This is a genomic window from Bacteroides sp. AF32-8BH (assembly GCF_003435205.1).
Taxonomy (GTDB): domain Bacteria; phylum Bacteroidota; class Bacteroidia; order Bacteroidales; family Bacteroidaceae; genus Bacteroides; species Bacteroides ovatus.
Window position 1 is genome coordinate 65,449 of record NZ_QVLZ01000006.1, and the last position, 57,671, is coordinate 123,119.

General features: G+C 40.4%; 41 protein-coding genes and 1 tRNA gene (1 of these 42 running past the window's edge). 11 read left to right on the forward strand and 31 right to left on the reverse strand.

The annotated features are described in order from the left end of the window. The first annotated feature begins 575 nt into the window (after nt 1–575). Both DWZ47_RS05700 and DWZ47_RS05705 read left to right on the forward strand, forming a co-directional pair. Entirely contained in the window at nt 576–1,025 is a 450-nt protein-coding gene (locus DWZ47_RS05700) for a hypothetical protein (protein WP_004305184.1), read from the forward strand. Nucleotides 1,026–1,300: 275 nt separating this feature from the next. Then, nucleotides 1,301–3,862 carry an outer membrane beta-barrel family protein gene (locus DWZ47_RS05705; RefSeq protein WP_117512518.1) on the forward strand — a complete coding sequence of 854 codons (2,562 nt, stop codon included), beginning with the start codon at nt 1,301–1,303 and terminating at the stop codon, nt 3,860–3,862. A gap of 27 nt (nt 3,863–3,889) precedes the next feature. Here DWZ47_RS05705 and DWZ47_RS05710 read toward each other — a convergent pair whose 3' ends face one another. The 26 genes from DWZ47_RS05710 to DWZ47_RS05835 form a co-directional block, all read right to left on the reverse strand. Then, a complete protein-coding gene (locus DWZ47_RS05710) occupies nt 3,890–5,263 on the reverse strand; it encodes a glucoamylase family protein (RefSeq protein ID WP_374938663.1) in 1,374 nt (457 codons plus the stop codon). 48 nt (nt 5,264–5,311) lie between these two features. After that, a complete protein-coding gene (gene bglX, locus DWZ47_RS05715) occupies nt 5,312–7,621 on the reverse strand; it encodes a beta-glucosidase BglX (protein ID WP_117512519.1) in 2,310 nt (769 codons plus the stop codon). A 142-nt stretch (nt 7,622–7,763) separates the two neighbouring features. Next, entirely contained in the window at nt 7,764–9,296 is a 1,533-nt protein-coding gene (locus tag DWZ47_RS05720) for a RagB/SusD family nutrient uptake outer membrane protein (RefSeq protein ID WP_032847251.1), read from the reverse strand. 64 nt (nt 9,297–9,360) lie between these two features. Next, nucleotides 9,361–12,426, reverse strand: coding sequence for a SusC/RagA family TonB-linked outer membrane protein (locus DWZ47_RS05725; RefSeq protein WP_008775985.1), 3,066 nt, complete (start codon nt 12,424–12,426; stop codon nt 9,361–9,363). Nucleotides 12,427–12,673: 247 nt separating this feature from the next. Further along, nucleotides 12,674–13,564 (reverse strand): carbohydrate kinase family protein, encoded by an 891-nt coding sequence (locus DWZ47_RS05730; RefSeq protein ID WP_008775984.1) that lies wholly within the window; start codon nt 13,562–13,564, stop codon nt 12,674–12,676. Nucleotides 13,565–13,623: 59 nt separating this feature from the next. After that, nucleotides 13,624–13,705 (reverse strand) — tRNA-Leu (locus DWZ47_RS05735). A 73-nt stretch (nt 13,706–13,778) separates the two neighbouring features. Then, on the reverse strand, nt 13,779–14,840 hold the full coding sequence (locus DWZ47_RS05740; protein ID WP_099146346.1) for a S41 family peptidase: 1,062 nt from the start codon (nt 14,838–14,840) through the stop codon (nt 13,779–13,781). 47 nt (nt 14,841–14,887) lie between these two features. Next, nucleotides 14,888–15,748: a DUF3316 domain-containing protein gene (locus tag DWZ47_RS05745; RefSeq protein WP_117512520.1), complete on the reverse strand. Its 861-nt coding sequence runs from the start codon at nt 15,746–15,748 to the stop codon at nt 14,888–14,890. After that, nucleotides 15,748–18,393: a DNA gyrase/topoisomerase IV subunit A gene (locus tag DWZ47_RS05750; protein ID WP_004299586.1), complete on the reverse strand. Its 2,646-nt coding sequence runs from the start codon at nt 18,391–18,393 to the stop codon at nt 15,748–15,750. Before DWZ47_RS05750 ends, DWZ47_RS05745 begins: the two co-directional genes overlap by 1 nt. A 206-nt stretch (nt 18,394–18,599) precedes the next feature. Next, nucleotides 18,600–19,943 (reverse strand): Gfo/Idh/MocA family oxidoreductase, encoded by a 1,344-nt coding sequence (locus tag DWZ47_RS05755; RefSeq protein WP_117512521.1) that lies wholly within the window; start codon nt 19,941–19,943, stop codon nt 18,600–18,602. Nucleotides 19,944–20,030: 87 nt separating this feature from the next. After that, a complete protein-coding gene (locus DWZ47_RS30905) occupies nt 20,031–20,270 on the reverse strand; it encodes a hypothetical protein (RefSeq protein ID WP_004322279.1) in 240 nt (79 codons plus the stop codon). Between the two features lie 3 nt (nt 20,271–20,273). Beyond that, on the reverse strand, nt 20,274–21,599 hold the full coding sequence (locus DWZ47_RS05765; RefSeq protein WP_004324494.1) for a Gfo/Idh/MocA family protein: 1,326 nt from the start codon (nt 21,597–21,599) through the stop codon (nt 20,274–20,276). 1 nt (nt 21,600) lies between these two features. Further along, nucleotides 21,601–22,371 (reverse strand): FAD:protein FMN transferase, encoded by a 771-nt coding sequence (locus DWZ47_RS05770; RefSeq protein ID WP_117512522.1) that lies wholly within the window; start codon nt 22,369–22,371, stop codon nt 21,601–21,603. Between the two features lie 51 nt (nt 22,372–22,422). Then, nucleotides 22,423–23,829 carry a putative oxidoreductase C-terminal domain-containing protein gene (locus tag DWZ47_RS05775; protein ID WP_117512523.1) on the reverse strand — a complete coding sequence of 469 codons (1,407 nt, stop codon included), beginning with the start codon at nt 23,827–23,829 and terminating at the stop codon, nt 22,423–22,425. A gap of 4 nt (nt 23,830–23,833) precedes the next feature. Then, nucleotides 23,834–24,844, reverse strand: a complete 1,011-nt coding sequence (locus DWZ47_RS05780) for a Gfo/Idh/MocA family protein (RefSeq protein WP_117512524.1) — start codon at nt 24,842–24,844, stop codon at nt 23,834–23,836. Between the two features lie 6 nt (nt 24,845–24,850). Next, a complete protein-coding gene (locus DWZ47_RS05785; protein WP_032848442.1) occupies nt 24,851–25,642 on the reverse strand; it encodes a glucosamine-6-phosphate deaminase in 792 nt (263 codons plus the stop codon). Further along, entirely contained in the window at nt 25,623–26,810 is a 1,188-nt protein-coding gene (nagA, locus tag DWZ47_RS05790; protein ID WP_004324499.1) for an N-acetylglucosamine-6-phosphate deacetylase, read from the reverse strand. The genes DWZ47_RS05785 and nagA overlap by 20 nt, the downstream gene beginning before the upstream one ends. 32 nt (nt 26,811–26,842) lie before the next feature. Next, a complete protein-coding gene (locus tag DWZ47_RS05795) occupies nt 26,843–28,159 on the reverse strand; it encodes a sugar MFS transporter (RefSeq protein WP_117512525.1) in 1,317 nt (438 codons plus the stop codon). A gap of 111 nt (nt 28,160–28,270) precedes the next feature. After that, nucleotides 28,271–29,920, reverse strand: coding sequence for a glycoside hydrolase family 32 protein (locus DWZ47_RS05800; protein ID WP_117512526.1), 1,650 nt, complete (start codon nt 29,918–29,920; stop codon nt 28,271–28,273). A gap of 17 nt (nt 29,921–29,937) precedes the next feature. Next, complete coding sequence (locus tag DWZ47_RS05805; protein WP_117512527.1) at nt 29,938–31,542, reverse strand: beta-N-acetylhexosaminidase; 1,605 nt, start codon at nt 31,540–31,542, stop codon at nt 29,938–29,940. Nucleotides 31,543–31,632: 90 nt separating this feature from the next. After that, the gene (locus DWZ47_RS05810; protein ID WP_117512528.1) at nt 31,633–34,146 is read right to left on the reverse strand and encodes a hypothetical protein; all 2,514 of its coding nucleotides are present in this window, start codon (nt 34,144–34,146) and stop codon (nt 31,633–31,635) included. A 27-nt stretch (nt 34,147–34,173) separates the two neighbouring features. After that, the gene (locus DWZ47_RS05815; RefSeq protein WP_117512578.1) at nt 34,174–35,670 is read right to left on the reverse strand and encodes a RagB/SusD family nutrient uptake outer membrane protein; all 1,497 of its coding nucleotides are present in this window, start codon (nt 35,668–35,670) and stop codon (nt 34,174–34,176) included. A 13-nt stretch (nt 35,671–35,683) separates the two neighbouring features. Further along, the gene (locus DWZ47_RS05820) at nt 35,684–38,761 is read right to left on the reverse strand and encodes a TonB-dependent receptor (RefSeq protein ID WP_310592529.1); all 3,078 of its coding nucleotides are present in this window, start codon (nt 38,759–38,761) and stop codon (nt 35,684–35,686) included. Nucleotides 38,762–38,879: 118 nt separating this feature from the next. After that, on the reverse strand, nt 38,880–40,526 hold the full coding sequence (locus tag DWZ47_RS05825; RefSeq protein WP_117512529.1) for a hypothetical protein: 1,647 nt from the start codon (nt 40,524–40,526) through the stop codon (nt 38,880–38,882). Nucleotides 40,527–40,556: 30 nt separating this feature from the next. Beyond that, nucleotides 40,557–41,780, reverse strand: coding sequence for an alpha/beta hydrolase family protein (locus DWZ47_RS05830; protein ID WP_004324507.1), 1,224 nt, complete (start codon nt 41,778–41,780; stop codon nt 40,557–40,559). A gap of 155 nt (nt 41,781–41,935) precedes the next feature. Continuing rightward, on the reverse strand, nt 41,936–43,081 hold the full coding sequence (locus DWZ47_RS05835) for a XylR family transcriptional regulator (RefSeq protein ID WP_117512530.1): 1,146 nt from the start codon (nt 43,079–43,081) through the stop codon (nt 41,936–41,938). A 233-nt stretch (nt 43,082–43,314) separates the two neighbouring features. Between DWZ47_RS05835 and DWZ47_RS05840 the strand changes: the two genes are divergently transcribed. The 4 genes from DWZ47_RS05840 to DWZ47_RS05855 all read left to right on the forward strand — a co-directional run bounded on the left by DWZ47_RS05840 (nt 43,315) and on the right by DWZ47_RS05855 (nt 47,433). Then, entirely contained in the window at nt 43,315–43,812 is a 498-nt protein-coding gene (locus tag DWZ47_RS05840) for an HU family DNA-binding protein (RefSeq protein ID WP_004305143.1), read from the forward strand. Nucleotides 43,813–43,893: 81 nt separating this feature from the next. Continuing rightward, nucleotides 43,894–45,162 (forward strand): ATP-binding protein, encoded by a 1,269-nt coding sequence (locus DWZ47_RS05845; protein WP_117512531.1) that lies wholly within the window; start codon nt 43,894–43,896, stop codon nt 45,160–45,162. A gap of 103 nt (nt 45,163–45,265) precedes the next feature. Further along, nucleotides 45,266–46,807, forward strand: coding sequence for a glycine--tRNA ligase (locus tag DWZ47_RS05850; RefSeq protein ID WP_004305141.1), 1,542 nt, complete (start codon nt 45,266–45,268; stop codon nt 46,805–46,807). Between the two features lie 11 nt (nt 46,808–46,818). Beyond that, nucleotides 46,819–47,433 (forward strand): FKBP-type peptidyl-prolyl cis-trans isomerase, encoded by a 615-nt coding sequence (locus tag DWZ47_RS05855; RefSeq protein WP_117512532.1) that lies wholly within the window; start codon nt 46,819–46,821, stop codon nt 47,431–47,433. A 129-nt stretch (nt 47,434–47,562) separates the two neighbouring features. Here DWZ47_RS05855 and DWZ47_RS05860 read toward each other — a convergent pair whose 3' ends face one another. The 5 genes from DWZ47_RS05860 to DWZ47_RS05880 all read right to left on the reverse strand — a co-directional run bounded on the left by DWZ47_RS05860 (nt 47,563) and on the right by DWZ47_RS05880 (nt 52,819). Further along, complete coding sequence (locus DWZ47_RS05860; protein ID WP_117512579.1) at nt 47,563–48,450, reverse strand: hypothetical protein; 888 nt, start codon at nt 48,448–48,450, stop codon at nt 47,563–47,565. A 28-nt stretch (nt 48,451–48,478) separates the two neighbouring features. After that, complete coding sequence (locus tag DWZ47_RS05865) at nt 48,479–49,501, reverse strand: DsbA family protein (protein ID WP_117512580.1); 1,023 nt, start codon at nt 49,499–49,501, stop codon at nt 48,479–48,481. Between the two features lie 4 nt (nt 49,502–49,505). Further along, entirely contained in the window at nt 49,506–49,880 is a 375-nt protein-coding gene (locus tag DWZ47_RS05870) for a DUF3244 domain-containing protein (protein WP_182281628.1), read from the reverse strand. A 161-nt stretch (nt 49,881–50,041) separates the two neighbouring features. Continuing rightward, on the reverse strand, nt 50,042–51,712 hold the full coding sequence (locus tag DWZ47_RS05875) for a tetratricopeptide repeat protein (RefSeq protein ID WP_117512533.1): 1,671 nt from the start codon (nt 51,710–51,712) through the stop codon (nt 50,042–50,044). A gap of 90 nt (nt 51,713–51,802) precedes the next feature. Then, nucleotides 51,803–52,819 carry a LacI family DNA-binding transcriptional regulator gene (locus DWZ47_RS05880; protein WP_117512534.1) on the reverse strand — a complete coding sequence of 339 codons (1,017 nt, stop codon included), beginning with the start codon at nt 52,817–52,819 and terminating at the stop codon, nt 51,803–51,805. A gap of 179 nt (nt 52,820–52,998) precedes the next feature. On the opposite strand from DWZ47_RS05880, the gene DWZ47_RS05885 reads away from it, so the two are divergent. From DWZ47_RS05885 to DWZ47_RS05905, 5 genes are all read left to right on the forward strand, one after another. Further along, nucleotides 52,999–53,931 carry an aldo/keto reductase gene (locus DWZ47_RS05885; RefSeq protein ID WP_087317084.1) on the forward strand — a complete coding sequence of 311 codons (933 nt, stop codon included), beginning with the start codon at nt 52,999–53,001 and terminating at the stop codon, nt 53,929–53,931. 15 nt (nt 53,932–53,946) lie between these two features. Then, a complete protein-coding gene (locus DWZ47_RS05890; protein WP_004299638.1) occupies nt 53,947–54,870 on the forward strand; it encodes an amidohydrolase family protein in 924 nt (307 codons plus the stop codon). A gap of 38 nt (nt 54,871–54,908) precedes the next feature. Then, nucleotides 54,909–56,201: an L-fucose:H+ symporter permease gene (gene fucP, locus DWZ47_RS05895; RefSeq protein ID WP_117512535.1), complete on the forward strand. Its 1,293-nt coding sequence runs from the start codon at nt 54,909–54,911 to the stop codon at nt 56,199–56,201. Nucleotides 56,202–56,226: 25 nt separating this feature from the next. Then, nucleotides 56,227–57,243: a zinc-binding alcohol dehydrogenase family protein gene (locus DWZ47_RS05900; protein ID WP_055235207.1), complete on the forward strand. Its 1,017-nt coding sequence runs from the start codon at nt 56,227–56,229 to the stop codon at nt 57,241–57,243. Between the two features lie 295 nt (nt 57,244–57,538). After that, on the forward strand, nt 57,539–57,671 hold the 5' portion of the coding sequence (locus tag DWZ47_RS05905) for a glycoside hydrolase 43 family protein (protein WP_117512536.1). It continues 1,466 nt past the right edge of the window; only the first 133 of its 1,599 coding nucleotides appear in the window; it begins with the start codon at nt 57,539–57,541; the stop codon falls past the right edge of the window.

Consider the following 57,671-nt stretch of genomic DNA (forward strand, 5'->3'; position numbering starts at 1 on the left):
GGAATGAATCAATTTTTAGGGATATGGCTGTCCTGAACCAAATCCCCAAGAATTATAATTGAGCTGGCTTGCTGAATATACATAACTTCCAGCATTTATTTCCATATTTCCACCACATTTAAAAAAATATGTATATCTTTGTCACACGCTTTCTGCTCATCAGCGTGATGAAATTAGCGGGAGGCGCTATATATTACTTAAATTAGGAATATGTAAGTGTTATCTCTCGGAATCAGAATCTAGCGATTTAAACCAAGGAGAGATGATGCGACAGATGTTCCACGTTAACGGCTTATATCAACATATCCGTAAAAGATGTGTTATATATAAACGATTGACGTGGGTGTCTGTTGTCATTATTATCTTTTGGGAGGGTTTCGCTAGGCCTTGATTCCGGATAATGGTGCAACAGCATTCACGTCTTTTTTGTGTCCGGTCGGTTATGATTACCCCTAAAAGTCTAACCTAAACAATTCCCCGTCCGCCCGAAATACAGAAAACGTGGATGTCCGTTGTGCCACATAAACAAAATAATACTCCATTTTTATTGTGGAACACATTAAAACAAAAGCATTATGCCAAAATGGATTAGCGTAGAAGAAGCGGCGGCCAAGTATGGAATCAACAAAGAAGTAATCTGGCTTTGGGCGGATATGAAAAGATTCCCAATGTCGTATGAGAAAGGTATCACCACTGTTGATGAAGAAAGCCTTATCGGATTCCTGCATCAGAATAAGGATCGAGTTACAGCCGAGTATATCGACACATTGGAAGACCTATGTATTGAAAAAGCAAATATCTGTAACTTATATGCTGAAATTATTGGCTGTCAAGACAAAGAACTCTTGTATCAAAGAGAGCAAATAGCTCGAATGAAAGAGATACAAACAGCTATGAAAAGGCAAAACAGCCGGCTCCGGGATTGTGAGAAAGTGTTCACGAAATATGAAGAGAACTTTAGTACCTGCTGGGTTGGAAGAATCTGCGCTCACTTAAGGCGGCTGATATGGTTGATACGACGGTAAATACCATTCTATCTCCTTTTAAATAAGGAATAACCGATACCGTTGAGCGGAAATGTCTAAAAGTACTCTTGAATAGAAAATTTAAAGATGTCCATGAACAGAAATGTTTAAAAATACTAGAAATATACTGTAGTAAGATTTTTTATCCATTCGTTTTATATTCTTAACTCCGAAAAATTCGTAAATGTAGATAAACCAACTACTTTTGGCTCTCGAATTTGCAGCATTTTTGAATGTCTTGCGTCTAATAAACATAAACTAATATATTTCTAGTCATGAAACACAGACTGCTACTACTGATTCTATTCGTATTCGCTACCTCCGTGGCGGGGTGGGCACAAAAATCCACAGCTCCTTCTTATACAGTCAAAGGAGTACTTATTGATTCTTTAACACAAGAGGGAGAACCGTATGCTACCATCAAAATAGCAAAGAAAAATGCTCCGGATAAAGCAGTCAAGATGGCGGTGACTGGGGCGAATGGTAAATTTCAGGAGAAACTGAATATCGCTGCGGGCAATTACATCATCACCATTTCTTCGATTGGTAAAGCACCGATAGTAAAGGAGTTTACTCTAAAACCGTCTGCGAAGGAGGTTGACTTGGGTACAATGATTTCTTCAGAAGCTAATAACGTACTGAAAGGAGTGGAGGTAGTCGCACAAAAACCTTTGGTAAAGGTAGATGTGGATAAGATTGAATATAATATTGAAGATGACCCGGACTCAAAATCGAACAGCATTTTGGAGATGCTTCGGAAAGTGCCTTTGGTAACGGTGGATGGAGAAGACAATGTACAGGTGAACGGCAGTAGCAGTTTCAAGATACATGTGAATGGAAAGCCCAATAATATGATGAGCAATAATCCGAAGGAAGTACTGAAAAGTATGCCGGCAAACACTATCAAATATATTGAGGTGATAACTTCACCGGGAGCTAAATATGATGCGGAAGGTATCGGAGGTATTCTGAATATCGTCACAGTAGGTTCCGGATTTGAAGGCTACACGGCTACTTTCAGAGGAAATGCTAATAATAACGGAGTAGGTGCCGGCACTTACGCAATGGTGAAACAAGGTAAACTGACTGTTTCTGCCAACTATAACTACAATTATAATAATAGCCCGCGCAGCTATTCCGACAGTTATCGCGAAAACTACGAACCGGATAAAGAGAATGAAAAATATCTGGAATCGGAGAGTAGCTCCAAGTCGAAAGGTAATTTTCAGTATGGCAATTTGGAAGCCAGTTACGAGATTGATACGTTGAGGCTGCTGACGGTGGCTTTCGGTATGTACGGCAGTAATGATAAAAGTAACAGTGACGGAAATACGATTATGCACGGAGCTGATCGCCAGGATTTTGCGTACCGTTATAGAACGGACAATCATGGAAAAGGATCATGGTATTCTATCAACGGAAATATAGATTATCAGCGTACTTCCCGAAAAAATAAAGAACGAATGATTACGCTTTCTTATAAAATCAATTCCCAACCCCAAACGAATGATTCATATAATACTTATCTGGACATCGAGCCTGATGAAAATAAACTGGATATTATAAAAGAATTGTCATTAAAGAATTTCCATTCGGACGGAAAGACAAATACGATGGAGCAGACTTTCCAGGTGGACTATACTACTCCGATTGGAAAGCTGCATACAATTGAAACCGGTGCCAAATATATTTTCCGACGTAACTCCAGTGATAATCGGTTTTATGAAGCCGAGGGAGCAAGTGAAAACTATGCATATAATGAGAATCGTAGTAGCGAGTACCGTCATTTGAATCATATTCTCTCTGCTTATGCCGGATATACGCTGAAATACAAGGGATTTACTTTCAAACCGGGATTACGTTATGAGCAAACCATACAAGAGGTAAAGTATCTGGTGGGTCCGGGCGAGAACTTTGATTCGAATTTTAGTGATCTGGTTCCTTCCGTTTCCTTGGGAATAAAACTAGGAAAGATGCAGAATTTGCGTGGTGGATATAATATGCGTATCTGGCGTCCGGGTATCTGGAATTTGAATCCTTATTTCGATAATCAGAATCCGATGTTTATTAATCAGGGAAATCCGAACTTGAAGAGTGAGAAAAGTCATTCGTTCGACTTGTCTTACAGCAGTTTTACGTCCAAGTTCAACATCAATCTTTCTTTGCGTCATTCTTTCAATAACAATGGAATTGAAAGAATCAGTCGCTTGATTACTGATAAAGACGGAGAAATCTTTGAAGGTGGGCATAAAGCTCCCTACGGTGCACTGTATAGCACATACGGTAATATCGGAAAGAGCCGGGAAACAGGATTGAACTTTTATTTGAACTGGAACGCTTCTCCTAAAACGAGAATTTACGTCAATGGACGTGGCAATTATAGCGATTTGCGGAGTCCTGCCCAAGAGCTGCACAATTATGGATGGAATGCTTCTGCTTATGGAGGAATTCAGCAGACCTTACCGGGAAAAGTACGTTTGAGTCTGAACGGCGGAGGTAGCACACCCCGAATCAGTTTGCAGGGAAAAGGTTCAGGATATAGTTATTATAGTTTGGGATTGAGCCGTTCTTTCCTGAAAGAAGAACGTCTTTCTCTGAATATTTATTGCAGCAATGTTCTGGAGAAATACAGAACTTACAATAATCACACAGAAGGAGCTAACTTTATTTCGAAGAGTTCGAGCAAATATCCGAGCAGGTATTACGGTTTCAGTATCAGCTATCGGCTTGGAGAGTTGAAAGCCAGTGTGAAGAAGGCTGCACGAAGCATCGACAATGACGATGTGAAAGGTGGCGGCGGAGGAGGTGGAAACACCGGTGGTGGAGGTGGTCAGTAGACCACTTCCGCACACCGGGATTCCCTTTTATTTCTGTCTCACGTCTTGCTTGTTGGTGTTAAAACCAAGTTTGGTTAATCCGGCCTGTACATCAGGATGGCTCATGAAGAGTTTCCATAATAATCCGGTCCGGTAGTTTTCGATCATGACAGCAATAGGACCCTGGTCGATGGCCAGATAACGTTGCGGATACCAATTGTCCGTTTCGCTGAAAGCATCGTAGAATCCGAAAGGACCGAACACTTTATCTCCCATACCATACAGATGGCGCATCACTTGCATGGAATATTCCGGTGTATAGACAATGGATGAAAGTGCGGCAGTGGGGGAGATCACTCCTTTGTCGTCTTGTTCATTGGGTGAGTGAGCCGCATATCCATCGACGGAGTAGCTGGCGGTCAGTCCCCAACAATCCGGTCCGAAACCTTTGTAATGTTTAGGGTTGCGGATGCAGTAAGCACGATTCACCAGTGTCAGGTTGCGCATCTCGTGGAAGTAGCTGGGGCAGTATTCATCTTTCAGTCCCACCGGATCAAGTCCGAGAAAAGAGTATTGAGCCCAGAAAAGCGGTCCGGCTTCGGTGCCCTGATAGCGGAGGTGCAACTCGATTCCTTCCACTTTATGCGGAGAAACGATGGCTCCGTTCTGTGCCCAACCGTCATGATAGACAGCCGCAGGTACTCCGTGTGTAGGAGAAGCGGCGGCAAGAATATACATAATCATACATTCGTTGTAGCCGTGTACAGGGAAATTCATTTCCCAGCCATACGTCGGACTCCAATGCCAGTAAAGAACGTTTTGCCCGCCTTGCCGATACCAGTTCCAGTCGACATCCCGCCAAATCTGGTCGATACGTTGGGCGAGGACTTTCTCTTTCTCATTTCCGTTGACGTAATATTGGTGTACAGCCAGCAGACCTTGGATGAGGAAGGCTGTCTCTACCAGATCGCCCCCATTATCTTTCTGGCCGAATGGTTTCACCTTGCCCGTATCACCATACCACCAATGAGGGTAGGCTCCGTGGAAACGGTCTGCTTTTTCGAGGAAAGAAACGATGCGTTCCATTCGTGCCAGTCCCTCTTCGCGAGTGACGTAACCACGGTCGATTCCGGCAAGGATAGCCATGATGCCGAAGCCGCTGCCGCCGGAAGTGACTACATTGGCATCGTTTTCTGGATAAACGCCGTCCACATGATAACGTTCGGGAGCCAACCCGCTATTCGGTTCGGCACCTTCCCAAAAATAAAGGAAAGTCCGTCGCTGGACGCTATCCATCAGGGCGTCGTCCGATAACGAGTCGGTGGCTGCGGAAAGGTTGTCGCTCTTGCTTTTCCCTTTACAGCTCTGGAAAGTCAGGGCAACGGTAGATAGAAACAGTAACATGAGCGGAAGTGCACTCATCTTTATTATTCTTTTATATTTATCGTTCATAATCAAGGTAATAAAAGTTTAGTTTAATGTGAACTTCGCGGTTTTCACATCACGGCTGTTCGTACCGATCATCACTTCAAAGTCGCCCGGTTCGGCAACCAGTTGCAAGTCATAATTATAGTATCGAAGCATTTCCGGAGCAATCTTGAAACGGACAATCTTCATTTCTCCCGGTTCCAGGAATATCTTTTGGAAACCTTTCAGCTCTTTGACGGGACGGGTACTGCTACCCACAACGTCGCGGATATAAAGCTGTACCACTTCCGATCCGGGCCATGTTCCGGTATTGGTAACCTCCACTGCGGCAGTCAACGAACCGTTCATGTCCATGGAGGAATGACTCAAGTCGATGTCGCTGTAAGAGAACGTCGTATAAGAAAGGCCGTAACCGAACGGATAAAGCGGATCATTATCCACATCGAGATAGTTGCTGCGGAATTTTTCAAACCATTTGCCTTCTTTCAATGGGCGTCCGGTATTTTTGTGCGCATAATAAAGAGGTATCTGGCCGACATTCTTCGGGAAAGTCATGGTCAGTTTTCCACCCGGATTGACGTAACCGAAGAGGGCGTCACCAATGGCGTAAGCGGCTTCACTACCTCCGAACCATACATTCAGAATGGCAGGCACATGCTCCTGTTCCCAGTTCAGCGTAAGCGGACGTCCGGTGAATAACACCAGTACCACCGGTTTGCCTGTCTTTAAAAGCTCTTGCAACAGATTCTGTTGTACGTCGGGAATATTCAAGTCCGTACGGCTGCTGCTTTCACCACTCATTTCAGAAGATTCGCCTAGCGCTGCGATGATGATATCCGACCGACGGGCTACGTTCAATGCTTCGTCCAGCAACTGCTGGTCGGTGCGGTTGTCACGGTTCAGGGAACGGCCGAACATCGTTGCCCGTTCTTCATAACTTGCATCACTAATCAGATTGCTTCCTTTAGCATACATGATATTCGCTTTTCCGGCTGTCATCTCTTTCAATCCTTCCACCAAAGAAGGGCAACGGTCGAGCACAGCGGCTACGCTCCATGTACCCGGCATATTGCTACGGCTGTTTGCCAACGGACCGATTACTGCAATATTTCCTTTAGGGTTGAAAGGCAACAACGGATTTCCGTTCGGATTACCGTCGGGACTGTCATTCTTCAGAAGAACGAAACTTTCTGCTGCAATTCTGCGGGCTGCATCACGATGGGCTTTGGTAAAGATGTCGCGTGCCGGACGTTTCGGATCGCAATATTTATAAGGATTATCAAACAATCCCAGTTTATATTTGGCTTCCAGAATACGACGGCAAGCTGTATTCAATGTTTCCATAGAGACTTTTCCTTCCTGAACGGATTTCTTCAGTGTTCCTACAAAACCCTCGCTTACCATATCCATATCCACTCCGGCGTTGATGGCACGGGCGGATACTGTCTGAAGATCACCGATACCGTGGTCAATCATTTCTGAAATGCCCGTATAATCAGTTACCACAAAACCGTTGAATCCCCACTGTCCGCGGAGAATATCCGTCATCAGCCATTTATTGGCAGTGGCCGGAATGCCGTCTACTTCATTAAAAGAAGCCATCACGCTACCTACACCCGCTTCAACGGCTGCTTCATACGGCAGCATATAATCATTGAACATTCGTTGGCGGCTCATATCTACGGTGTTATAGTCGCGGCCGGCTTCGCCTGCCCCATATAACGCAAAGTGTTTTACGCAGGCCATGATTTCGTCATTCCGTTCCATGTTTTTCCCCTGATAGCCGCGTACCATCGCTTCGGCAATCATGGCACCGAGAAACGGGTCTTCGCCACTACCTTCGGATACGCGTCCCCAACGAGGGTCGCGTGAAATATCCACCATCGGGCTGAAAGTCCATGAGATTCCATCGGCACTTGCCTCTACGGCTGCAATGCGGGCAGACTCTTCAATGGCTGTCATGTCCCAGGTGCAAGACAAACCGAGCGGGATAGGGAACATCGTTTCGTATCCGTGAATAACGTCCATCCCGAACAATAACGGAATACCCAGCCGGGAATCTTCCACAGCCTGTTTCTGTACTTCACGTATTTTCTCTACTCCTTTCAAATTGAACAATCCTCCCACTTCGCCTTTCTTGATTTTTGCGGCGATGTCGCTGCTTTTAGCTTGTCCCGTAGTGATCTCTCCGGTGACAGGAAGGTTTAACTGTCCGATTTTTTCTTCCAGCGTCATTTTATTCATCAATACGTCGATGAAACGATCCATATCCTGTGGCGACTTTTGTGCCGACGCGGTTAGAAAACCTGCGGCAAACAACAGAATGGATAGACTTAACTTTTTGTATATCATATTATTATAGTTACTTTTATCTCTATTCATATAAAGTCCTCCTGATGCGTTGAATGTTCGGCACCGAGGAGGACATTGTTCGACACCGAGGAACAGTAGTTTCGGCACCGAGGAAACAACCGTTTGGCACCGAGGAACTTTCTTATTGGTAGTCGGGGTTCTGTACTAACACTCCCTTAGACTTGTCGATCTCTGTCTGCGGCAGTGGAAGCAGTGCGTTTTTGTCCTGATAATTGGTTTTACCGGCTGCGTGCAACACTTCTTTTGCAATGCCCCAACGAACGAGGTCATAGAAACGGTCGAATTCCAACCCTAATTCCACACGGCGTTCGTGGCGGATGGCCTCACGCAATTCTCCCTGATCGGTAGTCGTCACTTTAGGTAATATATTGGTATTGGTGCCTCTGGCGCGTGCGCGTACTTGTTCCAAATAGTCGATTGCTTCACCCGGAATACCTTTTTCATTAGCTGATTCGGCTCCCATCAGCAGTACATCTGCGTAGCGGATCAGACGAATGTTTACCCAATAACCTTTATTGGTATATTCTTTACGCAAAGCTGGGTCGGTATAGGCTTTCTTATTGAAGTAAGCACCTATTGCCGGAGAAACCGGAGATTCACCGTATGGCTCGTTGGTATTTTCCGGAGTGATAGGATCGCTGTCCGAGTGGCGGAAGTAGAGTAGGGTGGAGTTTTTGCGTGGATCACCCTGTTCGTAGGCTTGCGCTATGTATTCTGTTGCCATGTGCCATCCCCAGCCCAAGTCCCATTGACCTGCTCCGCGTACACCTTGTACTTCACAGAACTGGCTACCGATAACGGTACTTTGAGGAAGAGCGGCAGTAGCTGTACATTGCAACTCGAATATGGAACCTCCGTTATTTTCACCATCATCCGTGAAAATCTCATTATACGGAGTCTTTAGGTTGTAGAGCCCCTTTTTGATGACGTCGGTGGAGGCTGTGTACATATTGTTCCAGTCGTTGCGCATCATATAAGTACGCGCGTGTAAGGAACGGGCAGCTCCCCAAGTCAGTCGTCCGGTGTATTCGCTGCTCCATGTTTCCGGCAATGACTCTTCTGCTGTTTTCAGGTCCTTGTCGATTTGCTCATAGATTTTATCAGCACTTGTCTTCGGGATATTGGCTTCCGAAGCATCGTTGATTTTATAAGTCACCAAAGGAACTTCGCCGAAAGCTCTTACCAGATTGAAGTAGCAATAAGCACGGAAGAAAGAGGCCTCTCCCTTATTGATGATGTCTTCAGTTTCTGTTTGTCCGGCTGTTTCTTTTTCTGCAATGGCATCAAGAATCTCATTACATTGGTAGATGATGGCATAATTCTGTCCCCAATAAGCACCCAGTAGGCCGTTGGTCGGTGTATACACAAAATCATCATACATTTCGGCTACATCAGAGCCATCGCTGGCAATACTTCCTTTTTCCGAATCTTCCGAACGAAAACAGTGGATGGCAAAAGCAGGAGGGCCGGCTGTCACATTATAGTTACGCATCATCGTATAGACATTATAAATCTTACCGTTGACCAGAGCGTTCGGATTGTCATCTTCCGTGAACTGTCCTTGCGGACTACGATCCAGAAAGTCACTACAGCTACCTAGAAATAATGTAGTTGAAGTAATAAGGGTTGCAAATATATATTTATTCAGTTTCATATAATGATAGTTTTAAAGATTAAAGTTGTGTTCCGTATGGAAAACTGGCAGTGGCACCTTGTCACTAGAATGTTAGGTTAATGCCGAAGGTGTAGACTGCAGGTACAGGATAACTACCGTTATCTACTCCGAATGCGGTGGCAGTTCCTCCAAGTTCGGGAGTATATCCGGTGTTATGTTTCCATGTCTTCAGGTTCTGTATGTTGACATAGACTTTCAGAGCTTGCAGACGTATTTTGGCAATTAAGCTCTTGTCGAACGTATACGCTAACTGTACGTTGCGGATACGGAAGAATTTGCCGTCCTCAATGTAATAGTCGGAATTCAAGTTATTGATAGAATGTTTGGTGTTCAGCAACGGTTGGGTGTTGGACGTACCTTCTCCGTGCCAGCGGTCCAAACGTTGTTCCAAGTAGTTGAACTGGGCAAAATTGTAGTTATCCCATGTACGGAAAATCTTGTTTCCGCCTTGTCCCATCATGTCGATGCCTAACGACCAATTCTTGTAGTCTACTCCGAGAGAAAAACCGTAAGTGACCTTTGGAGTCGGGTTGCCTATCATGGTACGGTCTTCCGGGGTGATTTCTCCGTCACCGTTCACATCGGCGAATTTCAGGTCACCGGGGGTAACGGTAGCCAGTGTATTTTTGGGTGATGCGTCAATATCCGCTTGTGACTGATAAACGCCTGCCACTTTGTAACCGTAGAAATATCCGATAGGATAACCTGCCATTGTGTAACTTTGCTGCTTATCTCCGGCAATGATGGAATATCCTTCCTGAACAAGACTTTTTACCTCATTCTTGATAGTAGTCAGGTTGGCACTGACGGAATATCCCCAATCACCAATCTGATCGCGCCAGGTTACAGCCATTTCCACTCCTTTATTCTGAATCTCTCCCAAGTTTCCGATACCGGGGATAGTTCCGGAAATTCCGGGAACTTCGGCTAACAAATCTTTGGTATTCTTCTTATAGTAAACACCCTCAAAATGCAAGCGGTTGCGAAGCAGGTTCGTTTCAAATCCGGCTTCCCAGGCTTCTACTTTTTCCCAACGCAGGTTAGGATTAGGAAGATAGGCAAGCTGGTATCCGGGATAAATGATGGACGGTTTACCGAATACGGCCGAATAAGCATTGGTCAATAAGGGTTCGGCAGGATAGGCTTTATCCAGGTTCTGGTTTCCTAACGTACCGTAAGATGCTTTGATTTTCAACATATCCAGCCATTTGATGTCTTTCATAAATTCTTCTTCGGACATCAACCAACCTCCACCCAGCGAGAAGAAGTTCTGCCATTCATTTCCTGTATAGGAGAAAGCGGAAGAACCATCCCGGCGGAAAGAACCGTTGAACAAGTATTTGCCTTTATAGTTGTAGATCACGCGTGCAAGTACGGATAATGTACTGCGTTCCCATTGAGTACTTCCATTGGTAGCGGTAGCTGCATCGCCGATGCTGACAAACCATTTGTCCGGATTATCCGGAATAACCAGTCCGACCCCCTGCTTGCGTGCTCCGTCCAATCGGCTCAACGAATTATAATAGGTAGTAAAACCGGCGGTAGCTGTCAGGTTATGATTTCCATTATCAAAGCTGTTGGTGTATGTCAACAGGTAGTCACTCTGAACTTTTGTTTCATTCTCTTTAAACTGGCTGACCTCGGTCTTGCCTGTTCCCAAAGTAGAGATCCCTCCGTTGACAGCGGCATCGTATACTTTTACGATCGGTGTATATGTCCGTCCGTTGTTCGACGCATAATCCATGGAGAACATCGCTTTGAACGTGAAATGTTTCAGGAAGTCTACCTCACCATAAATGTTACCGGATGCCCGGTAGTTTTCCGCTTTGGTAGTATTCGCTTTTAATTCGACGTCTACCATCGGGTTGTTGATCTGCGCTTTCTGGAATTCGGGCAGAGCCGTATATAATCCGTATTCGTTGTTATACACCGGAGCGATAGGAGTTGCACGCAGGGCATTCAATACCTGTTTGGAATCAGCAGGAAGCATACGTGCACCGTTGAATTGGAAACCGACTTTCAAAAAGTCCGTAATCTTATAATCATTACTTGCGTTGATGGTTACCTTACTGAATTTCTCATGCTCGATGTTGCCTTGTTCGTAAGAGTAGCCTACACCCAGATAGAAACTATGTTTGGGCGAAGCCCCTGTAATACTGATGTTATTGTTTGTAATGAAAGCAGTCTGGAAAATTTCGTCTTGCCAGTCGGTATTGGCATCCCAGCCGGTATAATCGAAAGGGTCATCTTTCTGATTGGCAAGCTGTTCGTTATATAGTTCCTTGAATTGTGAACCATTCACCAGTTTCACTTTATCTACCACTTTCTTGAAACCGAAAGAAGTATTAATATTGACTAGTGTCTGTCCCTCTTTGGCTTTCTTTGTGGTAATGATGATAACACCATTCGCACCGCGAACACCGAAGATAGCCAGAGATGACGGGTCTTTCAGGATTTCCATGGATTCGATGTCCTCCGGATTCAGGAAATTGATGTTGTCATTGAATAATCCGTCGACAATGTACAGCGGTTTATATCCGTTGATGGAGTTTGTTCCGCGAATACGGATTTCCGGGTCCGATCCGGCTCGTCCGGAGTTTACAATCTGCACACCTGCCACTTTCCCCTGAAGGGAAGACAGCGGATTCATTGCCGGTTTGTTGGCTAACTCTTCTCCTTTGATATTGGTGATAGAACCTGTCAAGTCTCTTTTCTTTGCACTACCGTATCCGATAACGACTGTTTCGGCTAGTACTTGTGAATCTTCTTTTAAAGTGACATTGATGACGTTCTGTGTCCCCACTTTAATGGTTTGCGAAGTCATCCCCACGTATGAAAATGCCAGTACGTCCTCCGGAGTGACAGAGATTGAATATTTACCGTCCATGTCCGTGATGGTTCCGGTGGAAGTTCCTTGTACGAGTACCGATGCGCCGATCAATGGTTCATTGGCAGCGTCCGTCACTGTTCCTGTCACCGTCTTTGTCTGTGCAAAGGCTGATGCAGAGGCCAGTAGCAGGCAAACAAGCGTCATGATGCTCTTTGACCTGATGGCTTTTTTCTGAAGATGTTGTAAAAGTCTAGTCCTCATTGCATTAAATTTTTCCATTTGTTATTATTTAGGTTGAAGTCTTTTTTCTGCCGTCTTTTGGCAAGAGTAACAAAGGAAACAAACGAAATTCAAAAAAGATTTTGGAAAAAAGAGGGAATGGTTGATTTTAACACTAAAAGAGAGGTGACTGTTGAAAAAAGTCAGGCACGAACCGGTGTTGTTCGTGCCTGAATAATGGGATGAGGATTACCCGTCGGGGGAGGTATATCCTATATATACGCTGTTCGTTTTATGATTTCCTGTTTTAAAACATCTGTTCCGCAGTGGTCATACATTGAATGACATCTTCTTTGCTGCCATTGAAAGGACCTGATTTCTCTATTTTTAAAGTTGACATGGCTGCTGCAAAACGTCCTGCTTCTTCGATGCCGGCACCCGATACCCGTTGGTATAGATACCCGATGGTGTAAGTGTCTCCACACCCTGTTGCATCTACCACTTCTTTGGGTTTATAAGCCGGAATACGATAGAAGTCTTTTCCGTCGAAAATGAGTGATCCCATGCTTCCCAAGGTGACAAGCACTTCTTTCACGCCCCATTCATATAATTGACGGGCAGCTTCATGCGGATCGGAAAGACCTGTCAGCACTTCCATCTCGTGCTCGTTGACTTTCAGGAAATGGATATATTGCAGAGCCTCCCGCTTATCTATCCAATCCACCGGATAGACGTGGGTGTCACGCACTTCACGTAAATAGCCTTGTGAGTCTACTGCAATCAACCCTTTTTGAGATAGTTCTTTGATTACTTCCAACGAGAAGTCGTCTGCCAGCAGAGAGCCGAGATGGTAGATTTGCGCATCTATATCTTTCAGCTGACCGGCAGTGAACGGATCGGCTTTCGCTAATACACGTTGAGTACGGTCGTCCGGATTGGCGCCATAGATATTCTCGAAGTATACGGAATATTTGCTTGGCAGGGCGGTTACATGAATACCCATTTCACGTAGTTGCTCCACAACGTTCATTTCAGTGGCACCAACTGCTGTTACTAAAGCGTAATCGATGTCGTTAAAATGGCGGATGGCATGTGAACAATAAAAAGCCGTTCCTCCTGGCATATAGACAGTGTTTTGGGGAGTGACTACTTTGTCTAATGTGATGTGACCGATGCAGCAAAGTTGATGTTTATTCATGTCTAACCAATTAAAAAGCCTCCAAGATAGTATCTTGAAGGCTTCTAGTTTATTTTTTGTGCGGCTGATAGGACTCGAACCTACACGTCTCACGACACCAGATCCTAAGTCTGGCGCGGCTACCAATTACGCCACAGCCGCATGTGTAGCTTTTTTGTTTAGCGGTGCAAAGATAGGAAGATTTTCTGATTTGGCAAATAATTCGGCAATAAAGTTATTCACTTAAGATTTCGAATGCCTTTTCAATCAGTGGATCTTTCTTTTGTGATTCTATGTCACCCTGCTCTATCCCTTCTTCCAGAATCTTATCCATGTTTACGTATACATCAGGTTTTATTCCATCTTCCAATGACTTTCCATACTTATCAAAGTGGGGGCTGGCAGAGAAGCGGACGCTCCAGCCATTGGGTAATTCTGATGAAAATGGCAGCCCTGATCCACCACCAGTCTGATCGCCCAGCTGGATGATTCTTTTATCCTCGTTATCATTGTTTAAACTGCGCATTATGTTAACAAAATCATTTGTGGCACTATAACATCGACGATTGGTTAGTATCACGACCTTTTTTTGCCAACGAATACTGTTGGAGGGTTCTAAATAAATGGGTTCCATCTCTGAGAAATCATTGTGTCCCGGACCTGTCTTATGTTGGATATATCCTGTTAATGCCAGTTTTTCAGTGAACCGGGCAGCTATGCGTGAAGAATTGGTTAGATTACCTCCTCCGTTATCACGGACATCGATAATTAGTCCATTGCAGATTTGTAAATAGTAAAGGACCTCATCCAAATTGCCATCTCCAACTCCGGCACTGAAACTTTCATAACGTATGTATCCTATGTTATTGTCGAATATTTTATATTTAAGACCAGCGGATGTGCGATAGCCTGAATTGGCACTACCCAGATAATAGTTATAAAGAATATCTTCTCTATAATTCCAAGGGTAGCCCTGATACCATGCATCGTAATAAGAAATACGACTGGCAGAAGATAGATTGACATGCCCGTCTTTCAAGATATAAAGCATTTGGCTTAGGATGTCGAACAGGTCATCATTAGACATTGACGGAATAATCAGTTTGCTGTATTCGTCATGAACAGCATCCCAGTCAATACCTTTCGTATCCAGGAAACAATACTGTTCGTCAATGATCTTCCATAGTTGTTCGAAATTACCTCTGGGATCATTGGCGTAGTCATCTTCCCCAATGCAACCAGTCAGCACCGGAAGGCAGCAGAGCAGCCAAAGTATTTGTCTAATCTTATTTCTCATCATTAATTGATCTCTCACTTGAAGTTTCAACATTAAATTTTGTTCTCTTAGTAAGCTCTAACCGATGAAGGAAGAGCGGTTCCTTTCTTATTTCGGATACGGTATAGGTCTTTCACAAATCCTACCATGAATACGTGTGAGTAGGTATGTGTCTTGATATTGTTAACGTTGGATTGCTGCAAATCAGCCAGGTAGCTGAAGCGCATTTTGGTATATCCTATCGGCAGGTCGATGGAGAGCATCTGTCGCAACGAAGGTTGATTGTGCAGGGAGGTAAATTTTATTACTCCACTCGAATTTCCCAAAGAGAATATCTCGTAATAAGATTGTCCGTAGTGGGGAGAGAACATCACTCCCATAACCGGCAGATTGACCTGATAACGAAGCACCATCGGATACCGTTTGATTTTCAGGTGCCAAATAGCCATTCCGGAGGCATCCAGATTGACGTATGCCCGTGCGGATGCCGGATTGTTGGTGTTCCGGAGATTATAGACAAAGCCTCCGTTGACATCTATCAATCCTCCGGCTAATAATTTGAAATTATCTGTCAGGCGGAACTGGTAATGTAATCCATAGTTCCAGTTGACTAATCCGGAGAAAGTGTTATTGTTATCGGCCCGGTTGTGCGTATAGCTGATGTTTGCCTGAAAGAAGTTCTGCACAGATACATTTCCATCAAACAACTTGGTCATCCGAATCAATTCACGGGAAACACGGAAGTCGATTCCTTTGTATTCCTGCGGTGAAAGATAGGTGTCGAAAACGTTAGTAAATCCGACACCATACATGGTGGCACGTGTTACATACCGATGGGCTTGCAGACTGTCGATCTGCGCTTGTAATCTTGTGCAAAGGGCGAACAGGATGCAACCTGTCAGCCCCAGGTATATTAGTTTTTTCTTCATCAGAATAATTTCATCTGCCCGGTGATTTCATCAATAATATCGCCTTCGCTCTTGCCGCTGTCCGGATCCAGATTTTCCGGCTCCTCTTCAGGAACTTCCTGTTGTTCTTGTGAGGGTTCGGGGAAGCGAGTTGGTTCAAGCTCATTGATCGTCTCCACTGCATAGGTAGTAATACGTTTTCCCTTGGCTTTGAAACCTTTGACAGCAATGAATTCATCCGCATCGATATTCAACGGATCACGGAAATTGTCGTGTCCGCCAAATATGACTTCCAGACGAGGATAGTACTCGTCGGTCAGCAGAATCAGACGGTTGTTCTTATTTTCTCCCAAGTAGTTCTGTTTACGGTTGGAGGCCTCAAAACAGAAACGTTTCAGATACGGATAATTCTGTTGGTCGGCATCGTAAAGCGCGGCAGTCCATATCTTGTTAGGATCAAACTTCTCCACGATGCTTACATTATCTTCATAGTGGTTGCTCAAGTCGAAGTTGGTAGTATAGAAATCACCGTTGTTCAGAACAATCAATATGCTGTCGTCGCTTTGGAATTCACCCAGATATTCACCTCGTCCGTCATAGTTGAGGCGGAGTATGTCACGGTCAAACCATACTTTACGTCCACCGAGCGTGGAACCTCCTTTTTGTTTCAGGGATATCTTATGTACCGGCAAGCGGGTAAGAATCACGCCTCGTGCCTGACGTCCCTTGATGCTGACCTCACTGAAGTCATGCTCGAAAATGATACGACGTACACGCGGATTCGGTTTCAGTGTCACCTTGATGATTTCGGCTTCTCCATTCGGATTGGCGCTGAAATAGGTAATCCGTGATTCGGGAGTTCCCTGTGTGACATCATATTCGCGGTCGCGAACTACAGAGGTCACGGCGAAACGTTTTACGTATGTCGTTCCTTCTTTTCCGTCGCGGTAGGCTACATTGTAGATCGTACGTTTATCGTTCTTCTTAAATACATTGACATAGAGAACGTTTTTGCCGACGAATTTCTTGTCGGCAACAGGAGTAACGATATACTTACCGTCGCGGAAGAAGATAATGACATCATCGATATCCGAACAACATGCCACGAACTCGTCTTTTTTCAAGGCTGTTCCGATAAATCCTTCTTCGCGGTTGATATAAAGTTTCTCGTTTGCTTCTACTACTTTGGCAGCTTCGATGGTGTCGAAGTTACGCAGTTCTGTACGGCGCGGGAAGTTCTTGCCGTATTTGTTTTTCAACATCTGATACCAGTTGACGGTATAATCTACGATGTGAGCCAGATGATTATCAATCTCGGCCACTTCTTCTTTCATCTTGGCAATCAGTTCATCCGCTTTGTCCGAGTTGAATTTCAGAATACGCCCCATTTTGATTTCCATCAGTTTGAGAATATCCTCTTTGGTTACTTCGCGGATAAATTTCGGATAATAAGGCGTCAGGCGTTCGTCAATATGAGCACAAGCTGCGTCCATATCTTTGGATTGTTCGAACTCTTTGTCCTTATAGATGCGTTCTTCGATAAATATCTTTTCGAGCGAAGCAAAGTGCAACGCTTCCAGTATTTCGTTTTTCTTGATTTCCAGCTCCTGCTTTAGCAAATCCAGCGTGTTGTCTGCCGACTTTCTCAAGACTTTGCTGACAGTGAGGAAATGAGGTTTGCTGTCATCAATCACGCAGCAGTTGGGTGAGATACTTACTTCGCAATCGGTGAATGCGTACAATGCATCGATTGTTTTGTCCGATGATGTACCTGGTGCCAGATGCACTAATATTTCTACGTTGGCAGCTGTGTTGTCATCTACCTTGCGAATTTTGATTTTTCCTTTATCAACAGCTTTCAGGATAGAGTCGATCACTGTTGAAGTGGTTTTCCCATAAGGGATCTCTGTGATTGCAAGCGTTTTGTTATCAATCTTGTTGATCTTGGCACGTACTTTCACTGCTCCGCCACGTTCTCCGTCGTTGTATTTGGCTACGTCAATCGAGCCGCCTGTCTGGAAATCGGGATATAGTTGGAATTCCTCTCCACGCAGGTAACTGATGGAAGCATCACAAAGTTCGTTGAAGTTATGCGGCAATATCTTGGAAGAAAGTCCAACGGCGATACCTTCCACTCCCTGCGCCAGTAATAACGGGAATTTCACAGGAAGAGTGACTGGTTCCTTATTTCGTCCGTCGTATGACAATTTCCATTCGGTAGTTTTGGGATTGAAGACAACATCCAGCGCAAACTTGGATAAACGCGCCTCGATATAACGGGGAGCAGCCGCACCGTCTCCGGTGAGGATATTACCCCAGTTACCCTGGCAGTCAATCAACAGGTCTTTCTGTCCCAACTGTACCAAGGCATCCCCGATAGAAGCATCCCCATGCGGGTGGAACTGCATGGTGTGTCCCACAATATTTGCCACTTTGTTATACCGCCCGTCATCCAGACGTTTCATAGAATGCAGGATACGACGTTGCACAGGCTTTAAACCGTCATTGATGTGGGGTACGGCACGTTCCAGAATAACATATGAAGCATAGTCCAGAAACCAATTCTGGTACATGCCTGTTAACTGATGTTTTACGCTTTCGTCCCGCGCGTCCGCCGGTTTGTAGTCTGAATGTTCTTCCGTTATCTCGTTGATTTCGTCACTCATAAAATTCGTATATACTATAATTTTAACGCATACGCACGCAAAAATACAAAAATAAAAGAGATTTCGATGAAAAACGGTGAATATTCCGTGTGTTAAAAGGGTATAAATCAGCTTTACGGAAGGAAAACAGAAAGGCATATCCTATCAAAGACATGCCTTTCTGTAAAATTATAACCTGATGAAAAAACGAGAAATGGGTACATGATTTAAACCCGTATTTCCCAACCTTTTTCGTACTCTCTTCCCCAAAGTTTATTAGCTTCCAAATCGTTAAGAATTCGTCCGCTTCCCGGATCAATCTGTAATGAATGTCCGACACGTTGGGCAATATTACCTAATTGTACCAACTGGGTACTGATACAGGCATCTACAATTCCGGAATTTAACTTTGTTCCTTTGCGAATGGCATCAAACCAGTTTCGGAAGTGAAAGGCATCCAGCTTTTCGGATGGATTCAACAGATTGCCAGTCTCAAATTTTAAATCACTTTTTACCTCTTTAATCGTTTTACCTTTTAAATCTGCAATTTTATATTCATTGCCACCGCCAATGAAGAGAGTTCCGGTTTCTCCATAAAATGCAGTTCCTACTCCATATCCGTCTACCGGCATCGTATTACAACTACGTCCTTCCCATGAAAAAGATGCTTCGTCACCAAATTGGAAGGTGATAAGTTGTGTGTCAGGAGTTTGCCAGTCGTCCTGAAAACGATACCGACCTCCGATAGAATCAACCTTTGTAGGATAATCTACACCCAATCCCCAGCGGAGTATATCAACAAAGTGAGTTCCATTGTTGAGCGCTTCACCTGTTCCCCAATTCCAGAACCAATGCCAGTTATAATGGATGAAATTATCTTTGAAATCAGCAACACGTGGGGCAGGACCTTGCCATAAATCCCAATCCAGATAATCAGGTACAGGAACAACTTTCCCTGTTCCAATGGAAGGGCGATTATTGACATACCAAGATTTGGCATATCTCACTTTTCCGATAGAACCGGATTTTATTTCTTCCATAGCTTTAATTACATTGGGAAAGGAACGGCGTTGGTTACCCACTTGAACAATCCGGTTGTATTTCAAAGCGGCTCGAACCAACATTTCATTTTCTGCCGGATTATGACTGGTCGGTTTTTCCAGATAAACATGCTTTCCGGCCTGCATAGCCATAATGGCTGCTTTGGCATGCCAATGGTCAGGGGTAGCAATCACCACTGCTTCAAAATCGTTCGACTCTAACATCTTACAAATGTCTTTTTCTCCTTTGGGAGTACGTCCGGTAATTTTGTGGATAGCAGCCTGACATTTTTCTAATGCTCTTGAGTCTACATCACAAATGTAAGTAACTTCACAATCTGGAAGTTTGGCAAATCCTTGCGCCAGGGCCTTACCTCTCGAGTTCACTCCAATGACTCCGATACGTATTTTTTCGTTAGCTCCCAGAATATCTTGATAACGGCTTGAACCGAATCCTGGAAGTATGCTTCCTAATGAGAGTGCAGCTGTACCTGCTACTGTTTTTTTGATAAAATCTCTTCTTGTTGTCATAGTATCTATTTTTCTCCAAAATTAGGTTGTTATTAGAATATGTGAATGAGCTTTTCCGTCAATTCTCCTTCAAAAAACGTAAATCTCTTATTTTTTTCTTCGGAAAAGGTGACTCAAGAATATCAGGATTCCTCGGGGAATCCATAAGATAAGATAGATGAAAAAACTAATCACGATGACATACCCGATTTGGGATATTATTTCAATCCATGGGCGGGAATAGATAATGATTGCAATTACATTGATGATAAATGCAAGCAGGAAACTTAGAAGATAGATATTCCTTTCTTGTTTCAGTTTTTTTGATGTGATAATAATATCTTTCATGGCTTAGAATTTCATATAGGGTATTTTATATTCGTCGGGGAAGAGGATATGGCGTTGTTCATCCATTGCCTGATTTCCAAGTAAACAAAGAACCGTTGAACAATATGCTTCTTCCACTACATTCTGTGCTTTCTCTCCGGTGATACACGACTGGCAGAAAGAAGACAGGATAATGTCCGAACCGTCTTTGTCTGCTCCGATCATACTCAATCCACTGTTTACGTGAATATCTCCATCAATGATAAAGTGTGGTGTGTACTCCATTTTTGTTTCCGGTCGCCAACTGGGACCTGCTGTCGGGATGGCGGCAAAGACCTTGTCTTTTACCTGGTCAATCAGTTGCCGGATACCCGAAGTTGAATGATCTTCTTCCAGATAATAAATACCTTTTGCCATTTCCATGGTTCCTTTACTTCCCAGAATCTGGTCTTCCATTCCGTTGAACTTGTTGGAAATCAATGATTCGTATGCGATCTTAACTCCATCCGAGTATCTGTAAGTGACATTGACGCTATCATAAACTTCTCGTCCGTCTTTCCAGTATACAATGTCACCCATTCCCATAATGGATTCCGGCATTTTTTGGGCTGCCCAGTTACAAACTTCCAACTGATGGCATGCTAATTCCGTCATTAATCCTCCGGAGCTCTCTTTGTATAATCTCCAATTAATTTTGCGTTCCAGCTCTGGTGAAGGAACCGGACGACGCCAGTCTGCATTACGGAACCAGTGACAGCGAAGACCTACCACATCTCCGATGAGACCGGAATGGATCATCTGCATTCCCTTGATGTACTTCTCGTCATACATTCGCTGCATACAAAAGTAGAGGACTTTGTCTGACTGGTTGTAAGTGTCATAGATAGCCTTGCACTCGTCAAGGGTACGTGCCATTGCTTTCTCGCAAAAGACATGTTTGCCGGCAGCTAATGCGTCCAATACAATAGGTGCATGCCAGTTTAATGGTGTGGATATGATGACTCCATCGATATCTTTCGATTCCAGTAGTTTGCGGTAATCCGTATATGACTTAGCATCCGGACAAAGTTCCAATGCTTGTTGAAGATTGGGGGCATAATTATCACATACGGCAACAATTTGTGCATGAGGTATTTCTTTGAGGTTATGGATGTGGTATTGTCCTCTGGACCCGGTACCAATCAAAGCGATTCGTGCTTTCTCATGCTTGATCTCTTGTAGTTTCTCCGGAGTACAGGAAGTCAGCCAAGGAGTGGTCGCCAATAATGCGGTTCCTCCGGCAACATATCCCAGGCTTTTGATGAATTGTCTGAGTCCTAAGTCTACTCCTTTTTCTTTATGTTCTTTCATATCATAAATTGTATAGGGTTGCTTGTATATTATTGAACTTTTCTGAAATCTTTTTTTGTTCCTGTTCATTGGCAATCATCCAGACTGTACTAAGAACTTCGGCTTCCAACGGATCGGGGGACAGGATAGAACTTGCTTTTCGTTGTTCATTAAATATGCCTGTAAGCGGATTCATAATGTGTCCGGTATATTGTAACGTATTGCCGGAAGTGGATAATGCTGTATCCTGCAGATCGAATTCTTTTAGAAGAGACTGATTGTACGGGTTCAGAAAACTGACTTTCCAACAATCTCCATAAGGATGATGTCCTATACCCAGGATCGAACTGTTTCCAAAATTAGCAAATGCATCACTAATATTCTCCTGTTCAATGAATTTTCTTATTTTCTTCAAAGCATATCCTTTAGCAAAACCTCCAAAATCAAGTGAAATATCAGGAGATGTAAAGGAGATATATGAATGTTCATGAAGTTGTATTCTGGAGAAATCTTTTAATGTAATGTCGAATAAGTGTGAAGTGGTCTGATAATAGTATGAGCAAAGCTGTAAGATTGATTTCAGCTCTTTACTGATTTGAATCTTGCTTTGAGAAGCATGATTATTAATCTTGGAAACTTCACTATGAGGATCAAAACGATTTAATATTTTATCCAATCGCTCCAGCTCATAGGCGATATCTGCCCAAAGTGTATTCAATCGGTCGATATCGGAATGAGTGAGCAGGATATCGAATCGGGTCCCCATGATATGAGGAATGAAGCCATGAAACATGGCTTCATTTTTATAATATTTGCATCTTGTTTCTAACACCTATTGTTTTGTTTATTTGTTTCCTATCTTTGCCATTTCTACAGCAGTAGTAGTAATGTAATATTTAGCTAGTGTATTTTCATTTTCCCATTCCGGCATATCCTGATTGTGTACATAATGCAGGAAAGCCTTTGCCACTTTGCTGAAATGTTCTTCGTGTCCTAATCGTTTTTCCTGTGGTATGTCAATCAGATAAGTTCCATTCTTTTTGTTTTTGACAGATAAGAACGGATAAGTTATTTGAAGCTGTTCCACTGTTTTTTGCAATTGAGCTTCAAATGTCCGATTGTCAATGTCCGGTTCTTTCTGTATATATAGCTCTTTTACAAATCCATTTTTTTCATCCTGAACGATTTTTAAAGTGGCTTTACTTCCTTTCTTTATGGAAGTAAATGTATCTCCTCCGTTAGTGGGTGGAGTATAATTCCATGTGACTTTCATTCCTATACAAATCCCTTTAACGGTATAGTTGAGACTTCCGTTTGCCATCACTTCCAATACATCGTTTTTTATGTATCGATTAAGATAAGCGGGAAAAGAATCGACTTGTGTCGATTGACTGAACTCTGCTAATGTAATTGGAGTTGGCCAGTGTTTGGCGGCATTCACGGTGACATCCGATTGATAATGAATCGTTTTATCAGGAAAACATTGCCAGTTGATAAGATCGATCAGATGTGTTGTAACATCTGCAATCCCTTCTCCTTGTTGCTCTACATCATAATACCATGCCGGGCGAATTAATGGCTTGCCAGAAACTGTCTTGAAAAAATGATGCACGCTTTCCATTATGACAGATGGATTGTCCGGTGAACCTTTTTGTAAATCTCCGAATAATTCCGTCTGATGCAAAAGCTCTTTTTCTATGATATTGAGGATATCATAACGTTCCGTCATCAGATCGTATAAAAGAAGATTCTTTTCTTTGGCGAGTTGATAGGCTTCTGTCAATAACTTGAAATCCTGTGGATTGATAGCCAGTGGCTTATCGGCAAGGACATGATATCCGGCTTTGATAGACTCCATGATATAGCGCGTCTTTTTCTGATTGTTTCCGGCCAATACTACTATATTACCTTTATGATCGGCAAGCATTTTCTGGAGATAATCATCTCCGGTATATACTTGTTTTTTCCATGTCGTAGGAGATTCCGCCCGCTGATTATAAGAATCAATGCTTTCCAGATATTGGTTGACGGCTATTCCTTCGGGGGCATATATCCGGATGGTGTCACTGACATCTGTCAATGTCTCTTTTTGAAGTAGGCTGGCATGGAAATGTCCGGGATCGAGTACAATCAGATCTATTTTATGAGATCCGCTTATATCTACTTCATCGGTAGTCTGCCTTTTAGATAAAGAGCATGAGGCAACCACCAATAAAAACACTAAAAATCTAATGTTGTATGCGAGTTTCATCCTTTTATTTCTTATTATAAATCTTGACTAATTTCTGTGCATCTTTCCAGCCTTTCTGATACGCTTCTTTCAGTGTAATAATCTTGCCATTTTGCTCTTTACTCATATTAGAGGCTTTCATAAAAGTGAAAATTTCAATCGTTTCTTCTTTTGAAATAGGTGGAACTCCGGTTTGGAAGAATATTAATATTTGTTCAAGGAGCACTTTATATCCCTGATATCCTCCAACGGCTATTGCGCCTTTCGAGGTAAAGGCTGTCCCTCCGTAAATTTGCGGTCCTTTGGTGATTCCTCGGAATGTGCCGATTCTTCCATCCTTCCAACGTCCCACTACAATATCCCCTTTGTCGGAAGACATGCGATTGACGGATTCGCATCCCATACCCATGACTGTATACAGAGCCTCAATTCCATGGATTCCATAAAAACCGAAATCTGGATGAGTGGGTTCCACTTTATGTGGAGAATAGCAGTCAGCTCCTAAGATTTGTCCTAGTTCACTGTTTCGTAGTTTTTGATTTTGAGGAGTAAACCGCAAGGCAGAGGATGAGAAGATTGGTATATTGTATTTTTCTGCCATCTCATAGATAGCAATGGCATCTTCTAATGTAGCTCCGATAGGCTTGTCTATATAGCAGATTTTACCGGCTTTGAAGACCTCCATTGCTTGCTCCAAGTGAAGCCGTCCGTCATTCGTTTCCAGAAGTACGCAATCCACTTTTTCCAATAAGTCTGCTATGGAAGAGGTGATTTCTACTCCTTGTGCCTTTACTTTTTCAATATATCCGGGAATACGTTCATAACTGGATTGAATTGTTTTAGAACCATATGGATAGGCGGCTACTACCCGGAAACCTTTAGAAAATGTTTCGTCCGAGCCGCTATTGATCAATTCAGTAAAAGCGGTAGAATGGGAGGTGTCCAAACCGATAATTCCTATTCTCATTACTTTTTGTGCGTATATACTGGTACTGATCATCAGCAATACAAAGAAAAGAATGATTCTGTTTTTCATGATTGGTTATAGATTTATCTGTTCTGCACTTTCGGTGTCCAAATATAGCGAAGATTTTTCTTTTCTTCGCAATATACTTGCTGGACATTTTTCTGAAATTTCACCGTAAATGGCTCGATATACCGCATGAGCTTTATTCTTGAAAGGAACAATACAAAACATCCATTCGGCCTTTAGTAAAGCAGGTATTGTTAGTGTCAATGCTTCTTTAGGTACTAAATCCAGTCTTTCGAAGCATTTTTCGTTGACTTGTTGTTGACGGCATACCGGATCGAGTTTTACGATTTTTACCAGTTTGGGATCATTGAAATCAGCTACATCCGGATCATTGAAAGCAATATGCCCGTTTTCTCCGATACCCAGGCAAACAATGTCTACCGGATATTTAGTAAGCAGATCGGCATATCGTTTGCATTCCTCTTCAAGACTCTCTGCGCGTCCATTCAGGTAGTTCACTTTTTTAAAAGGAACTTTGTCAAAGATACGAATACGGAGGAAATGCCCGAAACTCTGTGGCGCGTCCGGATGAATACCTATGTATTCATCCATATGGAAGGCGTTGATTCTGGTCCAATCTATTCGCTTATCATGGATTAGATGATTTAAAAATTCGTCTTGTGAGGGAGCGGCGGCAAAGATCATATTGATTTCAGCCTTTTCTTCCAAGAGCTTGCAGATTCTGTCAGCTACTTCCTTTGCAGCTTCATTGCCCATTTGTTGGAGAGTGGGGTAAATTTTAATGGTTAATAGCTCTTGTTGAAATACTTTGGTTTCAGATTCATTTACTATAGATAACATGGCCTTCTGATATTGTGTTAATAACATTGATTTGATTGTCGAAAATGATAATGTCAGCATCTTTACCTGCTTCAAGAGAACCTTTTGATGAGTCAATGTGTAAAATGCGGGCAGGGGTGAGTGTCATCATGCGGATAGCATCGGTGAGGGGGATGCCAGCTAATTGTACCATGGTTCTAACCAAACGGTCAGTGGTGGCTACACTACCTGCAAAAGCAGAACGATCCGGCATTTTTGCAACGCCATCTTCAATAATAACTTTTTGTCCGTTAGTCAGGCTTCCTAGAATGGACTCTCCATCTGGCATTCCAGCGCCCCGCATAGCATCGGTACAGAGTGCAGTTTTGTCAGGTCCTTTGAATTTATAAACAAATTGAAGGAGTGGCTTGGGGAGATGTATACCGTCAGCGATGATTTCGACTGTTATATCATCAATCAAATAGGCAGCTTCCACTACTCCTGCATGTCGAAAAGCATTTCTACGTGTTACGGATGACATGGCTGAATATAAGTGAGTTATATGGGTATACCCGGCTTTGTTTGCTTTTTCCACCTCTTCATAGGTTGCGTCAGTATGTGCAATGGAAGGGAGGATATGCTGTCTTTGCAGCTCTTCCCCCATTTCGATAGCTCCTTCCAATTCTGGCGCAACGCTCCAGCGTACAATATCCTGTGAGATATTTATAAAATGGTTATATTCTTTCGGGCATGGTTTTTTAAGATAATTAGGGTCTTGTGCTCCACACTGGGAAGGTGAGAAATAAGGACCTTCAAGATGTAGACCTATAAATTTAGCACCTTTATTATTCAGAACTTTCGCTTTTTTATAAATAGTAAAAGTATTCATTAACTCTTCATCGGTGCAGGTCAGAGTTGTAGGCACCATAGCTGTTGTTCCATACTTCGCATGAACTTCCGCTATTCTTAGAAATGCCTCCACTGTTCCGTCCATGAAATCATGTCCGCCACCTCCATGAACATGCATATCGATAAAACCAGGAGATACATATTGTTGTTTGGCATCTATTATTTGATCGTCCGGGTTTATCTCAAGCATTTTGTCGGCAAGGATTTGTTCGATCTTTCCGTTTTTGCAAATCAATGCCTTGCCCGTATCTATGCGATCAGGAAAGATGAGTTGTCCGTTTAGAATGATTAGTCTCTTCATTTTATATTGTTTGAGGTTTATTCATTTGTTTTTTATCTCCATGAAGTGATTTTGTGTCCTTTGACAGCAAAGAATGCAAGATAAAGGAAGCAGGGGATTAATACCCAATAGCCGATACGTAAATCGTATATTTCAGCAAAGTGACCATAAATTAACGGAAGGATTGCATTTCCGCAGAGTCCCATGATTAACAGTGAGGAACCTGTTTTGGTAAACTTTCCCAGGCCATGAATGGATAACGGCCAGATACCTGCATAAATCAGTGCATTTGGAAAACCTAATGCATTGAGAAAAAAGATGGAGGCATTGGCTTGATGGCCGAAAAGGGTTACATTAAAGTCGGCAAATACAACTCCGAATGAAAGGAATAATCCTAGTACTGTACATATAATCAGTGCATTTTTCTGTGAGATATATTTAGGAATTACGATGATTCCCAATATATAACCGATCATCGTACATGCCAGAGTATATGAGGGAAATGCTTTTGCCTCCAATAGATCCATACCCATGGAATTGGCATAATTGATGATGGTATCAATGGCTATCACTTGTGTTCCTACGTGAAAGAAAATAGCCAATGCGCCTAAAATAAGGTATGGAAAACCAAAAATGTTTTTCTGATTACTATGACCGCTTTCTTTGTCATCTGTCGCATTTTGTTCATCCGTATTAATTTCAGGTAAGACAGAATATCGAATGACGATGCCTGCTAATAAAAGTAGTATTCCTAGTATAGTGTACGGAACGATGACACGTTGTATCAGTTCGTCAAGCATAACACTTTGGGTTATTGTATCCAGTGTACCCGATTCTATCAGGGCAAAAAGTTCGCTGTCATCAGCTTTTAGAATCAATGCAGCGAAAATGAGAGGAGAGATAATTCCGGCAAACTTGTTACATATACCCATGATACTGATACGACGGGCAGCACTGTCAATCGGACCAATAATGGTTACGTACGGATTAGCTGCCGTTTGCAGGATTGCCAGACCTGTTCCTATGGAGAACAAACCGATCAGGAAAATTTCGAATTGTCGTGCTAAAGCGGCTGGAACAAATATGAAGGCTCCTAATGCGGTTAACATAAAGCCATACATGATTCCTCGTTTGAAGCCTACTTTCTTTAATAGTATTCCTGACGGAACAGCCATTACAAAATAGGCAATGTAGAAAGCAAATGCTACAAAGTAGGATTCGAAATGTGTAAGTTCGCAGGATATACGGAAATAAGGAATGAGTATGGAGTTGACCCAGGATACAAATCCAAAGATAAAGAACATTCCGGCTAAAATGGCTATTGAGATGTAGTAGGTCTTTTTTTCGTTTGATAGGTTCTTATTTTTCATAGTAACTGTGTTCTATTGAGTAATTATTTAAAGCAAAAGTATGCTTTCTTTGGTTTATGGATTGATGAAAAAACGAAAAATCATATTCAAAAAACGTATTCTTATCAAGTATTATTTTATAAAATCATTCTGTAGCTCTTTGTATATGCTTTTCATCTGCCAGGCATCCATACTAATAAGAGTAGCATCTCTTCCCTGTGATTTTAGAGAAATCCCTATACTTTCTTTTTTGCCCGGATAAACTCGGGTTGTTACTACTTGTTTGTCATTAACAAAGATTTCAATAATACTTTTGTCTATAAATATATGTAACTTAAGCGTTTCGTTCGGCTTAAGATATACAGGAGCAAGTTCTGGTGCTCTGGATATTACATCCGGGAGTATGGAAGAGTGGGCGGTTTCAAGTGAAATCAAACTCCATCTTTGATTTTTCAGTGCAGGATTTGTTCTGACTAAGTCAACTCCTCTATCCTTGAAAAATTTGATAGAAGTAAATTCCTCTTTATCAGGTGAACGTAGAACATTCATTTCTATCATTGGTGAAGATTTTATATTGATTTCAGCTTTGATTTCAAGTGCATTTCCCTGTATATTATCGATTATGATTTCTTTGTTTGCCGGTAGATGGGTCTTATCTATATGTTGATGGTGGGTACGGAGTGATTTATAATCTCCATAAGGTTGTATGTTGATTGTGTCACATTTGTCTAATGTGAGTTTTCTCGGAAGTGTTGTAATACCTCTCCAGCCGGGAGATTTTTTGCCTGTATGCATGTTATGTATAACTATGACTCCTCCTTTGCCATCACTTGTTGCGCTTGGAGCATGTACTCCTCCGGGGAGAAAAGACATGAAGTTAAAACGTCCGTGAAATGTTGGATAAAAACAATGTTCTTCTTTATTGTAGTCTCCTAATAAATACTGGCTACCGGTTGTGTGGCTAAAAAATAAAAAGATATATCTGTTTCCTATTGGCCAAAAGTATGGGCATGAAGCATCCTCTCCTGGTGGTAAGAAACATTCATTTTTCATGAAGTTATGTTCGTATTTCCAGTTTTTTAAGTCTTTTGAAGAGAAAAGAGAAGTTGATCGCATCGCTTTGTTACCGGGACCTGTATTTGTTCGTCCTCCCGTCACGGCATAGTATATGCTGTCTTCTTTCCAAATGGCAGGGTCAAACACATAGTATGGCAAAGTCTCTCCTGATTTTACTCTTGGAATAGCCGGTGTTGCTACCTTTTCCCAGTTTAGTAATAACGGATCGCTGGATGTAGCCACAATATCTCCTATGTCAACTCCATAATACATAGCTATGACTTTGTCTTTTTCGGCTAGGGTGGCACCGGAATAACACATGTTTTCCGGGCTGGGATATAAAGCTATGGGCAGATCTTTCCAGTGAATTAAATCATGACTGACTGCATGTCCCCAGTGTTGTCTAAAATCTTTAGAGGGCAAATATTGATAAAATAAATGCCAATTCCCTTGCCAATAGCATAAACCGTTAGGATCGTGCAAAATACTTTCCGGACTAGAAAAGTGATAGATTGGTCTGTAGGGGTTGTTCTTCCATTTTTCCCGACATTCGTTTAAATATTGTACGAAAGAATCTTTTTCCAGTTCTCTTAATTGATCTTTAAGATTGCTGGAAAAGTTTTTTTGTAATATCTTTGATTTGGGATAAGATGCTTGTTGAGCATAACATCCTATTGCAAGGAATATCGTACAAAATAGAAACGTGTAAATATTAATTTTGCTCATTTTTTTGATTGTTGATTTTATCTAACTGGTTCTCCGGTCTCTTTAGGGGTAAAAGGATCTGAATAGTAGATATGATCTTTCTTATATAAATTAAATTGTTTTTTTAGACGTATATTGAAAGAATTGATATTCTTATTCTTTTCTTTTGTCCATGCATTTTCAGCTAGTGCTGCCATCCGAGGAAATAGCATATAATCGAGTCTGTCCTCTGTTTCAATACGCTCTGTCCATAGATTAGCTTGTATTCCTAGTATGTTACAATTTTTAGGATATTTGACTGGTATATCTTGTGGGCTGAAAGAATATACTTTTTGATAAGAATTGTATGAAAATTTTCTCCAGTCAACCCCATGTACTTGTAAAGTGTCTTGTGCATAATCAAGATACATTGGTAATCGTGGACATAATACAATATTAAATTTTCTATCTAATGATTTCTGGAGTTGTTCAGGTCTATTCTGTCTCCAGAAAAATACGATGGTATGTTCAGGAGATAATTGGGAATCAGCTACTTCGTCCCAAGCTGCAACTTTGTTATGAATAAGCAGAAGAGAATCAGCCATCCTTTGGAAAAAGTAATTTTCTACGTCTTTTAAATTCTTCATTTTTTCATGTTTCATCAAGTCTTGGATATCCTTGTTAGTATTCCAATCCTGATTGCCATAATGTACTTCATCTCCTCCAAGGTGGATTACTTGCGAGGGGAACAGCGCATCTACTTCTTTTAGGATGTCCGTTAAATAAGTGTATACGGAATCTTTCCCGGGGTTAAAGGTATATCCAGGATATTTAGGAGAACCGCCACCGCTAAATTCTGGATATGCTTTAGAAGCAGCAGATGCATGTCCCGGCATATCGATTTCAGGTATAATGTGGATGTTTCGTTCTAGAGCATAAGTTACGATTTCTTTTATTTCTTCTTGTGTGTAGAATTGAGCAGGAGTGTATTCTTCTCCATAATTGCCGATTCCTCCAATGAGAGCTAGTTTGGGATATTTTTTTATTTCTATTCTCCAACCTTGGGAGTCGGTTAGATGCCAATGGAACCTATTTAGTTTATAAAGGGCCATCCAGTTTAAAATCTGTTTTACTTTTTTCATTCCCCAGAAATGACGGGCTTCATCTAACATAAAACCTCTCCAAGCATATAAAGGGCTGTCCTCTATTTCCCAGCATTCGATAGGTACAAGAGGGTTTTGTAACGTGGATAATCTGGTTAATTGAACTAAAGACATGACACCATTTATCATTCCGCTTGGTTGTCCAGCAGTAATAGTTATGTCTTTGGTGTGCATTTTTAAAGAATATCCTTCTGATTTGAATTTATAGTCTTTCTTAAGTTTAATAACATTGTATACAATATTTGAATCTAGAGTTGCTTTATCAGGAAGTGTACTTACAGCGATTGAAGTATATCGGAGAAGCTCTTTCTGTAAAAGGTAAGCTTGGGATTCAAACTCTTCGGTATATACAATAACACATCTGCTTGATAGTTGGAATGTTTCATTTATCCTGCTACTGCTTTGTGGATATGGAATTAGAGGACAAGTATTCTGCCCACGTATGATGGTAGTATTTAATATGTTTCCAATGAAAAATAATATTAGAAGAATTTTATTCATGTTTTTGTCGGATAAGATGAACAATATTACAGTTTAATATAAATAAATTAAGATTCCATTTATATTAAACTGTAATTAAAGAATGTTCTGTTATTTCGTCTCTGTTAAACTGATGTCATCCAGATTAACTAATGTTTTCAGTGTTTTTTGTGCACTGTCTATCTCAGGTACTATGTTGAAAAATATGGCACATTTTTCAAAACTCTTACCTGGATTTTTCTGGATGATATCGGGAAGATCAAAAGTAATATTATATTCTTTCCAACCTTCTGTTTTCTCTAACGTGATAACTTCTTCATATGTATAGTCTGTATTTACGTTTGCTTCTGTTGAGGACACAATTCCTACGACTATTTTTTCTGCATGGTTTATATTTGCAGCAACATCTGTTGTACCCCAAACAAGATTTGGACGATAATAGAAAAATTGTAGTTTGTATTTTTTGCTATCGTCTAGGGATAAACGTTGTGCAACTCCCTGGAGGTGTTCTAAATTATTGGCATGACTACTGTATTTGGCAGCATCCGCATTGGCTGCTGTATAAATGACTACGGATTTATTACCAGAATGTGAGATTGGAGTTCCACCACCTGTATAGGCAATGGACATATCATCAATATAGGTAAACCAGAACCATGAATTGTTGTTGCATCTATGGAACCAGACATTATCAGGAACAGTAACGGTGCCATCTACAGTAGGAAATGTTTTTTGTGCTGTAGTATCAAAGAAACCACTAAGCCTTAGGGGGCGGACAAGACTATTCGTATGTACGACAGGCAATGTGGAGGATGGTTCTATACTATCTTCAAATCCGCCATTTGTAATTAGGTTATCAGTAGTAGGCTTTTCTTCTTCGGGTAATGTCTTGTCGATAATATTTTTATGATTTTCATAGAAAGTTTTTGTAGCCTTCATGAGACCTAAGTCTTCACTATATTCAATAGGGTCATTTTTTTGGCAATTACCGATAATGACAATACCATCACATCTTCGGTACAAATATTCAAGAGCATTCAACCAGGTAGCTTCCTTGATTGGCTTGTATGCATCGGCAAAAGCTTCATAGTCTTCTGGTATAGTTCCTGTCTTGTTGAAATAATTAGTCATGATACAGGCGAATATTTTCTTGTTTGGATTATTCCATTTAGCTTCTTCCAGAACTGCGGAGCAATCTTGTTTCCAGGTATCCAAATCGTCATTGATGATTGTAACTTCAGGATATAATACATCCGCATATTCCCTGATTCCTCTCATGGGTTCTACCGCGTATCTCTGCCATGAGTCATTTCTTTGAAAATCAGATTGAGTATAGTTGGTGACTCTGAGAGAGGTGAGGCTTGTGGGACCAACGCCACGATACCCGATTGTTACTTTTGAGTTGTTATCTTTGAATGTGCTATATACAGTTTGGAAACGTGACATCATTGCACTATTATCTGTAGAACGGTCCGCATGCCATGTACTGATAGATATACAAACTGGATGTGTAGCATCAGTTGCTAAATTCTTGATCTTGTCGATGACAGGAGGATATACACTGCCTTGCTTTTCTGTTTCGGAAACATTAGCTTCACTGATTACTGATATGGGTTGTATACCATAGCTTAATAGATTTGAAGGAGTATTCTGGAAATTTAATGAACCATATACATAGAATTCTGTAGGCTCTGATCCGCCATCATCGCCACCGCCTATCGACTTGTCTAATTTTATGTTAGCTTTGTGCCGTTCGATAAATGTTTTTGTAGCACTATACATTGCCTGGACTTTTGTGTCATTCCACGCAACGTCAGTTTCACCATCTTCACCTTTTCCATTCGACCATATCACTGCTCCATCTAAATATGTATAACATCCTTCCAGTATCTTATCCCATTTTTCAGCAGGAATGAATTTCATATAGTCAGGATTATTTTTGAGATTATAATATTGCGGCCAGATATATCCGATAATCTTTTTATCAGGAAATTTTTCTTTGATATATTCTACTGTCGTTTTTAAATCTTTCAGCCACTGATCTACGTCCGGAGTCATTATATATAATGAGGGATAAAGAACATCTGAAACTTCACCGGCAGAGAGCCTTCTTTCGCTCTTTTTCTTCCATAATTTAATAATCTCTTCTTCTGGTTCAGTTCTATTATATCTGAAAACGTTTAAATCGCTCACAGGTATACCATAATTACCGACAGCACAACTGGGAATTTCTTTTTTAAAAGCGTCAAATACGGTTTTCAATCCGGTTTTAATTTCTTCATCGGTCTTGTTTGAATACCAAGCTTCAATATCAGTGCTGACAGTTTGATAGTTGGATGTTTTTGTGATACTGATTTGAGTAGCAACTTTATCCATATCAATCTCTTCATTAGTTAACAAGAAAGCTTCATAAATTAAGCGTATGTTAGAGATCATATCCGATGTAAGATCCGGTTTATTCTTATAACTCATCGCATCGTAAACAACAAACTCTTTTGTTTCCGGAGTAGGTTCAATTTCCTCTTCTAAATAAGGAGGACGAATGGTGTCGTCACTACATGCAGTAATGAACAGCATAGCAGTGAATAGTAACATGGTTAACCATTTAATCTCTGATGTTTTCATATAGTTCTTGATTTTGTGATAAATTACTTAATAGCCAGGGTTGTTTTTCCAACCTCTAAGTTCGCATTGTCTTACAGGTATCGGGAAAAGATAATTCTCTTTATTAGCGTTTAATCTCGCTCCAATTGCTGGATTCTTGCCTATAGCCTCATCTACTTTTTCTGTTCTTACCAATTGGAACCATCTTTTGAATTCAAATACATTTTCCCAGCCAAATTCATCGAATACCGCATCTGCAAACTTTTCTGGTGTTAAACCTGCATATTGATGACTTTGATCTCCAAATGCCCTGTCTCTGACTCTATTTAAACATTTATACGCAAGAGTGTTGGGGGAACCTTCTGCTTTATTGCTGGCTTCGGCATAAATTAGCAATACGTCCGCAAATCTGTAAATAGGAGTGAGACCTTCTGAAAGTGAACTACGTGTAGAGGTGTTTCCATCAATTCCGTATGTTCCACAACCTCCGTAGTTTCTGTATTTTCGGATAAAAGGTGCGCCTATATCAAAGTCTTCCCAGTCAATCCAATTTCCTTTAGTATCTACGGTTGATGTAATATAGCAGAATTCTTTTCTTTTATCATTAGGGAAGTTTTTGAAGAATACGGGATCACCTACATAGTCATACCAGCCATTCTCTTCTTTTCCAAGATAGGATATGCCGTATTGGCTTGGTAAATAAGACAGTGAATGCTGTAGTGCGAATATATGTTCAGTTTTATCCGTCTTTTTAGCGTTCATCCAAAGATCTTTATATTCACCGACCAGATCGTAAGGTCCATTTTCTATGATATCTTTTGCAGTTTTAGCAGCCTCTGCATAATAATTTTCTTCTTTTAATGGCCATCCGGCCATGGTTATATATACGTCACTAAGCAAAGTCTTGGCGGCCCAGGTGGTTGGAGCCTGATTGTTATTGTCACGGCTTTGTAATGGTAGCAGGTTGATTGCATTACTTAAATCAGGAAGAATTATTCTTTCATAGATGTCTTTCACCGGTTTACGTGGCATATTACTACTCCCATCTATGTCTGTACTTGAATTAGGGTCTGTAATAGCAGGAGCATCTCCCCAATATCTTACGATATAGAAATAGGATAAGGCTCTGAAGAAATAGGCTTCTCCTAAATACTTATTACTTATTTGGGTGTCGAGATTTTCGTTTTCATTGATTAAATATATTATATTATTTGCAGAGTATATTGTTTGATAAAAATATTTCCATAAATTTAGCACATCTGCATTATCTATTGGAACTTTTAGTTGATCGTCCAAAACATTCCTTACTTTGTCCAATGCACCTGAAGTCATATCGTCACCAGCCAATGCTAGTGATGCCAACCGGCAGTTAAAGCCGAAATTTTCTCCCCATAAATCTTTGTAAAGCCCATTGGTCATGCTTTCAAGAGTTTGTTCTGTCAACTCGATGGTGGCAGGCGTTAATTTGCTTTGCGGTTCTTGCAATAAGTCTACGCAAGAAGCTAAAGAAAAACTTGTCAGAAGTATGAATATATATTTTTTCATTGTATTCTTGTATTTAGAATGAAACATTTAAGCCAAGTAGATATTCTCTTTGACTGGGATAAGTTCCCATATCAAGTCCGGGGCGTAGAGGGTTACTTATTGACAATTCAGGATCGTTTCCGGAATATTTAGTGATTGTACAAACATTCTTTATCGAAAAATATACTCTCGCTGCACTTAGATTTATTTTTGATAATAAACCTTTGGAGAAATTATAACCTAAAGTAATGCTTTTCAATTTTACAAAATCTCCTTTTTCTATAAATGTAGATGATGCTACCGTTTCAGGGCTTGTTATAGCGTCCCGGTCCTTACCGAATCCGGCTATAATTGCATTCTCATTTTTGCCTGCAATCCAGCGTTCGGCTAATTCGGGGAATGGAGATAAGGAACTTGTAAGTCTGGCTCTTGGGTAATTGTAAATATCAAATCCATGAAAACCGATTAAGAAAATATTTAAGTCAAAGTTTTTATAGGTAAATGAATTATTCATTCCCCAATTGAATTTGGGTTGCCCGTTACCGATAATGACATAATCATCTGCATCTATAGTTCCACTATCGTTTTGATCGACATATTTGTAAGAGCCGGGTCTTACTGTAGGAGAAGTTGGTTTTTTAATATCAGGGTTATTATACTCTTCGGTACTCCACACTCCCGTGGATTGAAGGCCGTAGATTGCACCGATCGGTTCTCCTACAAAGTAACGATAGAATGAATTTCCCCATCCTGTGCCTATTTCCATGAAATCCGAATCTATATCTCCTAATTTTTCAATTTTAGCTTTATTATGAGCCAATGAAATGTCTGCTTTCCAATAGAAGTCTTTTGCTGTAATCGGAGTAATTCCCAAAGTAATTTCAAACCCCTTGTTGCTGATTTCAGCAGCATTTCTTAGTCCGGATGATAAACCTGTATCTGCCGGGAGAACTACAGTATTAATGGCATCTTTTGTTTTTTTGTCGTAATAATCGAATGTGAATGAAATTCTGCCATTTAGAAAAGCTGCATCAACCCCATAGTTGTGTTGATGTGTTTTTTCCCATTTTAATATAGGATTACCTGGGACAAGCGTATAAGCTATTTGGCCATTCCCTATTGTTGCATCATATTGTGTATATGCCGAATAAGCTGCTACTGCCTGATTTCCGGAAACTCCGTATCCGTATCTTAGTTTCAATTGGTCTAAAGAATTAATATTTTTAAGGAATGATTCTTCTTTTAGATTCCAAGCCAGACTGAAAGAAGGAAAGTTATCCCATCTATGGTCGTAAGACAACAAGGAAGAACCGTCTCTTCTGAATGTTACTGTGGCCATATAGCGGTTCATTAAGACATAGTTGATTCGTCCGAAATATGATATGGCTGTTGTCTTGCTAACCTCATTGTCTTCTAGTTTGCTGGTTTCTGCCAACATCATATTTTTCCAGCCGATGCTTTCGGAAGTTAATCCTTCTGCAGTCTGCCTCATGATGTATGAACGTGATAGGCTTTCTTCTACACCAATAGTAGCGTTGATACGATTATTCTTGTTTAGTTCCTTTGTATAGTTAAGTGTATTTGTCATGCGCCACCCCCATGAATTTGCATCATAATATGTAGCTAATGATTTTCCTTTTAGGAATCCATTCATACTTTGTTTGCTGCTTGTGGTTCCATAAAAACGGTTTCCTATATTTATTTGCTGTTCATTTCTGAATGTTAATCCGGGAATAATTTCATAACTGATATATGCCTGTAACCAGTTATTAAAAGTCATATCCTCGTTGTTATTCCTTTTTTGTTCATCAATGAAACCTATTGGATTGTAAATACCGGTATTGTCGATAGTTCCTTGGGTGAGGTTTCCTTCTTTATCATACGGAAGTACAGTTTGCGGAAATTGTTGTGCCAAAGTGAGTAGACTGTATTGTCCGGAGAAGTTATTTCCTGCAGCACTATTAATCATTCCATAAAAATTAGCTCCAAATTTTAGTTTTTTAGTGATATTAGCATCCACTTTTAAACGATAGTTCCATCTGTCATTTGTGGAATGGCCGGCAATTCCTTTATTATGAATATATTGAGTGGAAAATAAGAAGCTCATTTTATCATTTCCTCCTTTGATGCTGATGTCATGAGAATGGCTGATGGCGTAATCATTGATGATATTTCCCATATAATCATAAATATCATATCCATTGGTGAAATTAGTGATTTGTCTTTCTGTATATAGGTCTTTACCATAATATGCCTGATTCCAATCATTGGCCATACGGGCGAACTCATTTACGGGCATGATGGAAGGTTTGTCGGCTGGTGTTCCGGCAACAACATAACCATTGTAGTCTACTGATAATTTGCCCTCTTTAGGAGACTTTGTTGTAATCAAGATGACACCGTTGGCTCCTCTTGAACCATATATTGCTGTTGATGAGGCATCTTTTAGTACTTCAATAGATTTTATATCAGCGGGATTTATGGCACTGAGGTTACCACCAGGAAAACCATCGATAACGACTAGTGGGCCACCGTCTGCTTTTATGGAGTTTACACCGCGGACGCGTAGCGTAGGGGCAGCACCTGCTGCTCCGGATGAGTTTACAATACTAAGCCCGGCAATGCGTCCTTGGAGCAAATCGGCTACTTGGGCCGCAGGCATTTTTTTTAAAGTCTCAGCTGCATTAATGGAAGATATAGCTCCGGTTAAGTCGGACTTTCGTTGTACCCCATAGCCAACCACTACGACTTCATCTAAATTACTAGTTTCTTCATTCATCTTTACATTGATGACATTTCGACCTTGTATTTTAATTAGTTGTTCTTCATAGCCAATATATGAGAATCTTAGTGTTGCATTTGTGGAACTTATATTGAGAGAGTAGGTACCATTCATATCTGTGATGGTCCCATTTGATGTTCCGGTTTCCAAGATACTAACTCCAATAAGAGGGTTTCCCTGAACATCTTGTACGCTTCCTGTTATTTGCTTTCTACTCTGGGAATAAACAAAGGGAGTAAAAAGGAAAAAGAACATAAAGATGCATATCGGTAAAGATTTTATTCGTGATGCATCTCGCAGAATTTTGCTTTTCAATAGTTTCATTTTCATTTTGTATTAAATTTGGTATTGCAGTTTATTGATTGGATATCCTAATAGTGCAAATATAGCCTGATATATCAAGGTGTCGATTTGATTTTACGCAGACTAGTCCTCAAAAAACGTAAGTTTAATCTACTGTATTCTTCATTTCTTTTATGAATTTTACACTTTCTTGCCATATTGCTGTATTCGTGTCAGGTAGATTGTTGTTTATATCATGTATTATTATACCGTTACACCATTGTTGGGCGGTTTTCAATGCAGTTTTCCATTCCGTTGCTTTTATTGTATAATTGTTATTAAGCGAGGTGGTTGGCAAATATACATATATTGGTTTTCCTTCAGATTTGAATTGTGCTTCTTTTATAGTAATGTATAATTCTTTCTTCCAAGTGATTGTGTCATTATCAACGATAGGGGCATTTATGATAATGGCATCTGTGAATTTTTCCGGCTCTTGCGGAGAATTCATTGTATTTATTGCCCAACTTCCCATGTTGACATGCATATTTGAATTATGAAGCCTTAGTTTACCTAAACTTGTGGAGGGTATTTGCCATATTTGATTACCATTGTCTTTTTTTAACAATTTGTAAATTTCTTGATAATCTAATATATCACTCTTTTTATTAATCGGTGCAATACATATAGGCGTATTGGAGGATTTTGGAGTTTGTATGGCAAATTGTTTCACTTTGTCTACATCAAGAACAAAAGTTTCATTGGTACAGTTTCCCAAATCTTTTTCATTAATCATTTGTATCGTCTGAACTCCATATTGGGCTAATTGGGGGTGATTTGTGTTTAAATATATATTGAATTCTTGTGGAGTAGAAGTCAATATGGACAAGTTTTCTTTTTCAGGAAACACAATCTGTCTTTTGTGGGAATGGATAAAATGTTTTGTTACTTCCCAGATTTGTTGAACCCGAAGATCCTCCCAGAATACTGATTGATCATTTTCATCTGTTCTACTTGACCATATGATACTTCCATCACAATATGTATAAGTAGCCTCTAGCATTTGTTTCCAAATGTGGGGGGGAATGAATTGTTTATAATATGGACTATCTTTTTTATCATAGTATTGGGGCCAAATATATGCTATAATTTTTTTATTGGGGTAGTGCTTTTTTATTTCTTTTACTGTTATTTGTAGATCTTTTATCCAAGATTCGATATTAGGCTCGGCAATGTAAAGAGAGGGTTGAGCTACATCTGCATATTTGAGTGCAGCCCAACGTTTTTTATTGCTTTTTCGCCAAGTCATCAATATACTATCTTCTGACATTTTGGGATGGTAGTATCGGTGTACACATAAGGCTGTAGGAGCGGCTCCATAGTTGCCGATTGTTATGTTTGGTGAAATATTTTGTCTAAAGTAACTAAATAATGTGTCGAATCTTTGTTCTATTTCCTGGTCTGTAAGTGAAGGCTCGTAATACCATTGTTCTATATCCGTTGAAATCATAGTTCTCGGAAATAAGGATGCAAGTTTGGCTTGTTTCTCGATTTTGTTGAAGTCAAGTATGACTTTTGAAGGATGATCGGAGTGTTTTTTTGTCAAGGTTACTTCATACATTAGATAAACAGGCTGAAGACCATAGTAACTTAAGTCTGGTTTGCCGATGTATGACATAGCATCATAAATGAGAAATTGTTTTATTTCCTGTTCCTTATTACTACAATATGCTGTGGAAATATAGCATAAAGTGAGAGAGAGCAAAATGAATCGATTGATAGTGGCTCTGCAATTAATTTTTGAGTTTTTCATAAGATATTTTTTATTATGTAATGTTTTTTGTCAACTAGTGGGACATAAATACCACTCGAAGAAATTGTAAAGGATTTCATTTGATTCGGGATCAGGATCATGTTTCGCTCTATTGGTCATCGCTACTCTGTTTTCATACCCTAGAATTCGATTAATGAGTATTGTATGATTTAGAGGTATCCATCTTTCAGGTCCGTCAGAGAAGCCTCCGGAAACAAGAAAAGGGCGGGGAGCCATAAGTGCATGAATTTCATGTAAATCATGCCCATTTTTACGTAACTGCGAATAAATTCCTTTTGCTTTAGTATATCCGTTTTTGTTCCAGGTATCTTTCCAGGGCGGAGGGTAATAGCCAAGATACCAAGGTTCCCAATAGTTGATGTATCCCCTTTTGGTTTCATCAAAAACAATACCCGGATCACTCCATGCAGCGCATGCAAATTTGTCATAGAGGCAAGATGCAAACATTGCCCATTTCCCTCCATATGAATGTCCGACAATGCCAATTTTAGTAGAGTCTACATCAGGAACTTTGGCTAATGCTTCCCATGCATTGGCAGCTGCATAGGCTAATGCTGATAGAGGTTGTAGAGAAGCATTATTGATCGTCGGATAATATATGGAGTATGTTTTTTCTTTCGTTGTTTGGGTTGTTCCTAATGACAGGGTGATAAATCCTCTTTTAGTAAGTTGATAAGCGAAGTCACGATTAGGTTTTCCACCGATTCCAATGGCAGTTTCAGGTTCATAAAAAACAGAAATAATAGCAGGCTTCTTCCCTCTCTTATCAGGGATTAGTAAATACCCTTCTGTTTGTTCATTAGGAACCCAATAGAAGCGGACACGATATTGATAGAAGTTCTCACGTTTAAGCGTATCTAATATTTCAAATTTTTGATTTTTAATTATAGGAGGCCATTTCCCCATTAAATTCATCCATGTATCTTTTATTTTTTTTCGTTTTTTATTCCAATCATTTACATTCTTGATAGTGTCTCCATTATTCAGTAACAGAGGGGAACGATAATTTCCATAATTATCTTTATATATCACTGGCGGATTGAAATAATCTTTTATTTTATTCCATGCTTTTGTATTATATTGCAGTGAATTAGTTTGTTTATTCTCTATACAACTAGCTGTGCAGAACCCTATGCAGATAATTATATAGTATATAAAAAACTGTTTGGAAAATCCGAACTTTATTGTTAGCTGCGCTTTCCTTTTGCTGTGTTTTTGAATGGTATTTGACATTTTAGAATATATTTATTTAAGGATATAACAAAGATTGGGTATAGCTAATACATTCTTCGTTAAATTGAGAGAGTATTAACTTTTATGACAAAAGTAGGTTGTTTCTATAATAGTTTTTATAGTAAAAACGAAAAGTACTATTCAAAAAACGAAGATTAAATATGACTAGTCTTCTTTTGGCGATATTCAAGAGGTGAACAACCTTTATATTTTTTAAAGACGCGCGAGATATTATTATAATCTTTGAACCCTACCTCTATTGCCAAATCAGCTAAAGACCGATCTGTCGTGAGCAATAAATCCGCCAGATGGTTACAACGGCAATTCAGAATATATTGATATATAGAGGTATTCATCGCATTCTTGAATTTCACCTCAAAGTTTCTGCGCGATAACGGAATGTTGGCAAGCAAAGATTCTATCGTCAGGTCGGAGCTGTAATGTGAATCTATATATTTCACCACTTCGAGAATATAAGGGTCTTTGATATTGTGTTTCTCCGTCGATTGGCGTAGTTCGATGCGGATGGGGTTGATAACAATATTGAAAGTGCCTTCATGTTCTTTCTTTATTTGTTGGTGGATGAGTCTGCCGATAGAATAGCCTCCTCTTTCTACTTCCAGCTCTATGGATGAAATGGGTGGGTCGGAAATATTACACATCAGTTCGTCGTTATCTACACCCAATAGAGCGATTTCTTCGGGGATATGAATGTTGTTCATCCGGCAAGTTTCAGAAATGAATAGGGCGTGCGCATCATCACAACAAAATAGAGCGACTGGCTTGGGGAGTTGCTGCAACCATTGGCTGACTTCCATTCTTATCTCGTCTTCCTGCTTATCCGATTCGAAACTGAAAAATTCGCCTCCGATACGTTTTACTTCTTGCCGATACCCTTCGCAACGTTCGTCAGACCAAACCACCCCTTTAACGCCGAAATAAGCAAAATTGCGAAACATTCTCTTGGCAAAAAACTGGGCTGCCATTCTTCCCGTTCCTTTATAGTCGCCTGTTAAATTAGAGTAAGTGACGCTCCGGTGATGGTAGTTTTGTAGTACTACCGGAATATTCAGCTCCTTCTGCAAATCGATCGTATCATTATTCCACTGACCGATAATGGCGTCGGCTTTCCATTCTTTCGCCCATCTTAAAATGCCTTGTTCACCATGCATTGCGCTATAATAAGAAGGTAGTCGGTAAAAGAGCCAGGGACCGTTTTCTTTGGAGTATTGGACAAGTCCCCGTAGCAGTTTCCTGTCAAATTCGCTTGAATAGTCTATCAATAGAAGAATCTTAATCATAGTTCTATGTTTTTCTTTAGTATAATGTAGGGATGCACAAATATAGAAGAATTCCTTTGTTTTCCTATAATAAAGACTTAATTTTGTAGCAAGAAAAACTTGTATGACACCCGGGTCTCGTGCTGTACGACACCCGGGTGTTGTTGTGTTCGACACCCGGGTCTCAGTATGCATGACACCCGGGTGTCGTACAAATTATGATAACTAACTTAAAAAGAAAGGAGCGTAAGATTATGTCTATCCCTTATGTAGTGAGAAAGAAAGCGGATTTATCATCCGGAGAACGGAAAGAGTTATGGTATGGTGTACCTAGTAAAATGCAGCGAAGAGGAGGAGTGAAAAATAAAGAACTTGCAGTACGGATGGCAAAGACAACAGGCTTTCATCGTGGGCAGATAGAAGGAATCCTGTCGGAGTTGGTTGAAAGTATTCAGGACCTGCTTTCCTCCGGTCATTCGGTGACCATTGAGGGATTGGGAACCTTTCAAACGGCACTGACCAGTCAGGGATGTGTGCTGCCCGAACAGGTAACGCCGGGGAAAGTTGCTATTTCACGCGTATATTTTGTGGCAAACTCAAAATTCAGCAGGGAACTGAAGAAGACAAAGTGTACCCGCATACCTTTTAAATATTATATGCCCGAAAGTATGCTAACGAAAAATATGAAGAAAGCAGACCGGGAACTGGAACAAACAGAATACGACATAGAAGAGCCGGAAATCGACGAATAGTTGAATAAAAAGCAATATTGTCTTGTTAATTGAACAGAATTAGATTATATTTGTTCAGTGGTTAGAACAATATCTTGAAATATGATTAGAAGAGAAATACTAAAAGAAGTTCTATTAGATAATAGAAATGAGGTGGTCAAACATCAAGTTATACCTCGTAGCTTTCAGTTTGAAGAGTTTGGAAATTATGTATTTGTAGGTATCCGGCGAGCAGGAAAATCATTTTTACTTTATCAACGGATACAGGAACTTTTGCATAGTGGGCATACTTGGAATGAAATGCTATATGTGAACTTTGAAGATGAACGTTTGATTGGAATGACGGCGGCAGATTTAAATCTCATACTGGAAGTACATGCCGAGATGTCAACAGACAGGCCGATGCTTTTCTTGGATGAAATTCAGAATATTGATGGTTGGGACAAGTTTGTTCGGCGATTGGCTGATAATAAATATAGGGCTTATGTGACAGGAAGCAATGCTAAAATGCTTAGTCAGGATGTAGCTACCACTTTGGGGGGACGATACATTACAGTACATGTATACCCTTATGATTTTAAAGAGTTTCTTTATGCTAATGGGGTTGAAGTTACAGAGAATTCTTTATTTGCAACAGAGAGCCGGGCAGAAATAAAGCGTATATTCAATGATTATTTTCGTTCCGGTGGTTTCCCGGAAGGGGCATCGCTTGCCGCAAAACGGGATTATCTGACAAGTGTTTACCAAAAGATATATTTAGGAGATATTGCTGCAAGACATTCCATCGAAAATACTTTTGCTTTACGCATCCTTTTCCGCAAATTGGCCGAAAGTATAAAGCAACCGGTTTCGTTTACTCGTATAACTAATATTGTAGCTTCAACCGGAGTGAAAATATCGAAGAATACTGTCATTAACTACATGGAATATGCCAAAGATGCTTGCCTGCTGATTCCTATACAAAATATTGCGGATAAATTGGTGGAGCGTGAAACTAATCCGAAATATTATTTTGCGGATAATGGCATTCTCAATTTGCTTCTTTTGGATGCTGATACCTCGTTGCTTGAGAATTTGGTTGCTGTGACACTATTGCGGCGTTATGGGACGGATGATGCTGTATTCTTTTATAATAGAAATGTAGAGGTTGATTTTTATTTGCCTGATATAGGAGTGGCTATACAGGTCTGTTATACCATGAATCTCTCTGATGAGACTTTCCAACGGGAAGTTCAGGCATTAGTAAAATTGAATAAGGTATTTGAATGTCGGCAGTTATTGATAATAACGTATGACGATGAAGAACGGATTGAGTTGGAAAAATGTGCGATTGAGGTAATACCGGTTTGGAAGTGGTTGTTGGGTAAATAAGATAAATTAATACCCTCCCTGTCTTATTTATGAGATAAATCCCTATCTTTGTGGCACTTTTTACGAAAAAAGCAAATTCAAATTAATAGATATAGAAAAGAAAATGGCACAAGAAGACGTTTTTAAGAAGCTTGTATCGCATTGCAAAGAGTATGGTTTCGTATTCCCTTCGAGCGATATCTACGACGGACTAGGCGCTGTGTATGACTACGGTCAGATGGGCGTTGAATTGAAAAATAACATCAAGAAATACTGGTGGGACAGCATGGTGCTGTTGCACGAGAACATTGTCGGTATCGACTCTGCCATCTTTATGCACCCTACTATCTGGAAGGCTTCCGGACACGTAGACGCATTCAATGACCCTTTGATTGACAATAAGGATTCTAAAAAACGTTATCGTGCTGACGTACTGATTGAAGATCAATTAGCAAAGTATGACGATAAAATCAATAAAGAAGTAGCGAAAGCTGCCAAGAGATTCGGCGAATCTTTTGATGAGGCTCAATTCCGTTCTACCAACGGGCGTGTATTGGAGCATCAGGCAAAACGTGACGCACTTCACACTCGCTTTGCTAAAGCTCTGAACGATGGTAATCTGGACGAATTGCGCCAGATCATTATTGATGAAGAAATCGTATGCCCGATCTCCGGTACAAAGAACTGGACAGAAGTTCGTCAGTTCAATCTGATGTTCTCTACTGAAATGGGTTCTACTTCCGAAGGAGCAATGAAGATTTATCTTCGTCCGGAAACTGCACAAGGTATTTTTGTAAACTACCTCAATGTACAGAAGACGGGTCGTATGAAAGTTCCTTTCGGTATCGCACAGATTGGTAAGGCTTTCCGTAACGAGATCGTTGCCCGTCAGTTCATCTTCCGTATGCGTGAGTTCGAACAGATGGAAATGCAGTTCTTTGTAAAACCGGGAACTGAACTTGACTGGTTCAAGAAATGGAAAGAAATCCGTCTGAAATGGCATAAAGCTCTTGGATTCGGCGATGCAAGCTATCGTTATCACGATCACGATAAACTGGCTCACTACGCAAATGCCGCTACTGATATCGAATTCCTGATGCCGTTCGGATTCAAAGAAGTGGAAGGTATTCACTCTCGTACTAACTTCGACTTGTCTCAACATGAGAAGTTCTCCGGCAAGAGCATCAAATACTTCGATCCGGAACTGAACGAGTCTTATACTCCGTACGTAATCGAAACTTCTATCGGTGTTGACCGTATGTTCCTTAGCATCATGAGCGCATCTTATTGCGAAGAGCAATTGGAAAATGGTGAAAGCCGTGTGGTTCTGAAATTACCTGCTGCTTTGGCTCCGGTGAAACTGGCGGTTATGCCGTTGGTAAAGAAAGACGGTCTGCCTGAAAAAGCCCGCGAGGTTATTGACAGCCTGAAGTTCCACTTCCATTGCCAATATGACGAAAAGGATAGTATCGGTAAGCGTTATCGCCGTCAGGATGCTATTGGTACTCCGTACTGTGTAACAGTCGATCATCAGACATTAGAAGATAACTGCGTGACATTGCGTAACCGCGATACCATGCAACAAGAGCGTGTAGCTATCTCTGAACTGAATAATATCATCGCAGACAGAGTAAGCATCACTTCTCTATTGAAAACTTTACAATAAACCTTTGACGAATGAGTAAAAAGATCTATTTATTCTCCTTAGTATTGCTGGCTCTTGCATTCACTGCTTGCAGTGAAACGGAAGAGACGGGCAAATATGATAACTGGCAGGCACGTAATGAAGCTTTTATAGATTCAATAGCCAATGCTCATGCAAATACCGCTACACGTGGTCAGTTGGATTCTATTCATATGATTGCATATCCTGGAGTTCCTATCTATTTTAAAAAGAAAACTCCTGTGGGAGATGGGGTGATTCAAAATATTATCCCGCGGGCAACAGATGAGGTTACTGTATATTATAAAGGTTCTTATATCATTTGGGGTAATACTGGTGGTTATGTTGATAAACAAGATAACTTTATAGGGGAAGCGTTTGATGGCTCTTTTACTGAAGCGAATCCTAGCATTGATTTTTCAAGAACTGCGAACTTAACAATTAATGGGCTTGTGACTGGTTTGTCAGAGGTATTGCAACGAAGAAAAATTGGTGAACGTTTGGAAGTGTATGTTCCATGGAAATATGGTTATGGTAGTAGTGATTATACTCCAAAAGGTTCTTCGATTACTATTTTAGGTTATTCAACTTTAGTATTTGATGTTCAAATGTTAAAGTGCGAAAAATAATCACTTATTACCATTAAAATAAAGTTCCCTTATTCTAATCCTATTTCATCTATGGCAAAGGATAGAATAAGGGAACTCATTATTTATATAGTACTGGTTTAGGTATGATTTTTATTCTATGAATTATTTCTAAATCTGAATTATTTCGTATCTTGTATTTCTGCCAGGAGTAATGCCATAAAAATCTTTTTCTGCTGGTAAATCAAACCCTTTAGAACTATTTGGGCCGGTCCACCTAATAGCCTGATTGGCGTTTTTTCCGTTTTCATCATCAATCCATAAAATATTATGGGATCCAGGTAGTGGAGCAGTTCCAATTACCCCAAATTTGAAAGGTAATTTACCAGAGGCTCCCCATTCAAATTTCCAAAAGAAACCGGTGTTTTTATCGAAATAATTTGGACCCAATGAGGCTAAACCTGCATTATCTATAATATGATTTTTGTTATTATGGTCTTCATTATCGTGATGCCGTTTAACTACATGCATATTCTCCGTATACAAATATGGTAGATAGAATGCTAATACTCCGCCAGTTGCATAGCCTGTAGGTATTACACAAAAGTGAAACTCTACATTCCCATTTCCATCTACTCTAGTTGCTCCTATATTTCCTGTTGAATGTGTATCTCCACCATCTTCACAGTCCATAAAGTATACAAATTCACGATATCCCCCGCAGGTTTCATACTTAAAAACTCCCTCCATATTAACTGCCCTTGTGTATGCTCCTGCCTCCGTCCTTGTACGAATATTATCGGAGAATTGGATTTGAGCAATAGGATCTTGTATGGCTTTAATAAGCCATGGCTCTGCAACAGTTTCTTCTTGTGTTGTTGGGGTTAGTTCATCTTTTTCCTTTTTTAATTCATCAAGAGAATAGCCTTTTAAGACTAGTTCATAGTCGTTGATCATGTTTGCCAACTCTTTCTCATTAGTGTTTATGTCTTGCAGATCTTCATCTGAAGCGCAAGATGCTAATAAAGCACAGAAACATAAAAAGATAATTTTCTTCATAATACATTTTTTTAATTCGTTAGTAATGTTATTTTGAAAGTTCTTCATCAATAAGATGACAGATTTCCTCTTTTGAATTGGAATCAACTATTAGGCGTCCATTGATGATAAGTGTTGGTGTTGCATACACTCCAAGAAGCACTAATTGATTGATTGTGTTTTCAATTGCTTTTTTCCCGTCGTCATTTGCTATGTCATTTTGGAATTTGTTTATGTCCATAGACATATTGTGAGCTATTTTGAATACGGCTGTGGAATCAATATATCCTCTATATGCATATAATGAATCTTGGAATTCCCAGAATCTATTTTGCTTGTTCGCTGCGTCACTTGCTATTTCAGCGAATGTTGGCATTGCCGAATAGTGGATATAGCCAAATTTTACTTTATCTTTATATTCTTCATATATTGAATTGTAAAGGGAATGAGCATTAATACAGGATTCACAATCAAAATCAGATATTATAATGACAGAGACTTCTGATTTTAGATTGCCCCTGTAGTAGGTATGCAGGTTATCTAGGTCAACTCTTGGACTCTTTGGAGGATAGAGATATTTAGTTATCTTTTTATTCCTTTTTAGTGAGTCCAGTAAATTGTTGACAATAGCTCCTTTCAAATGAAATGAGCGCGTGGCTTTACCGGTAGGAGAATCTATTGCTACGCTATATATACTTTTTCCTCGAAATTCTGTAATTGATTCTAGCCTGTACCGTTTTAAAAGAGAATCTATTCCGCACTGTTCTATTTGAGCGTTTGTATAATCATCTATATATTCTAGATAACTCATCTGTTTCTTGTTGGCTTCTTTCTGTAGTAGTTTGACATTTATCAATTGCTCAAGAGCTTTTTTCTTGATTTTATGAATTCTGCAAAGCTCGTCATAAAGTTCTTGCTTTATAATTGTATTTATTTCATTGGCATATATTACTTCTCCATCAAGTTCAGCTATTATATCTTTTTCGTTGTGTTTGGAACTCCGATGAGAATTACAAGATGCATAAAATAATATTATCAGCGTGGCTGATATATAGTATAGAGTAAGTCTCATAATATCAATCAATTGTAAATATTCCAGTTGTGAACCACGAAGACGTTGATATTTCAAGAGTGTATTCAGCCTTTTTATCTTCTTCGGATAAATCAATGAGTCTGACTTTCTCTAAAGATATAATCTTTTCATAGTAGATTGTTTTTCCAGTTTCAGAATTAATGATTGTGATTGTTACATCTTTGGATGGATGCTCAAATTCAACCTCTAATAATGAATTGTTTATATACACTCGCACAGGATCGGGGTGGTTAGTAGAGCGATGCTCTATCGGCTGTCTAACTTTCATTTTTATTTGTCTTCTTGTGTCTGATGGCATTGAAAAGATAAAGCTAGAGCAAAGAGCCATGAATGTGAATAAAAGTAGATTTCGTTTCATAATAGTTTTATTGTTATTGATTTTCAGCAAAAGTAGTATGATTTGCTATATGTTACAATAACAAATAATAACAATATGATTATATATAGCTATTGGTAATCAGTGTGTTATAAAATATATATAACAAAAAACTAATTGTGATAACAGGGCATTGTGTTCATTTACTTGCTTTCTCCTTTAGCATCGAAAATTATAGAGAAACTAAGGTCAGATAATTGTTTTTTTATACGATATTTCCTTTGAGTCAGTGCAGACTGGCTTCCGGCTTTCATACAAACTTTGATTGTATTATTGGATAATTGGAGGTAGTTAAGTATGCAGTAATAGAGATCGTCTTGTGTTAGACTAGGGTATTGTTCTAATAACTCTTGCATCGCTTCAATGAAGGCTTCGTTTATTTCTTGATAAATCAGTGATAACTCTTCTTGAGTTATCTCTTTCTCTTTTTTGTTTTTAGATGTTTCTATTGATTGAATTTTTTTATAAGATGTAGTCGTTTTGAATAGACGTACGCATATCTGAAGACTTTGATGCCATAACTTTATTCTTTGATTTAATATATCTGCATATCTGTGTTCATTGATTTCATTGGCATGAGATAGTGCTCTGATTTCTTCTTTTAATGTGGCTTTTTCTGTCTGATTCTTCATTAGTAGCTGCTGCCAGTGTATATGTGTCTTTTTATTGCGATTGCTTATATACATTACAGTATAGATAAACAGAAACATTGTAACTAATCCACCAATAATGAATATTACTTTTGTTTGTTGTGATTGTTTTTTTATTTGTTCTTTATATATATCTATTGAGTGTTTTTTGATGAGATTGTTAATTTCAGTATGGTGAATAATTTTCTGGATAGAGTCATAGCAGGTTAAAGCTGTATCGTTATATAGAATTGCCTGTTCATAATTTTTGTTTTCTTTGTTTATTTCATACAAAGTCTGATAAATAGAAGCTTTAGTATAAATATTGGCCTTAGTACTAGCTCGGGATAAATAGTGAATAGCAGAATCAGTTTCTTCGAGATTATACAATATACTTCCTTTCCAAAAGTAAGTAGGAGATAAATTAATGTTAGAAGGAGCATATCTCAAGGCTAAATCTATTTGCTTTTTAGCTTCTATATATAACCCTTGGTCGTCATATACCTTTGCTATATCACAAAAAATTGCATTTTCCCACAATGAATCTTTGATAGATTGTGCTATTGATAATGCTTTTTGATAATAAGATAATGCTTTTTCTTCCTCATCTTGTATTGCATAAACATTACCTAATCCTCGGGTTGCGTGTAAAATTCCATATTTGTCTTGCATTTTTTCTGCAGTTGCGTATGATTCTTTATATGTTTTGATAGCTGGAAGATAAAACTCTTGACTCTCGTAACATAAAGCCAGGTTATTGTATATTTGTAATATTGGAGCTTGGTTTGGGGATGCTGTTTTTAAAGCTGTTAGATAAGCTTCTGTTGCTTTTATATATTCTTTATTGTCTTGATACACTCTTCCGAGATAATAAGCTTTTGTTTTTAGCTTATTATTACTGTTATCCTTATAGTAGTCAACTGCTATTAGAATTAGAGAGTCATTGCGGTGAGATTTGAAATTCTTATCTAAAGCTTCTGTTAATAATAGTGCATACATGGCTTTTGCTGATTTATTAGATATTTCTTCAATAGATAGCTTTTCCAATATGCATAATGCGCTGTCAGCACGTTTGTCTATTAATGAATCTGCTAATTGTAATTGAGGGGCAGTGTTTGAATTATGACACGCATTAAAGAAAATGCATAGTGTTGTAATTAGAATAGTTAGGTAGTTCGGTTTCATAGAGTTTTATCTGTTTCTGCAAAAGTAAGTATTTATAAATAAAAAGTAGAATCGTTTGTCTATAAAACTTCTTTTAATAAGACGTTTCCCTTATTTTTTTATACTACTCTCCCTAATCTGCAAATGTGTTGGAATCGTCACCTGCTTGATAGTCTTATCTCCTTTTATCCGATCGATAAGTAGTTGGCAGGCAGTTTCTCCCATTTTATAGGTCTGATGTGATACTGCTGATAATTTCGGTTCCACATAATTAGCATGCTGCTCGTCTGTATACCCGATGATTGCCACATCATTCGGAATCCGGAGGCCATGGTTTTTGATAACTTCCATTGCTGCGAAAGCCAATGTATCATTCATGGCAAGAATAGCATCTGGAGGCTGTGGAAGTGACAGTAAAGTTTCTGTGGCAATCTTGCCTTCCTCATAATCAATCTTCCGGCAAACAACTAGCTCCTTTTCGATAGGAATACGATTCTCACGCAAGGCTTCCAGATAACCATGTTTTCTTCTCTTTACAATATCCAAATGATTGGCTCCACCGATAAAGGCTACCCGTTTACTTCCATTATCCAACAGATGTTGTGTTGCCATTTGCGCTGATTGTACCCCATCCGCTACGACCGAAGAAAACTGGTCGGTCAGGCAAACACGGTCGAACAGGATAAGTGGCATATTAATGTCTTTCAAGGCGGAGATGTGGGAGAAATCGGTTGTTTCTTGAGACAGACAGGCAATGATACCTTCCACGCGCATATTGACCAGATTCTCAATATTTCTTTTTTCGTGCTCGTAAGACTCATGCGAGGTCGTGATAATCACAAAATATCCGTTGGCAATAGCCATATTCTCTATCCCATTCAGAATTGATGCAAAGAAATGAGTGACAATATCCGGAACGATCACTCCGATGATACGTGGTGCATTTTTCCGCAGGCTCATGGCAAAAGGATTGGGGCGGTAGTTCATCTCTTTAGCCAGTGCCTTTGCTTTGGCGCAAAGTTCACGGCTGATTTCCGGACTATCTTTTAGTGCCCTGGATACAGTAGGAATCGACACCCCCAATGCTTGGGCGAGATCTTTGAGTGAAGTATGTTTCCGGTTTTCCATTTGAAAGTCTGCAACTTAGATTCTTTTTACAAAGAAAGCACATTCCCGGAAAATTAAAAGCATTTGAAGCAATATTTTTTACGTAAACCGTTACGTTGGTTTTTCGACCGCTCTCTGCTGCACTGAAACTATTACTGACCTATTTTTGTCGCATACAAAATGATTTAAAACCTAAAAGTATGCAATACCATGAAATCGGAAAGACAGGGATGAAAGTATCATCTCTTAGTTTTGGAGCTTCTTCTTTAGGAGGAGTTTTCCATGATTTGAAAGAAAAAGAAGGCATTCAGGCTGTGTTTACCGCTGTTGAGGCAGGAATGAACTTTATCGATGTGTCTCCTTATTACGGACATTATAAAGCGGAAACTGTTTTAGGAAAGGCGCTAAAAGATCTTCCTCGCGACCGTTATTACCTTTCTACCAAAGTGGGACGTTATGGAAAAGATGGAGTAAATCTGTGGGATTACTCTGCAAAACGTGCGACAGAAAGTGTGTATGAGAGCATGGAACGTTTGAATATAGATTTTATCGATCTGATAAATGTACACGATGTTGAATTTGCCGATTTGAATCAGGTAGTTAATGAGACTCTGCCTGCTTTGGTTGAGTTGCGTGAAAAAGGAGTGGTAGGACACGTTGGAATTACCGACTTGCAACTCGAGAACCTGAAATGGGTAATTGACCATTCACCAAGCGGTACGATTGAATCTGTGCTTAGCTTCTGCCATTATTGCCTGTGTGATGATAAATTAGCAGACTTCCTGGACTACTTCGAATCCAAAGAAATCGGCGTGATTAATGCTTCTCCCCTTTCAATGGGACTGTTGAGTGAACGTGGTGTTCCTGCCTGGCATCCGGCTCCCAAACCTTTGGTAGAGGCTTGCCGTAAAGCAATGGAACATTGCAAAGCTAAGAATTATCCGGTTGAGAAGCTGGCTATGCAGTTCTCCGTCAGCAATCCCCGTATAGCAACGACTTTGTTTAGTACGACTAATCCGGAGAATGTGAAAAAGAACATCGCTTTCATCAAAGAACCTATTGACTGGGAACTCGTTCGGGAAGTGCAGGAGATTATCGGAGAGCAGAAACGTGTAAGTTGGGCAAACTCATAAAACAGCGTCATTCGTATGGACTATACAATTATTGATGCGCACGCCCATCTGTGGTTACGACAGGATACTGTTGTGGACGGATTGCCTATCCGGACTTTGGAAAATGGCCGTTCGGAATTTATGGGAGAAATCCGGCAAATGGTTCCGCCCTTTATGATAGACGGAGTGAATAGCGCGGAAGTTTTTCTTTCGAATATGGACTATGCGCAAGTGGCTGCGGCTGTCATTACCCAAGAGTTTATTGACGGTATTCAGAATGATTATTTGTCGGAAGTCGTTTCCCATTATCCCAACCGTTTCTTTGTTTGCGGAATGTGTGAGTTTCGCAAACCTGGATTTCTGGAGCAGGCGAAAGAGCTTATAGCCAAAGGTTTTAAGGCTATAAAAATACCTGCCCAACGCTTGTTGTTAAAAGAGGGACGGGTAATGCTGAATAATGAGGAAATGATGCAGATGTTTCATTCTATGGAAGAACGGAATGTCATGCTCTCCATCGACTTGGCTGACGGAGCAACACAGGTTCCCGAAATGGAAGAGATTATTCAGGAATGTCCCCGCCTAAAAATAGCTGTCGGACACTTCGGAATGGTGACACGTCCGGACTGGAAAGAACAAATCCGCCTGGCACGTCATCCCAATGTGATGATTGAATCCGGCGGAATCACCTGGCTTTTCAATGATGAATTTTATCCTTTCAAAGGAGCAGTGAAAGCCATTCGGGAAGCGGCGGATTTAGTTGGCATGGAGAAACTGATGTGGGGATCGGACTATCCGCGCACCATTACAGCAATCACCTACAAGATGTCATACGATTTTGTGGTGAAGTCTTCCGAGTTGACGGAAGAGGACAAAAGACTCTTTTTGGGAGAAAATGCCCGGAACTTCTATGGATTCACGGATCTCCCCGTACTTCCTTACATCAAGAACATGTCCGAATGATAGAGAAAACATCCTTATCGTAAAACTAGATTTATACCATGAAAAAGAATACATATACAATACCTTTAGCGTTAGTTTTCTGCCTTTTCTTTCTGTGGGCGATAAGCAGCAATCTGCTTCCCACAATGATCCGGCAATTGATGAAGACATGTGAACTGAATACCTTTGAAGCCTCCTTTACCGAGACTGCCTACTGGTTGGCTTATTTTATTTTCCCCATCCCCATAGCGATGTTTATGAAACGTTACAGCTATAAGGCGGGAATTATTTTCGGACTGGTATTAGCAGCAATCGGAGGCCTGCTTTTCTTTCCTGCCGCCATTTTAAAAGAATATTGGGCTTACCTCTGTATCTTCTTTATTATCGCTACGGGAATGTGCTTTCTGGAGACAGCTGCCAATCCGTATGTGACGGTTTTAGGAGCCCCCGAAACAGCTCCCCGCCGATTGAACCTAGCGCAGTCTTTCAATGGACTCGGAGCTTTTATCGCTGCCATGTTTTTGAGTAAGCTCATCCTTAGCGGAACTCATTACACGCGAGAGACCCTTCCTGTAGATTATCCGGGAGGCTGGCAGGCCTATATCCAATTGGAAACGGATGCCATGAAACTCCCTTATCTGATATTGGCTATACTGTTGATTGCCATAGCTGTTGTCTTCATCTTTTCAAAATTGCCGAAGATTGGGGACGAAGGAGAAACGGCTTCTTCCGATAAAATGACTTCTTCGGGTAAAACGAAAGAGGGTAGCCAGAAAGAAAAACTGATAGACTTCGGTGTATTGAAGCACTCACACTTGCGGTGGGGAGTGATTGCGCAATTCTTCTATAACGGCGGACAGACGGCGATAAACAGTCTGTTCCTGGTTTACTGTTGCACTTATGCCGGATTGCCGGAAGATACAGCGACTACCTTCTTCGGATTGTATATGCTCGCATTTCTTTTGGGGCGTTGGATCGGTACCGGATTGATGGTGAAATTCCGTCCACAGGATATGCTACTGGTTTACGCCTTGATGAATATTCTTTTGTGCGGGGTAGTGATGATATGGGGAGGTATGATCGGGTTATACGCAATGTTGGCTATCTCTTTTTTTATGTCTATAATGTATCCCACGCAGTTCTCATTGGCGCTAAAAGGACTGGGGAATCAGACAAAGAGCGGTTCGGCATTTCTGGTAATGGCTATTGTCGGCAATGCCTGTCTGCCACAGTTGACGGCTTATTTCATGCATGCCAATGAGCATATCTATTATATGGCCTATTGTGTACCGATGATTTGCTTTGTCTTCTGTGCATATTATGGTTGGAAAGGTTATAAAGTAATCGATTAATAAATTTATTTATCAAACATATCCAATGAAAGCAGTTCAAATTGTCAATCCCTCCGAAATGAAGGTGGTTGAACTGGAAAAACCGACCGTTGGTGCCGGTGAAGTATTAGTAAGAATCAAGTATGTTGGTTTCTGTGGCTCTGATCTGAATACCTTTTTGGGGCGTAATCCAATGGTGAAGTTACCGGTAATCCCGGGACATGAGGTAGGAGCGGTGATTGAGGAGGTTGGTCCGAATGTTCCGGCTGGCTTCGAAAAAGGGATGAACGTGACATTGAATCCATACACCAATTGTGGTAAATGTGCTTCTTGTCGTAATGGTCGTGTCAATGCTTGTGAACATAATGAAACGTTAGGAGTGCAACGCAATGGAGTGATGTGCGAATATGCCGTATTGCCTTGGACGAAGATTATTCCGGCTGGTAATATCTCTCCTCGCGATTGTGCGTTGATTGAGCCGATGAGTGTCGGATTCCATGCGGTATCTCGTGCGCAGGTGATCGATAATGAATATGTGATGGTTATTGGCTGCGGTATGATTGGTATCGGTGCCATTGTACGTGCTGCTTTGAGAGGGGCAACGGTCATTGCTGTCGACTTGGATGACGAGAAACTGGAACTGGCGAAAAGGGTAGGTGCTTCTTATGTGATTAACTCCAAGACAGAAAATGTACACGAACGGATGCAACAGGTAACGGAGGGCTTCGGTGCCGATGTGGTGATTGAAGCTGTCGGCAGTCCGGTCACTTATGTGATGGCGGTGGATGAAGTCGGATTCACGGGGCGTGTGGTTTGCATCGGCTATGCCAAGAGCGAAGTGGCTTTCCAAACAAAATATTTCGTTCAGAAAGAACTGGATATCCGTGGTTCCAGAAATGCGTTACCTGCCGATTTTCGTGCGGTTATTAATTATATGAAAGAAGGAAATTGTCCGGTGGAAGAACTGATTTCGAAGATAGCAAAACCGGAAGGAGCTTTGGAAGCTATGCAGGAATGGACGGCTAATCCGGGAAAGGTGTTCCGCATACTGGTTGAGTTCTGATAAGTTCTTGTAATAAGAATAGTTGTTGATACCTGTTGTTTCGGGTATGTAATAAGTGAGAGGAGGCTGAATACAGTCTCCTCTCTTTGGGAGATAGGGTGATGTAACATGAGTAAATATAGATGTAACATTCTTCATTCGATATGTAGCATCACAAAGAAATCATGTAGCATACTTTGGGCAATATATCTGTTTGCATTTTCTATTTTTGTGATGTGGAAGATAACAAGGAATATTTTAAATAATTAGCTTTCAAATAATAGATAATGTAGCCAGTTAATAAAAAACGAAGATTATGCTGAAAACAAAAATCAACACTATTTTACTGTGTACTCTTTTTACATTGTTCTTCCCGCTATCAGCCGGAGCACAATACCGTAATCCTATTCTTTATGCTGACGTGCCCGATATGTCGGTGTGTCGCGCAG

Bases quoted from the DNA above. Each gene is read 5' to 3' on its own strand.
- DWZ47_RS05865 (WP_117512580.1), bottom strand. From the start codon at position 49,501: ATGAGACTTACTCTATACTATATATCAGCCACGCTGATAATATTATTT.
- DWZ47_RS05815 (WP_117512578.1), bottom strand. From the start codon at position 35,670: ATGAAAAAATATATATTCATACTTCTGACAAGTTTTTCTTTAGCTTCT.
- DWZ47_RS05810 (WP_117512528.1), bottom strand. From the start codon at position 34,146: ATGAAAACATCAGAGATTAAATGGTTAACCATGTTACTATTCACTGCT.
- DWZ47_RS05720 (WP_032847251.1), bottom strand. From the start codon at position 9,296: ATGAAACTGAATAAATATATATTTGCAACCCTTATTACTTCAACTACA.
- DWZ47_RS05805 (WP_117512527.1), bottom strand. From the start codon at position 31,542: ATGAATAAAATTCTTCTAATATTATTTTTCATTGGAAACATATTAAAT.
- DWZ47_RS05855 (WP_117512532.1), top strand. From the start codon at position 46,819: ATGAGTAAAAAGATCTATTTATTCTCCTTAGTATTGCTGGCTCTTGCA.
- DWZ47_RS05800 (WP_117512526.1), bottom strand. From the start codon at position 29,920: ATGAGCAAAATTAATATTTACACGTTTCTATTTTGTACGATATTCCTT.
- DWZ47_RS05750 (WP_004299586.1), bottom strand. From the start codon at position 18,393: ATGAGTGACGAAATCAACGAGATAACGGAAGAACATTCAGACTACAAA.
- DWZ47_RS05820 (WP_310592529.1), bottom strand. From the start codon at position 38,761: ATGAAAATGAAACTATTGAAAAGCAAAATTCTGCGAGATGCATCACGA.
- DWZ47_RS05730 (WP_008775984.1), bottom strand. From the start codon at position 13,564: ATGAATAAACATCAACTTTGCTGCATCGGTCACATCACATTAGACAAA.
- DWZ47_RS05850 (WP_004305141.1), top strand. From the start codon at position 45,266: ATGGCACAAGAAGACGTTTTTAAGAAGCTTGTATCGCATTGCAAAGAG.
- DWZ47_RS05725 (WP_008775985.1), bottom strand. From the start codon at position 12,426: ATGGAAAAATTTAATGCAATGAGGACTAGACTTTTACAACATCTTCAG.
- DWZ47_RS05765 (WP_004324494.1), bottom strand. From the start codon at position 21,599: ATGAAAGAACATAAAGAAAAAGGAGTAGACTTAGGACTCAGACAATTC.
- nagA (WP_004324499.1), bottom strand. From the start codon at position 26,810: ATGAAGAGACTAATCATTCTAAACGGACAACTCATCTTTCCTGATCGC.
- DWZ47_RS05890 (WP_004299638.1), top strand. From the start codon at position 53,947: ATGGACTATACAATTATTGATGCGCACGCCCATCTGTGGTTACGACAG.
- DWZ47_RS05795 (WP_117512525.1), bottom strand. From the start codon at position 28,159: ATGAAAAATAAGAACCTATCAAACGAAAAAAAGACCTACTACATCTCA.
- DWZ47_RS05900 (WP_055235207.1), top strand. From the start codon at position 56,227: ATGAAAGCAGTTCAAATTGTCAATCCCTCCGAAATGAAGGTGGTTGAA.
- fucP (WP_117512535.1), top strand. From the start codon at position 54,909: ATGAAAAAGAATACATATACAATACCTTTAGCGTTAGTTTTCTGCCTT.
- DWZ47_RS05845 (WP_117512531.1), top strand. From the start codon at position 43,894: ATGATTAGAAGAGAAATACTAAAAGAAGTTCTATTAGATAATAGAAAT.
- DWZ47_RS05825 (WP_117512529.1), bottom strand. From the start codon at position 40,526: ATGAAAAACTCAAAAATTAATTGCAGAGCCACTATCAATCGATTCATT.
- DWZ47_RS05755 (WP_117512521.1), bottom strand. From the start codon at position 19,943: ATGACAACAAGAAGAGATTTTATCAAAAAAACAGTAGCAGGTACAGCT.
- bglX (WP_117512519.1), bottom strand. From the start codon at position 7,621: ATGATATACAAAAAGTTAAGTCTATCCATTCTGTTGTTTGCCGCAGGT.
- DWZ47_RS05780 (WP_117512524.1), bottom strand. From the start codon at position 24,844: ATGAAAAACAGAATCATTCTTTTCTTTGTATTGCTGATGATCAGTACC.
- DWZ47_RS05835 (WP_117512530.1), bottom strand. From the start codon at position 43,081: ATGATTAAGATTCTTCTATTGATAGACTATTCAAGCGAATTTGACAGG.
- DWZ47_RS05875 (WP_117512533.1), bottom strand. From the start codon at position 51,712: ATGAAACCGAACTACCTAACTATTCTAATTACAACACTATGCATTTTC.
- DWZ47_RS05705 (WP_117512518.1), top strand. From the start codon at position 1,301: ATGAAACACAGACTGCTACTACTGATTCTATTCGTATTCGCTACCTCC.
- DWZ47_RS30905 (WP_004322279.1), bottom strand. From the start codon at position 20,270: ATGAAAGATATTATTATCACATCAAAAAAACTGAAACAAGAAAGGAAT.
- DWZ47_RS05775 (WP_117512523.1), bottom strand. From the start codon at position 23,829: ATGAAACTCGCATACAACATTAGATTTTTAGTGTTTTTATTGGTGGTT.
- DWZ47_RS05860 (WP_117512579.1), bottom strand. From the start codon at position 48,450: ATGAAGAAAATTATCTTTTTATGTTTCTGTGCTTTATTAGCATCTTGC.
- DWZ47_RS05840 (WP_004305143.1), top strand. From the start codon at position 43,315: ATGTCTATCCCTTATGTAGTGAGAAAGAAAGCGGATTTATCATCCGGA.
- DWZ47_RS05770 (WP_117512522.1), bottom strand. From the start codon at position 22,371: ATGTTTCATGGCTTCATTCCTCATATCATGGGGACCCGATTCGATATC.
- DWZ47_RS05710 (WP_374938663.1), bottom strand. From the start codon at position 5,263: ATGAGTGCACTTCCGCTCATGTTACTGTTTCTATCTACCGTTGCCCTG.
- DWZ47_RS05870 (WP_182281628.1), bottom strand. From the start codon at position 49,880: ATGAAACGAAATCTACTTTTATTCACATTCATGGCTCTTTGCTCTAGC.
- DWZ47_RS05885 (WP_087317084.1), top strand. From the start codon at position 52,999: ATGCAATACCATGAAATCGGAAAGACAGGGATGAAAGTATCATCTCTT.
- DWZ47_RS05830 (WP_004324507.1), bottom strand. From the start codon at position 41,780: ATGTCAAATACCATTCAAAAACACAGCAAAAGGAAAGCGCAGCTAACA.
- DWZ47_RS05785 (WP_032848442.1), bottom strand. From the start codon at position 25,642: ATGTTATCTATAGTAAATGAATCTGAAACCAAAGTATTTCAACAAGAG.
- DWZ47_RS05740 (WP_099146346.1), bottom strand. From the start codon at position 14,840: ATGAGAAATAAGATTAGACAAATACTTTGGCTGCTCTGCTGCCTTCCG.
- DWZ47_RS05745 (WP_117512520.1), bottom strand. From the start codon at position 15,748: ATGAAGAAAAAACTAATATACCTGGGGCTGACAGGTTGCATCCTGTTC.
- DWZ47_RS05700 (WP_004305184.1), top strand. From the start codon at position 576: ATGCCAAAATGGATTAGCGTAGAAGAAGCGGCGGCCAAGTATGGAATC.
- DWZ47_RS05880 (WP_117512534.1), bottom strand. From the start codon at position 52,819: ATGGAAAACCGGAAACATACTTCACTCAAAGATCTCGCCCAAGCATTG.